Here is a 55,885-nt window from a genome sequence, read left to right on the forward strand (position 1 = left end):
GCTGCGGGCGCAGCTCGCCCTCCTCGGGGTTCATCGTCCCGACCAGCACGAAGCGGGCCGCGTGCGAGACCGACACCCCGTCCCGCTCGACGGTCGCGCGGCCCATCGCCGCCGCGTCGAGGAGCAGGTCGACGAGGTGGTCGTGCAGCAGGTTGACCTCGTCGACGTAGAGGATGCCGCGGTGCGCACGGGCCAGCAGGCCGGGCTCGTACTCCGCCGTGCCCTGGCTCAGCGCCCGCTCCAGGTGCAGCGAGCCGAGCACCCGGTCCTCGGTCGCACCGACGGGCAGCTCGACGAGGCGTACGGGCCGGCTCTCCACCGCCGCGTCGGAGGCGAACGGGCCGTCCGGCGACGCGGTCTCCCGGCCGCGGTCGGCGGGGTCGGAGGAGAACCGGTCCCCGGCCACGACCTCGACCGGCGGCAGCACCGCGGCGAGGGCGCGCACGATCGTCGACTTCGCGGTGCCCTTCTCGCCGCGGACCAGCACGCCGCCGATGGCGGGGCTGATCGTGGTCAGCACCAGGGCGAGCGCCATCGGGTCCAGGTCGCCCGGCCGGGCGCCGGTCTCGCCGGTGCCGCTGTCGCCGCTGGTGTCGCCGCTGATGTCGCCGAGGTCGCCCGCGGGCACGACGGCAGAGAAGGGGTAGTGCGCTGGCATGGGAGGCTCCCGCTCGTCCGCCATCGGATGGGCGCCTCGAGGCCGGTCTTCGGACTTCCTCGAGCACGCCGGATCGCGCGTCCAGGTCACCGCAGCGGGCCTGTGCCGGACTCTCACCGGCTTCCCAGATTCTCCCCTCGGCGTCCGGTCGTGACCGGGGCGTCGGGGCACCTCGTGGCTGAGCCGCCACGCTAGCGCAGTCCGGCCCTCCGGAGGCACGCCCTAGGGTCGGCGCCCATGAGGGCGAGGATCACGGTCGTGGGGATCGGCGCCGACGGGTGGCCGGGCGTCCCGGCGCGCCTGCGGTCGCTCGTCGACGACGCGGAGGTGGTGCTGGGCGGGGCCCGCCACCTGGCGCTGCTGGAACCGCGGCCCGGTCAGCACCGCGTGCCGTGGCCGGTGCCGCTGCGCGCGGGCCTGCCGTCCCTGCTGGCCGAGCACGCCGGGCGACGGGTGGTCGCCCTGGCCACCGGCGACCCGCTGCTGTCCGGCGTCGGCACCACGCTGGTCGACCTGCTCGGCGCCGACGCCGTGGAGGTCCACCCCGGCCTGTCGTCGGTCGCGCTGGCCCGGGGACGGCTCGGCTGGTCGGCCGAGAGCGCCGCGGTGGTCAGCCTGGTGGGCCGCGACCCCGCGCTCGTCCTGCGCGAGCTCGCCCCGGGCCGCCGCGTGGTCGCGCTGTCCTCGGACGCGACCACGCCGGGCGCGCTGGCCCGGCTCCTCGTCCGGCAGGGGTACGGCGCCTCGCTGCTGGCGGTGCTCGGCGACCTCGGCGCGCCGACCGAGTCGCGCCTCGACGCCGCCGCCGCGGCCTGGGACGCGGCCGCCGACGCCCGCGTCCCCCCGCTCAACGTGGTGGCGGTCGACCTGCGCGGGCCCGTGGTCGGGTCGTGGACCGCCGGGCTGCCGGACGAGGCGTACGAGCACGACGGCCAGCTCACGAAGCGCGACCTGCGCGCCTCCGCCCTGGCCCGGCTCGCCCCCCAGCCCGGGCAGCTGCTGTGGGACCTCGGCGCGGGCGCCGGCTCGGTCGGCGTCGAGTGGATGCGTGCGCACCCGACGTGCCGGGCCGTCGCGGTCGAGATCGACCCCGCGCGGGCCGCCCGGATCGCGCGCAACGCCGCGGGCCTCGGGGTGCCCGCGCTCGACGTCCGCACCGGCCGCGCCCAGGAGGTCGTCGCGACCCTGCCGGTCGCGCTGGCCCACCCGGACGCGGTGTTCGTCGGCGGCGGCGCCACGGCGCCCGGCCTGCTCGACCTGTGCCGCCAGGCGCTGGCCGACCGCGGCCCCGGCAGCCGGCTGGTCGTGCACGGGGTCACCCTGGAGACCGAGTCCCTGCTGGCCCGGATGCACGCCGACCACGGCGGCGAGCTGACCCGCACCTCGGTCGAGCACGCTGCCCCGATCGGCTCCTTCCGCGGCTGGACGCCCGCCCGGGCCGTCACCCAGTGGAGCTGGACCGTCCCCACCACCACCAGCACCAGCACCAGCACCGTGGAGGAGCAGCCATGACCGTCCGCTTCGTGGGCGCCGGCCCGGGCGCCGCCGACCTGCTCACCCTGCGCGCCGCGGCCCTGCTGGGGCAGGCCGACGTGGTGCTCTACCCGGGCACGTACCTCGACGAGGCGGTGCTGTCCCACTGCCGCCACGACGCCCGTCTGGTCGACACCCAGGGCCTCGACCTCGACGTGATCGTCGGCCACCTCGTGGCGGCCGACGCGGCGGGCGAGGACGTCGTCCGGCTCGTCTCCGGCGACCCGTCGCTCTACTCCGCGGTCGCCGAGCAGGGCCGACGGCTCGACGAGGCCGGCGTCGGCTGGGAGGTGGTGCCGGGCGTGCCGTCGTACGCCGCGGCCGCCGCCCTGGTGGGGCGCGAGCTGACCGTCCCGCTGGTGGCCCAGTCGGTGGTGCTGACCCGCGCCCAGGCGCGGTCCACGGCGATGCCGGAGCGGGAGTCGCTGGCCCGGTTCGCCGCGACCGGCGCCACGCTCGTGCTGCACCTGGCCGTCACCCGCACCCGCGAGGTGATGGCCACGATCGAGCCCGAGCACGGCGCCGACTGCCCGGTCGTGGTCGTCTTCCGGGCCAGCCAGCCCGGGGAGCTCGTGCTGCGGGGCACCGTCGCCGACATCGCCGACGCCGTCGAGGAGGCCGGCCTGCGCCAGGCTGCGGTCATCCTCGTCGGGCGCGCCCTCGACCCCCGGGCGGGCGGCCCGGAGGGGATGGGGGAGTCGTGGCTCTACTCAGCGGACCGGGACCGCGCGTGAGGTCCACACCGCCCCGCGCGCGCTGACCCGGGTGCCGCGGGCGCCGACGAGCAGCAGGCACTTCATGTCGATCGTGCCGGGGTCGAGGTCGCCGAGCGTGGTCACGGTCAGCGACTCCTCGGCACGCCCGACGTCGCGACCGACCACCACCACCGTCCCGGCCGGCAGCTCCTCGAGCAGGACCTCCCGGGCGCGGGCGACCTGCCAGGTCCGCGACCGCGACGCCGGGTTGTAGACCGCGCACACCAGGTCGGCCCGCGCCACCAGCCGCAGCCGCTCCTCGACGACCTCCCACGGCTTGAGCCGGTCCGACAGGCTCAGCACGGCGAAGTCCCCACCGACGGGTGCGCCCGCGCGGGCGGCCACGGCCTGCACCGCACTCACCCCCGGCAGCACCCGTACCTCCACGTCGTCCCACCGGCCCTCCCCGGCCGGGTCGTCCAGCGCCTCGTAGACCGCGGCGGCCATCCCGAAGACGCCCGCGTCGCCACCGGAGACCACGGCCACCCGCTCGCCGCCGCGGGCCAGGTCGAGGGCCAGGCGGGCCCGGTCGACCTCCACGGTGTTGCCGCTGGCGTGACGGGTGAGGCCCGCACGGGCCGGGACCCTCGCGACGTACGGGCCGTACCCGACGACGTGGTCGACCTCGGCCAGCGCCTCGGCGACCTCGGCGGTCAGCCAGCGGTCCGGCCCAGGCCCGAGGCCGACGACGAGGACCTCCCCGGGCGCGGTCGTCACCGGGTCCGGCGCCGGTGCGTCGCGCCGGCCGCGGCCGTGGCGGGAGTCGCCGGGCACGACGACCAGGGAGAAGTACGGGACCGTCCCCGGGTCGACCTCGGCCACCGGCAGCCGGCGCTCCCCGGGCATCGAGGCCCGTTCGACGTAGACCGCGTCGTCGAGGCGGCCCGCGGCGGCCAGCGCCCGGCGCACGGCCGGGAAGGTGCGGCCCAGCTTCATCACCACCGCGCCGTCGCTGTCGGCCAGGCGGCGGGCCAGCTCGGGCTCGGGCAGGGTCCCGGGCAGCACCGTGAGCACGTCGGTCTGGCGCACCAGCGGGGTCGCGGCGGCCGCCGCGGCGGCGGCGAAGGCTGGCACCCCCGGCACGATCTGGGTCTCGAAGCGGTGCGCGAGCCGGTCGTGCATGTGCATGAAGGAGCCGTAGAAGAGCGGGTCGCCCTCGGCGAGCAGGACCACGTCCCGCCCGGCGGCGAGGTGGGCGGCCAGCCGCTCGGCGGCCTCGGCGTAGAAGTCGGCCATCGCGCCGGCGTAGCCGCCCGGGTGGTCGGTGCCGCCGGTGGTGACGGGGTAGCGGAGCTCCTCCTCGAGCGCCCCGGCCGGGATGAGGTCGGCCGCGGTGCGCCGCGCGTTCGACTCCTTGCCGACGCCGGCGTGGTAGGCCACCACGTCGGCCGCGGCGATCAGCCGGGCCGCCTTGAGGGTCACCAGCTCGGGGTCGCCGGGGCCGAGGCCGACCCCGGCGAACCTTCCCGGCGCGGTCACTCCTCCTCCTGGGCCAGCGCGTTGAGGGCCGAGGCCGTCATCGCGGACCCGCCGCGCCGCCCGCGGACGGTCACGAACGGCACGTCGATGCCGTGGTCGGCGGCGAACGAGGCCAGGGCGTCCTTGGACTCCGCGGCCCCGATGAAGCCGACCGGGCAGCCGATCACGGCGGCCGGGCGCGGGGCGCCGTCGAGCAGCATCTCGAGCAGGTGGAACAGCGCGGTCGGGGCGTTGCCGATCGCGACGACCGCGCCGTCGAGGTGGTCGGCCCACAGGGAGACGGCCGCGGCCGAGCGGGTGGTGCCCCAGGCCGCGGCCAGGCCCGGGACGCGGCGGTCGGGCAGGTAGCAGTGGACGTCGTTGCCCGCCGGCAGGCGCGAGGCGGTGATGCCGGTGGCCACCATCCGGGCGTCGCAGAGGATCGGCGCGCCGGCGGCCAGCGCGGTGCGCGCCGCCGGGACCAGGCGCGGGTGGACCACGAGGTCGTCGACCAGGTCGACCTGGCCGGTGCCGTGGATCATCCGCACCGCGAGCCGCTCGGCGTCGCCCGGCACCCGGGACAGGTCGCTCTCGCGGCGGATGGTCGCGAAGGAGTCGACGTAGATCTCCGGGCCGTGGTCGACGTAGGCGTACCGCTGCGGCGGCCGGGACAGCGGGGTCATCGCGCACCTCCCCCCTCGTGCGGGGCCGGGTCCGGCACCAGCACCCCGCGCCACGGCGTCACGACCAGCGTGCCGTCGGGGTCCCGGGCGACGAGGTCGTCGACCAGGTCGGGGCCGAGCACGCCGTCGGGGGCCGCGACGTGCTCACCGCCGACCAGCGGGCCGTACGCCGGTCGCGCGGTCGGGGCCGGGACGCAGTCGTCGGGCTCCCGGGCGGGCGCCAGGGGACCGTCGAGCTCGGCGACGTGCCAGGCGGCGGCCGGGTCGGGGCGGGCGTCCAGGAAGCGACGGACCAGGGCGAGCAGGGCGTCGGGCACGTCGGGGAGCGCCACCACGTCGCCCCAGGCCGTCCCGACGCGCAGCTGGGCGGTCCCGTCGTCGAGGGCCACCACCCCCAGGTCGCACGGGCGGTCGACCAGGTCGCCGCGGCCGTCGTCGAGCACGAGCAGGAACCGTCCGGAGAGGTCGGCGGCGGCGGGCTCGGCCAGCAGCGCCGCGTCGAGGGCGTCCACGACCGGGCGCAGGTCGGCGCGGCCGCCGCCCGGTCGGCCGGTGTCCAGCCCGGTCTGCGGCGAGGCCATCAGGTTGCGGACCAGCTCGTGGCTGGGCGACGGCAGCAGGCCGGTGCCGGCGAGGGCCGCGGCGACGTCGGGCCGTACGGCGCCCGTCGTGGCCGGGTCGGCCGGCAGGGCACGCAGCTGGAGGTTGGCGCGACCGGTCAGGTGGAGGTCGCCGTCGCCGTGGGTACGGGCGACCCCGGAGAGCGAGGCCAGGGCCCGGGCGGCGACCCGGCCGCCGGGGAGCCGGAGCCGGACCAGCAGGCCGTCCTCGGCGGGCCAGGGCCGGGCGACACCGGGACAGCGGTCCGCGGCGGCGTCCCGGCCGTCGGGACCGGGCCGCGAGCGGACGAGGGGTGGGTGGGGCACGGTCACCTCGGTGGTCGGAGGCTCGTGCGCGGAGCCTGCGTGGACCGGACGACGGGCGTCGCCGGGGCCAGCAGGTCTTCGGACTCGGGATCGCCCGGCGCGGAGCACCTTCCCGGACCGATGCCGCTGGTCCAGTGGCCTGCCTCTCGACAGGAGCCCCGTCCGTCACCCATACCGCTGCGCGTCAGTCCCGGCCTCGCACCGGGTTCCCTGGCCTCCCGGCGGACCGGGGGGCGTGACTGGCGCGGCCAACCTAGCAAGCGTCGTCCACTGGTCTGGTCACACGCGCGCGGGTGGGTCGTCCTCACCAGGCGCCCCCCACACTGGCCCCATGTGCGACGACTACGTCGGGCAGCGGACGGGCCGGCGGACGGGGCCGCGGCCCCTGACCGCCCCCCGACCGGCCGCCGAGCGCCGTCCGGGCTGCCTGGAGTGCACCGCCGCCGGCCGGCAGGAGGCCTTCGAGGACCTGTACGACGCCACCGTCGACCAGGTCTGGCGCCTCGCGCGGCTCAAGGGCCGCGGCGACGAGGCGTGGGCGCACCAGGTCGTGCGCGAGACCTACGCCGAGGTCTGGCGCAGCGCGTCGACCTACCGCCCCACGGAGCACCGCCCCCTGACCTGGGTGCTGGCCGTGACCTCCGCGGTGGCCCGCACCGGACCCCGCCGCGACCCCGGTCCCTGGGACGGGCAGGCCGCGTGAGCGAGAACGACACCGACGTCGTGGTGGTCGGCGCGGGCCTCGCGGGCCTGCGCTGCGCCCGGGCCCTGGTCGACCGGGGCCACGACGTCGTGGTCCTCGAGCGCGACGACGCCGTCGGCGGTCGGATCCGCACCGACCACGTCGACGGGTTCGCCCTCGACCGCGGCTTCCAACTGCTCAACCCGGCGTACCGCGCGGTGCGCCGCTGGGTCGACGTGGACGCCCTCGGCCTGCAGCCGTTCGCCGCCGGCGTGGCCGCCCGGAACGACGACGGGCTGGTCCGCCTCGGCAACCCGCTGGCCGCGCCCGCGCTGCTGCTGCCCTCGGTGCGGGCGGTCCTCCCGCGCCCGCGCGAGGTGCTCGCGGCCGCCCGCTGGGCCGCCCCGCTGCTGCGCGCCCGGCCCGGCCGCCGCCTGGCCACGAGCCTGACCACGGCCTCGCCGCGGCGCGACGTGAGCCGCCGCGAGGCGCTCGACCGCGCCGGGGTCGACGGGCTGCTGCGCGCCACGCTCGACTCGTTCTTCGCCGGGGTGGTGCTGGAGGACGACGGCTCGACCTCGCAGGCCTACGCCCTGCTGCTCACCGCCACCTTCCTGGCCGGCACCCCCGCCCTGCCCGAGCACGGGATGCAGGCGTTGCCCGCGCAGCTGGCCGGGAGGCTCGGCGACCGGGTGAGGCTCGGCACCGCCGTGGACTCCGTCGAGACCGTCGCCGGGGGCGCGGTCGTGCACGCCGGCGGCACGACGCTGCGCGCCCGCCAGGTGGTGGTGGCCGTCGCCGGCCAGGACGCCGGTGCGCTGACCGGCCCCGACGCGGAGCCGACGCCGCGTACCAAGGGCGTCGTGACCTCGTGGTTCGCCGCCGACGAGGCCCCGACGGACTCCCACCTGCTGTTCGTCGACGGACGCTCCCGCCCGTCCGGTCCGCTGGTCAACACCGCGGTGGTCAGCAACCCGGCGCCGTCGTACGCCCCGGCGGGGCAGCACCTGGTCCAGGCCTCGGCCCTGCTCGGGCCGGACCGGCCGGTGCCGACCGAGGACGACGTCCGCCGGCACGCCGGCGAGCTGCTCGGCGCCGACCCTCGCGGCTGGCGGCTGCTGCACCGCCACGAGGTGCCGCACGCGCTCCCGGCCCAGCCGGCGCCGCTGGCGCTGCGTCGTCCCGTCCGCCTCCGCGACCACCTGGTCGTCTGCGGCGACCACCGCGACACCGCCTCGATCCAGGGCGCGCTGGTCAGCGGCCAGCGGGCCGCGCTCGACGTCGCCGCCGCGCTCGCCCGCTAGCCCCGCCGCCCCGCCGCCCCGAGCCGCCGCCCCGCCGCACCGAGCCGCCGCTGTAACGCTGTGTTACTTCGTCTGGTGCGGCGTCACGACGCTGGACCAGACGAAGTAACACAGCGTTACAGCTGGCTGGCACCCGCACCCGCACCCGCGGCCGCACCCGCGGCCCGGCAGCCCGGGGTCAGCCGAGCCGCGCCGCCAGCGCCCGGCCGAGGTCGCGCCCGGAGGTCCAGGCGGTCTCGACCTTCGGCGGGCCGCCCCAGCCGTCGCCACAGACGCCGAGGCCCGACTCCGTCAGCAGGTACGGGTCGTCGCGCTCGCCGGTCGGGCGGGCCACGGACCAGCGCTGCACGTAGGTGCCGGCGGGGTCGTCCTCGATGCGCAGCAGCCGCTGCAGCGCGGCGAGCATGGCCGGCCCCGCGGCCTGCGGGTCCTCCAGGTTCGCCGCGGCCAGGGCCGGGGTGGAGTGCGCGACGAGGACGGGGGCGTCGTCGCCGCGGCGGCGGCCGTCGTCGGCGATCCAGGAGAGGTGGTCGTCGCCGTTGACGAACGCGCCGTGGAAGGGCCCCGGGGCCACCACGCCGTCCCAGGTGCGTGCGCCCCACCAGGCCGCCAGCGCCAGGATCGGCTCGGAGGGCCGGGTGAGCTGCTCACGGTGCCGCACCAGCCCCTCGCCGAGCAGCCGGGCCGCCTGCTCGTCCGGCATCGCCAGCACGACGGCCGGCGCGGTGGCTCCGTCGACGTCGAGACCGTCGGCCGTCGCCGTCACCGAGGACACCGCGCCCTCCTCGACCGTCACGCCCGCGGTCCCGGCGAGGGCCTCGACCAGCGACCGCAGGCCGCCGGTGGCGCCCCACCGCACGGGCCCGGTCTTCACCTCGGCCGACGGCCTCCCGTCGGCGCCCCCGGCGGAGGCGTCGAGCGCCACGAACGTGTCGGTCCACGGGAACGCCAGCCCCCGCGTACGCCATCGGTCGACGACCTTGGCGAAGTCGCCGTCCTGCGTGGCGGTCAGGTAGGAGGCGCCGAGGTCGACCGGTCGGTCGTCCAGGCGGCGGCTCGCCAGGCGCCCGCCCATCCGGCGGCCGCGGTCCACGACCCGGACCGGCACCTGGGCCCGGACCAGCTCGGCTGCGCACGCGACCCCGGCGATGCCGGCTCCCACCACCACGACCGGTTCCATGTCGCGAGCCTTGCACGCACCCATCCACCAGCCGGGTGGCCTCCTGCGCGGCGCCCGCGGGCGCTAGGTTCGTCCCCTCACTCCCGGGAGGTGCAGCGTGGCGGACGAAGCGGACGCGGTCGTGCCGGTGTTCTTCCTCTCCGACAGCACGGGGATCAGCGCCGAGACCATGGGCAACGCCCTGCTGCTGCAGTTCCCCGACGTGCCGTTCGAGCGGACCACCATCCCGTTCATCTCCACCGTCGAGGACGCCGCCCGCGTGGTGGCGATGATCGACGAGGTCGCGGCCGGGCCGACGACGCCGCTGGTGTTCACCACCGCGGCCGAGGACGCCGTACGCCTGGAGCTGCGCAAGACGACCGCGCCGATCATCGACTTCTTCGACCTGCACATGGGTCGCGTGGAGGCGATCCTGGACCGCCGGGGCAAGCGCGAGGCGATGAAGCTGCACGGCGTCGGTGACGTCAAGCGCTACAACGCCCGGATGTCGGCGGTGGAGTTCACCATCGAGCACGACGACGGGCAGAGCCTGCGCGCGATGGAGAAGGCCGACGTGATCCTGCTGGCGCCCTCGCGCTGCGGCAAGACGCCGACCAGCATGTACCTCGCGCTCCAGCACGGGCTGTTCGTGGCCAACTACCCGTTGGTCGACGAGGACCTGGAGGCCTCCGGCCTGCCGCGACCGGTCGAGCCGTTCCGGGACCGCTGCTTCGGGCTGATCACCAACGCCGACCGGCTCAGCCGGGTCCGCAACGAGCGTCGCCCGAACTCGACCTACGCCTCGCCGGAGCAGTGCCGGTGGGAGCTGCGCCGCGCCACCGAGCTCTACCGCGCCCACCGGGTGCCCTCGATCGACACCTCGGCGAAGTCGGTCGAGGAGATCTCGGCGCTGATCATCCAGACCCTCTCCCGCCGCGCCGGCGGCAGCACCACCCAGCCCAGCAGCACCCGGAACCGTGGAGGACGAGCATGAGCGACACCCAGGCCGACCAGCAGGCAGCGAAGCCCGACGCCAGCCACGTGCGGTGGTTCTCCGAGATCGGGATGGGCGACCTGGAGGAGGTCGGCGGCAAGAACGCCTCCCTCGGCGAGATGGTCAGCAACCTCGCCGACCTCGGGGTCGCGGTGCCGGACGGGTTCGCGACCACCGCGCAGGCCTACCACCACTTCATCGGCGACACCGGTCTCGCCGAGAGGATCTCCGCGCTGGTCGACGACCTGGACACCGACGACACCCGCCGCCTGGCCGAGGTCGGCAAGGAGATCCGCGCCGCCGTGGTGGAGCAGGAGTTCCCCGAGGACCTCGAGCGCGACATCCGCACCGCCTACGACCAGCTGGTCGAGAGCTCGCGGGGCGAGGACGGCGAGGAGCCGTCGTTCGCGGTCCGCTCCTCGGCCACCGCCGAGGACCTCCCCGACGCCTCCTTCGCCGGCCAGCAGGAGACCTTCCTCAACGTCCGCGGCATCGACGCGGTGCTGCTGTCGGTGCGCGAGGTGTACGCCTCGCTCTACAACGACCGCGCGATCGCCTACCGCGTCCACCACGGCTTCGCCCACGGCGACGTCGGGCTCTCGGCCGGCGTGCAGCGGATGGTCCGCTCCGACATCGGCTCGTCCGGCGTCATGTTCACCATGGACACCGAGTCGGGCTTCACCGACGCCGTGTTCGTCACCTCGGCCTTCGGGCTCGGCGAGGGCGTCGTCCAGGGCGCCGTCAACCCCGACGAGTTCTACGTCTACAAGCCCGCGCTCAAGCTCGGGAAGCCGGCCGTGCTCAAGCGCGGGATCGGTGCCAAGGCCACCAAGATGGTCTACACCGAGGACACCGAGGTGGGCCGTACCACCGAGTTCGTCGACGTGGAGCCGGCCGAGTCGCGCCGCTTCAGCCTCACCGACGCCGAGGTCGAGGAGCTGGCCCGGCACGCGGTCACCATCGAGCAGCACTACGGGCGCCCGATGGACATCGAGTGGGGCAAGGACGGCCTCGACGGCAGGCTGTACGTGCTCCAGGCGCGCCCCGAGACGGTGCAGTCCCGGCGTACGGGTGCCACCGAGCGGTTCAGCATCGACTCCTCGGTGACCAAGGGCGCCGACGTCGTCGTCGAGGGCCGCGCGATCGGCCAGAAGATCGGCGCCGGCGCCGTACGCGTGCTGAGGTCGGTCGACCAGATGCACGAGTTCCAGGCCGGCGAGGTGCTCGTGGCCGACATGACCGACCCCGACTGGGAGCCGATCATGAAGCGCGCGTCGGCGATCGTGACCAACCGCGGCGGGCGCACCTGCCACGCCGCGATCATCGCCCGCGAGCTCGGCATCCCCGCCGTGGTCGGCACCACCAGCGGCACCACGGACCTGGCCGACGGCCGCGAGGTCACCGTGTCCTGCGCCGAGGGCGACACCGGCCTGGTCTACGAGGGCCTCCTCGACTTCGACGTCGAGACCACCGAGCTCAGCGAGATGCCGGAGATCCCGGTCAAGATCATGATGAACGTCGGCACGCCCGAGCAGGCGTTCGCCTTCTCCAGGCTGCCGCACCGCGGCGTGGGCCTGGCCCGGCTGGAGTTCATCATCAACCGCCAGATCGGCGTGCACCCCAAGGCGCTGCTCGACCTGGAGGCCGACCCGGACTCGCTCGACCCCGCCCTGCGCGAGGAGGTCGAGGAGATCATCGCGGCCTACGACTCGCCGCGCGAGTTCTTCGTCAAGCGCGTGGCCGAGGGCGTCTCGATGATCGCGGCGGCGTTCGCGCCGGAGCCGGTGATCGTGCGGATGAGCGACTTCAAGTCCAACGAGTACGCCAACCTCGTCGGCGGCGAGACCTACGAGCCGCACGAGGAGAACCCGATGATCGGGTACCGCGGCGCGTCGCGCTACCTCTCGGAGGACTTCGCGGAGTGCTTCGCGATGGAGGCCGAAGCGCTGAAGTACGTCCGCGAGGAGATGGGTCTGACCAACGTCAAGATCATGATCCCCTTCGTGCGGACCGTCGCCGAGGCCAAGGGCGTCATCGACCTGCTCGGCAAGCACGGGCTGGTCCGCGGCGAGAACGAGCTCCAGGTCGTGATGATGTGCGAGGTCCCCTCGAACGCGGTCATCGCCGAGCAGTTCCTCGAGCACTTCGACGGCTTCTCGATCGGCTCCAACGACATGACCCAGCTGACGCTCGGCCTGGACCGCGACTCGAGCCTGGTGGCGGCCTCCTTCGACGAGCGCGACCCGGCCGTGCAGCACATGCTGTCGCTGGCGATCGCTGCCTGCCTCAAGCAGGGCAAGTACGTCGGGATCTGCGGCCAGGGCCCCTCGGACCATCCCGACATGGCCGAGTGGCTGGTCGCGCAGGGCATCGAGACGATGTCGCTGAACCCCGACACCGTCGTCGACACCTGGCTGCGGCTCGGTGGGGTGGAGGCCGGCGCCAGCTAGCCGAGGTGACGCTTGCGGCGCGCCGAGGTGACGCTCGCGGACAGGGCGTCCGTGGTCGGGTCGCGAATCGGTGCCACCAGGTGGCAGTGATCCACGACCCGGGGGCGTCGGCCAGGATGGACGCATGAGAGCGGTCCTGGTCGAGGCGTTCGGTGAGCCCCCGCGGGTGGCGGACGTCGAGGAGCCGGCCTGCCCGGACGACGGGGTCGTCGTGGCGGTCGAGGCCACCGGGCTGTGCCGCAGCGACTGGCACGCCTGGCAGGGCCACGACGACGGCGTACGCCTGCCGCACGTGCTCGGCCACGAGCTGGCCGGCACGGTGGTGGAGGTCGGGCCGGACGCGGCCGGCTTCGTCGAGGGCGACCGGGTGACCACGCCGTTCGTGCTGGCCTGCGGCGTCTGCCCGGCCTGCGCCCGCGGGGACCAGCAGGTCTGCGCCCGCCAGCTCCAGCCGGGTTTCACGCAGTGGGGCTCGTGGGCCGAGCGGGTCGCGCTGCCGCGCGCCGAGGTGAACCTGGTCCCGCTCCCGACGGGCGTCGAGGCCGCGGTCGCCTGCGGCCTCGGGTGCCGCTTCGCCACGGCGTACCGCGCGGTGCTCGAGGTGGGACGCGTCCGCGCGGGGGAGACGGTCGTCGTGCACGGCTGCGGCGGCGTCGGCCTGGCGGCCGTGATGGTCGCGGTCGCGGAGGGCGCGCAGGTGGTCGCGGTCGACCCCGCCGCGGCCTCCCGGGCCCTCGCCGTCGACCTCGGCGCGACCGCCGTCACCCCGGAGGACGCCGCCGCCACGGTCTCGGCCCTCACCGCCGACGGCGCGGACCTGTCCCTGGACTGCCGCGGTTCCCGTGACGTCGTCGCCGCCTCCCTGGCCTGCCTGCGCCCGCGCGGCCGGCACGTCCAGGTGGGGCTGCTCGGCGGCGCCGACGCGACGCCGCCGGTCGACCTCGGGCTGGTCGTCGCCCGCGAGCTGCAGGTGCTCGGCAGCCACGGCCTGTCCGCGACGTCCTACCCGGCCCTGCTCGCGCGGGTGGCGGACGGGACGTACGCCCCGCAGCGGCTCCTGCGCGACGAGGTCGGGCTGGAGGAGGCCGTACGCCGTCTGGTCGCCCTGGACACCCCGGGCGCGGGCGCCGGCGGGGTCACGGTGATCCGGCCCGCACTCTGAGGGTGCGCCCGCGGGGCCCGGGCGCTACATCTTCTCGCGCAGGAACGCGATCGTGTCGTCCATCGCGGGGAAGAACGCGGGGCCGAAGGCGTGGCCGTCTTCGTAGAGCTCGAGGGTGGAGTCCACCCCGGCGTCGCGCAGGGCGCCCTGGGAGTCCCGCGCCCACTGCAGGGGACAGGTGTCGTCGTTGGTGCCGTGCACCAGCAGGACCGGCTCGGTGACCCGGTCGAAGGACGGTCGGGCGCTGACCGCGGGCCAGAACTCGCGGCCCCGGGGCGAGCCCGGCAGGCCGTACTCCCGCTCCACGTACGAGGCGACCTCGTCGCGGTCGGGGGCGGTGAACTGGTTGAAGTTGTCGTCCTCGCGCGAGCTCACCGAGGCCCACCCGACGCCCGCGTCGTAGGCGCCCGGGGCGGCGGCGAGCGCCCGGAGCATGACCCCGCCGCCCATCGAGCGGCCGAACAGCGCGACCCGGTCGTCGTCCACGGGCACGTCCTGGCTGCGGCGCAGGGCCGCGGCGGCGTTGACGACGTCGGCGACGTAGCCGAGCCGGACGTCGCGCTCGGCCTGCTCCTCGGTGCCGTCGGACTCCGCGTGCGCGCGGTAGTCGACGTGGAGCGCCACGAAGCCCCGCGAGGCCAGCACCCCGCGCTCCCGGGTCATGCCCTGGCCGCGCACGTAGACGTCGGGGTCGATGTAGCCGTGCGCCAAGACGACCGCGGGGAACGGGCCCGGCCCGGTGGGCACGTTCAGCACGCCGGAGATCGTCAGGTCGCCGCTGCGGTAGGTCGCGTCGTACGAGGTGTAGGCGTCGGTCTGCTCGCGCACCGCGCCCAGCCGCAGACCACCGCCGTCGTAGTCGCGGTTCTCGGCGTAGTACGCCGCCAGCGAGACGGGGTCGGGCTCCTCGCGCTGGACGGGCTCGCGGGACGGCGCCGTCGTCGGCTCGTCCGACGCCTCGTCCGACGGCTCGTCCGACGCCTCGTCCGACGGCGCGGAGGACGGCGGTCCCGACGGTGACACCGCGCTGCTCGGAGCGGCGTCCGGCTCCGCGTCGCCTCCGGAGCACGCGGAGGCGACCAGCGCGAGGCCGAGGAGCGGGGCGAGGACGGTCAGGCGGCGCGGACCCATGACGTGATCGTGCCAGGGGCCCCTAACCTTGCCGCATGCCGAGGACGCCGACCCCGACGCCGACCCTGACGACGACACCGACGCCGCTGGACCTGCTCGGCCGGTGGAGCCTCGAGCGGGACGTCGAGGACCGGTACGCCTCCGCACGCCTGAGCGTCACCGGCACGGCCCTGCTCGAGCAGGTCGGCGACGGCCGGGTCCGCTGGCACGAGGAGGGCGTGCTCACCAGGCCGGGGAGCGCCCCGGCCGCGGTGCACCGCACGCTGCTCGTCGTCCCCGACGCGGACGGGTCCTGGCAGGTCACCTTCGACGACGGCCGCCCCTTCCACCCGTGGTCGCCGGGGGTCCGGGTCGACCACCCGTGCGCGGACGACCTCTACCGCGGGCTCGTCGACGTGCCCGACCAGGTGCGCTGGACGGTGACCTGGCAGGTGCGGGGCCCGGCCAAGGACCACACGATCACCACCGCCTACACCCGCCCGGCCGGATGAGCCGGCACCGTCGCGCCGAGGAGACGCACGGGCACGGCCACGGGCAGGACGGGGCCGCCGACGACGCGGTCGAGGTGGGCACGCTCGCCCGTACCGCCGTGCTGGTCTCCCTGGCCGCGTTCGTGGTGGCCGCGGTCGTCGGCGCTGTCTGGCTGTGGCCCGACCGCGAGCCCGACTTCGGCGAGGGCGGGCCGCCGGCCTTCGCCACCGAGGACACCGAGTTCGTGACGGCCGACGTCACCGAGGTGGCCGAGCCCTGCGCCGACGGGGAACGGGCCGCGGTCGAGGACGGTGCCGTGCGCGGCGGGGCGGGTGGCCGTACGGGTGCCGCGCTCACCTGCGGGCAGGTCGCCGCCACCGTCACCGAGGGCGCGGGGGAGGGCGACCGGGCGGTGTTCCCGGTCGCGCCGGAGGTGTCCCGCTCGGGACTGACCGAGGGCGACTCCGTGCTGGTCGTGCGGGTGCCGGCCGAGGGGGCCGCGTCGTACCAGTTCTCGCAGGTCCAGCGGGGCGGCGCCCTGGCCTGGCTGCTCGGGATCTTCGTGGTCGCGGTGGTCGTCGTCGCCCGGCTGCGGGGGTTGATGGGGCTGGTCGGCCTGGGGCTCGGCGCGGTCGTGGTCTGGCAGTTCACCCTGCCCGCGCTGCTGGTCGGCGAGAACGGGCTGGCGGTGGCGATGACCAGCGCCACCGCGATCATGGTGGTGGTCCTCTACACCACCCACGGGTTCTCGATGCGCAGCAGCGTCGCGCTGCTCGGCACGCTGGTGGGGGTGGCGCTGACCGGGGTGCTCGGCCTGCTCGCGATGGGCGGCACCCGCCTGTCGGGCATCTCGGACGAGACCGGCGGACTGCTGGCCGGCCAGGTCTCCGGGCTCGACTTCCGGGGCCTGCTGATCTGCGGGATCGTGCTGACCGGGCTCGGCGTGCTCAACGACGTGACCATCACCCAGGCCTCCGTGGTCTGGGAGCTGCGGGCCGCCCAGCCCGGGATGCCGCGGCGCCAGGTCTTCGCCAGCGCGATGCGGATCGGACGCGACCACATCGCCTCCAGCATCTACACCCTGCTCTTCGCCTACACCGGAGCGGCCCTGATCGTGCTGATGCTGGTCTCGCTGCTCGACCGGCCGTTCCTGGAGCTGATCTCGTCGGGCGTGCTGACCGAGGAGATCGTGCGCACCCTGACCAGCGCGATCGGCCTGGTGCTGGCGGTCCCGCTGACGACCGGGCTCGCGGCGCTGCTGGCCGCCCCGGCCCCGGCCGCCGCGCGACGGACCGCCCGGCTGTAACGCTGTGTTACTCCCTCTCGTGCAGCGTCAGGACGCCGCGCCAGACGAAGTAACGCAGCGTTACAGCCGGGCGGCGGGGCGGGGCTCGCCGAGCGGGCGCGCGGTGACCACGACGTTGCTGCGGTAGACCGCGCCGTCCCACTCGGTGCAGGAGACCAGCACCAGCCGACCGTCCCCGCGGTCCTGGCCGAAGAGCTCCTCGGTGCGCGCCGCGACCTCGTCGCGGCCGAGCGTCTCGACGTCGGTCACCCGGTAGCGCATCAGGCCCTCGTCGGTCCGCAGGTCGACGCGGGCGCCGGGGCGTACGGCCGGGAGCCGGTCGAGCACGCCGCCGCCGGTGTGCACGGCGTGGCCGGTGAGCACCGTCTGCCCGGCGTCCGCGCCCGGCTCGGCGCTGGCGTCCCACCAGCCGACCCGGTCGACGTCCTCGGGAGGGTCGAGGACCCGGTCGGCCGAGACCGCGACCGGGTCGATCCCGGCCTCGACGCCCAGCGAGGGCACGACGACCTGCACCGGCACGCTCGGCGGCAGCGAGCGGAAGGCGCTCGGCTCGCCGCCGTCGTCGTTCAGGACCAGCAGGACCACGGCCACGACCGCCGCGGCCGCCAGCAGCAGGCGGGTGAGCCCGCCCAGGGCCGCGGCCACGCTCAGCCGTCCCGCCCGGGGCGACGCCCCACGCCGGCGGCCAGGGCGAGCGCGACCAGACCGGCCAGGGCGGCGACGCCGGTGCCGGACAGGCCCGTGTCGGGAGCGGTGGCCACACCGGCGGGCACCACGGTGGGGGTGCGCGGGGCGGGCTCGGGTCGCGGCTGCGGGTCGGGGGCCGGGTCCGGCGTGGGCGTGGGCTGCGCCGTGGTGACCTGGCCGCTCGGGCCGCAGGCCGACTCGCCGATCTGCAGCGAGACCGCGGAGGCGCCGAGCTGCTCGGCGGCGACCGGGAGCACCTGCGCGTCGAGCGCCGTGACCGTGATCTGGTCGGCGCCCTGGCGGACCTGCTTGTTCAGCGTGACGTCGAGCAGGTTCTGCTCCAGGGGCGCGAGCTGCTCGCTGATCTGGGCCAGGGCCGCGTCGATCGCCGCGTTCTTTGCCGCCTCGGCCAGGGGAGCCAGTCCTCCGTCGAGGCCGGACGTGAACTGCGCGATCAGCGCGCCGCGCACCTTCTCCGAGACCGCGCCCAGGTCGGTGACGACCTTGGTGTTCGGCGCGGGGTTCACGGGCAGCCGGACGAGCTCGACCGGCTCGCCCTGGAACTGGGCGTAGGCGCGGGCCCCGACGATGCTCGCGCTGCCCTGGGCCGTGCCGGGCCCGGAGGTGCACCGGCTCTGGACCGCCCCGAGGTCGACGAAGAGGCCGGGGTTCCCGAGCTGGGTCGAGACCTGGTCGACCGCGTCGTTGAAGGCGTCGGTCAGCACCTCTAGCTGGCCGGGGTCGAGCGGCACCGGGAGGTCGTCCGGGCCGACCGGCAGGCCCCCGTCCGGCGCGCCGAGCCCGTCGAGCAGCGCCGCGAGGTCCAGCGTGCCGGCCGACAGCTGCAGCGTCTGCCCGCCCTGCAGGCAGCTGCCCTCGCCCACGCCGACCACGGTGGCGCCGTCGCCGGCGAGCCCGGCGCAGGCCTCGGAGTAGCCGCGGCCGTCCTGGACCCGGGTCCGCGCGTCCTGGGCCAGGGTGCCCGCGGAGGCGACGCCGAGGCCGGGAAGTGCGACGGCCGGGCTGTTCGAGCCGGAGGTCTGCTCGGTGTCGCCGTCGTGGGTGGAGCGGAAGCTGCCGGAGTCCGCCGGGTTGCCTGCCACGCTGACCCGGACGGCCGTACCGGACGCCTGGGCGACCGTCGCCGCGGCCGCGGGGGCGCCGCTGAGGCCGACCAGGGCGGCGGCGCCGGCGAGGGCCACGACGCCGCGCGCGGTGCGCACCCGTCGTGCTGCGGGGCGGGCGGTCTGCGTCATGCGTCCTCCTGGTCTCCGGGCCCGGACGGCGTCGGTGACGCGGGCCTCGTACGGGTGAACGACCGTGCACCGTCCGGGTTACGAGACCGCGCGGCCTCGCCCGTCTCGCCGGGGGGACGTGACCTCCGCCGGGAAGCCTCGTTGGGGACCGCATGGAGCGAACAGTGCGCACCCTGATGACCACCGGGACCGCCGTCCTGGCCCTCGCCGCCGGCGCTGCCGGGGTGACGGCCCCCGGCGCCTCGGCCTCGTCGGCAGCCCCGTCGGCAGCCCCGTCGGCAGCCCCGTCCGCTGCCCCGGCGGCCGCGGGAGACGGCCTCGCGCCGGTCTCCGACTACCTCGGGCGGACCCTCGGCGGCCTGACCGGGTCCACGACCGTGCTGGTCCACGGCTCGTCGCTGCAGGCCGCGCGGGACGCGATCGGCGCGACCGGGATGACCCCACGACACGCCTTCGAGGCGATCGACGTGGTCGCGGCCCAGGGCACGAAGGCGCAGGTCCAGGCCGTGCGTGCCGAGCCCGGCGTGACCTACGTCGAGGGCAACGCACCCATCGACCTCACCCAGGAGACCTCGAACCAGGCCACCCGCGGGGCCGAGGCCGCCGCCACCCTGACCGGCGCCGACGGCTCCGCGCTGACCGGCGAGGGCGTCTCGGTCGCCGTCATCGACTCCGGCGTCGACCCGAACCACCCGTACTTCCGCGAGGCCGACGGCTCCTCGGCCGTGGTGGCCAGCCTGAAGACGCTGTGCGACCCGACCGAGACGCTGTGCGAGGTCGTCGAGACCGGTCCGCTCGTGGACACCGACACGCTCTCCGGCGGCGGGCACGGCACCCACGTCAGCGGCATCGTCGCCGGCCGCCCGACCACGCTCAGCGACGGCGGGACGCTCCAGGGCGCCGCCCCGGGCGCGAACGTGGTGTCGCTGTCGACCGGCGCCGTGCTGTTCATCGTCGGCGCCGACATGGCCCTGGAGTGGGTCCTGGAGAACCACGCCGCGCCGTGCGGCGAGGGCGTGCCGGCGAGCACCTGCCCGCCGATCAAGGTCACCAACAACTCCTACGGGCCCACCGGCGGCGGTGAGTTCGACCCGCAGAGCGCCACGGCCAAGCTGCAGCGCGCGCTGGTCGACGAGGGCGTGGTGACCGTGTGGGCCAACGGCAACGACGGGGGCGACGGCACGGCGAACCTGTCCAACCCGCCCGGCCAGGACCCCACCGGCGGCATCCTGTCGGTGGCCTCCTACTTCGACCAGGACACCGGCACCCGCGACGGGGTCGTCTCCGACTACTCCTCGCGCGGCCTCGCCGGCGACCAGGCGACCTACCCCGACGTGAGCGCCCCGGGGGAGGCCATCACCTCGTCGTGCCGGCCCTACCTGCCGATCTGCTCGACCGGGCTGGACTTCCGCAACGGCCCCGGCCCGCTGGACGTGGGCACCTTCAACACCATCAGCGGCACCTCGATGGCGGCGCCGCACGTCGCCGGCATCGTGGCCCAGCTGTTCCAGGCCGACCCGACCGCGACGCCGGCCGAGGTGGAGGCGGCGCTGAAGACGAGCGCCCACCAGTACACCGACGGCGCCGCCTACGAGCCCGGCGCCCTGGGCACGACCTCGTTCGACAAGGGCTACGGACTCGTCGACGTGGTCGCGGCCGTCGAGGCGCTGCGCTGAGGCGCTGACCCGGCGGCGGGCCCGCGCCCGCCGCCCCCCGATCGAGGGGCTCTTCCGGACATGGGGCCGGAGGGGCCCCTCCTGGGCGTCCGGCTACGGTCGCCGCATGAGCCCCGCCGCGCTGCTGGTCGAGATCTTCGGCCGTGTCCAGGAGAACGCCCTCGCCGCCGTCGACGGGCTGACGCCCGAGCAGCTGGCGCAGCGGCCCGTGTCCGCCCGCGACGACGCGAACCCGGTCGGCTGGCTGGTCTGGCACCTCGCCCGGGTGCAGGACGACCACGTCGCCGACGTCGCCGGCCACGAGCAGGTGTGGACCGCCGACGGGTGGGCGCGCCGCTTCGACCTGCCCCTCGACGACGCCGACATCGGCTACGGCCACACCACCGAGGAGGTCGGGCTCGTCCGGGCGGACGCCGACCTGCTGGCCGGCTACCTGCGCGCGGTGCACGCGCGCTCGGCGGCGTACCTCTCCGGCCTCGCGCCCGCCGACCTCGACCGCGTCGTCGACGAGCGCTGGGACCCCCCGGTGACCCTCGGCGTACGCCTGGTCAGCGTGGGCGACGACGGCACGCAGCACGCCGGGCAGGCGGCGTACGCCCGGGGCCTGCTCGGTCTGTAGACTCCTCCACGAGGGGAGTACCTCACCCAAGCCCGACCCGGTCAGTACGACGATCCCCAGCGGTCGTCCCGGGCGGCGCCGGACCCGCCTGCAGCTCCTGCGCGTGGATCCCCGGTCGAGGGAGACCTCAGGTCTGCAGTCACGCCTGAGGAGAACCCCGTCTTGGACACCATCGGCACGCCCACGCTCTGGACGGTGACCCTGGTCGCCGTCGTCGCGCTGCTCGCACTCGACTTCGCCCTCACCCGCAAGCCGCACGAGGTCTCGATGAAGGAGGCCGTCGGCTGGTCGGCGTTCTACGTCGCGCTGCCGCTGGCCTTCGGCGTGTGGGTCTGGTCGGTGCACGGCGGCCAGACCGGGCTGGAGTACTACACCGGCTACCTCGTCGAGAAGTCGCTCAGCGTCGACAACCTCTTCGTCTTCATGCTCCTGCTCGGCGCCTTCGCCGTCCCCCGCGCGCTGCAGCAGCGGGTCCTGCTCTTCGGGATCATCGGGGCGCTGGTGCTGCGCGGCATCTTCATCGCCGTCGGTGCCGCCGCCCTCGACGCGTTCGACTGGGTCTTCCTGGTCTTCGGCCTGATCCTGCTGGCCACCGGCGTCAAGCTGCTCCGCGACGCGGTCAAGGGCCACGAGCAGTCGGTCGACATCTCCGAGATGCGGGTCGTGCGGCTGCTCAACCGCTTCTTCCCCGTCACCGACGACTACGAGGGCACCAAGTTCAGCGTGGTGCGCGACGGCAAGCGGTTCGTCACCCCGCTGCTGGTCGTCGTGGTCGCCGTCTTCGCCACCGACGTCGTCTTCGCGGTCGACTCCGTGCCGGCCGTCTTCGGGATCACCGGAGACCCGTACCTGGTCTTCGCCACGAACGCCTTCGCCCTGCTCGGGCTGCGGGCGCTCTACTTCGTGCTCGAGGGCGCGCTGTCCAAGCTGGTGCACCTGTCCTACGGCCTGGCCGCGATCCTGCTCTTCATCGGCGTCAAGCTGGTCCTGCACTGGGGCCACATCGTGAACCCGAGCGTCCCGGAGATCCCGACCCTGGCCTCGCTGGGCGTGATCGTCGGCATCCTGGTGCTGGTCACCACGACCAGCCTGCTGGCCGACAAGCGCAAGCAGCGCGCGCTCGCCGGTCGCGACGACGACCGCGACCAGCGGGACCAGGAGTCCGTCGGGTCCTGACCTACCGGGTCGCCCCCTCGAGCTCGGCCACGTCGTCGGCGGACAGCACGACGTCGCGGACGGCGAAGTTCTGCTCGAGGTGGGCGCGCCGGGAGGTGCCGGGGATCAGCGCGACGTGGTCGGCGTGCGCCAGCAGCCAGGCCAGGCCGACCTGGGCCGGGGTGGCGCCGAGGCGCTCGGCGACGGTCAGCACGGTCGGGTCCTCGGTCACCTTCGGCAGCCCCGGGAAGGCCGAGCCGAGCGGGAAGTACGGCACGTACGCCACCCCGGCCCGCCCGCACAGCTCCAGGACGTCCTCGTCGGAGCGGTCCAGCAGGCTGTAGGCGTTCTGCACGCAGACCACGTCGGCCTCGGCGATCGCCTGCTCGACCTGGGCCAGGCTGGCGGTCGAGATGCCGACGCCGGCGATCTTGCCCTCCTCGCGCAGCGCCACCATCTCGCCGAGCTGCTCGGCGAGCGGGACCTGCTGGTCGGGGGGCAGCGGGTGGGCCGCGTCCGGCAGTCGCAGGTTGACCGCCCCGAGCCGCTCCGCGCCGAGCGTGCGCAGGTTGTCCTCGACCGCGGCGCGCAGCTGCTCGGGCCGCTGGGCGGGCGGCCAGCCGCCGTCCTCGTCGCGCGTCGCCCCGACCTTGGAGACCAGGACGAGCTCCTCGGCGTACGGGTGCAGCGCCTCGCGGATCAGCTCGTTGGCGACCGCCGGCCCGTAGAACTGCGCGGTGTCGACGTGGTCGACCCCCAGCTCGACCGCGCGGCGCAGGACGGCCAGCGCCTCCTCCCGGTCCCGGGGCGGGCCCATCACCCCCGGCCCGGGCAGCTGCATGGCGCCGAAGCCGACGCGGTGCACGGTCAGGGGTCCGAGGTCCACGGTGTCGCTCACCCGCGCGACGCTACGGAGGCCGCCGCGCCTGGCGCTCACCCCCGGGTACGGCGATAGCGTCCTCGGATGAGTGATGACACCGACCGCACGGCCCTGCACCAGGACGGGTTCTGCGACGTCGTCGTGGAGATCCCCCGGGGGAGCCGCAACAAGTACGAGGCCACCGACGACGGCGTGATCTGGTTCGACCGGCGCCTGGGCGGGCCGGCCGGCTTCCCGGGCGACTACGGCTACGTCATCGGCGCGGAGGGCGAGGACGGCGACGCGCTCGACGCGCTGGTGCTGCTCGAGGAGGCGACCTTCCCCGGGGTGCACATGCGCTGCCGGGTGATCGGGGCGTACCTGCTCGAGGTCGGCGGGGAGGCCGAGACCAAGCTGATCGTCGTGCCGGACAAGGACCACCACGCCGACCACCTGCGCGACCTCGGTGACCTGTCGACGGCCTTCCTCGACGAGCTGGACGCGTTCTTCGCCGCCTACCGGATGCTCGAGTCCAAGGGCGTCGAGGTGCGCGAGCGCCAGGGACGCGACGCCGCGGTGGCGATGCTCACCGGTCCGTGACCGACGGGCTCCGCCACCGCGGTGGTGGGGCGGGGCGTTGCGGTGCTCAGACGACGGGCACGGCGGGCACCTCGACGCCCTGGCGCTCGAGGGCCCGGGTGCGCTGCTCCTGCTTGACCGCCCAGGTGATGCCGGAGATCCACAGGACGAAGAGGAACGCGGCGGCGACCCCGACGGTGGCGCCGGTGGCGCCGAGGGACTCCAGGATGGTCTTGGAGTTCGTCAGGATGATCAGGCCGCCGGCGGCCACGCCGAGGACGCGCGCCGGCAGGATCTTCACCAGGTAGGCCGCGATCGGCGCGGCGACCACGCCACCGATCAGCAGCGCGAGGGCGTAGCCCCAGAGGATGCCCTGCGAGCCGAGGCCGATCAGGAACCCGAGCGAGCCGCCGACGGCGACCACGAACTCCGAGGTGTCGATCGAGCCGACCACCTTGCGGGGCTCCAGGCGGCCCGAGGAGAGCAGCGTCGTGGTGCCCACCGGGCCCCAGCCGCCGCCACCGATGGAGTCCATGGCGCCGCCGAAGAGGCCCATCGGCATCAGCATCCGCGCCGAGGGGCGCGCCTTGAAGGTCGGACGGCGACCGCCCAGCACCAGGAACCGGTAGATCACGTAGACGCCGAGGGCCAGCAGGATGCCGGCGACCCACGGCTTCGCGGTGTCGCCGTCGAGGCTCGAGAGGAACGTCGCGCCGGCGAAGGCGCCGACGAAGCCGGGCCCGGCCAGGATCAGCACGGTGCGCCAGTCGACGTTGCCGAGCTTGTGGTGGGAGAACCCGGAGACCAGCGAGGTGCCGATCTCGGAGAAGTGGACGGCGGCCGAGGCGGCGGCCGGGGCGACCCCGACGGCCAGCAGCATGGTCGACGACGTGACGCCGTAGGCCATGCCGAGGGAGCCGTCGATGAGCTGGGCGAGGAAGCCCACGAAGCCGAGGACGATGAGCTTGCGCATGAGGAAGACCTTCTGGGACGAGCGACAGGAGTGACTCGACCCAAAAGGCTAAGTCGGTTGAAATAGTAGACATAGACGACATCAGTCGTCCACTGCCGCTGGACCGCGGCGTGTCGGGCCGTCGCCTCAGCGGGTGCGGTCGTGCAGCGTCACGCCGTCCGCGAGCCGGTACGGCCGGGTGGCGACGAGGGCGCCCACCGCGCGGCGCAGGCGGGAGACCTCGGCGCGCACCGCGACCTCGTGGTCGGCGTCGCCGTGCAGCGCCACGCTCAGCTCCCGCGCGCCCAGGCCGGCGGGCCCGGCGGCGTCGAGCAGGCGCAGGAGCTCGGCGTGGCGCGGGGTCAGGGGGCGGGTCCAGCTCTCCGCGGGGCCGCTGCCGGCGCCGGTCCGCACCCGCAGGCCCGGCTGCCTCCCGCCGTCGAGGTGCACCAGCTCGGCCTCCAGCCGGGTCGCGGCGCCCTGCGGTCGGACCAGCCACCCGCCGGGCAGCCGCACCGGGAGGCAGAGGCCGAGCCCCGGCACGGCCAGCGGCTGGTGCTCGCGGGGGGCGGCGATCCGGTCCCGGCCGGCATCGACGCCGGCGCGGTGCGCCACCCACCCGTGGTCGTCGACGACCAGCAGCGGCCCACCGCGACCCAGCGAGCCCTCGACCGAGGACCGCAGCCGGTGCAGGTCGTCCTGGTGCCGGCGCCAGAGCTGGTGCTCGGCCACCCGCACGGCGCTGGCCACCAGCGCGGCGAGCGCCGGGTGCAGGGTCAGCGCGGGTCCGCTGACGTCCACGACGCCGAGCAGCTCCCCGGTGCGGGGGTCGTGCAGCGGCGCGGCCGTGCAGTACCAGGGGTGCTGCTGGTGCTCGAAGTGCTCGGCGGAGAAGAGCTGGACCGCGGTGGCCTCGGCCAGCGCCGTGCCGATCGCGTTGGTGCCGACCGCGCCCTCGGTCCAGGTGGCGCCCTCGGCGAACCCCAGGCGGTCGGCCTGGCGCAGGACCCGGGCCGACCCCTCCCGCCACAGCAGCACCCCGTCGGCGTCGCAGACGACCATCACGAACTGGGAGGCGTCGGCGGTCGAGGTGAGCACCGCGCGCAGGTCGTCCACCACCAGGCGCAACGGACTGACGGACCGTCGGCGGGCGAGCTCGGCGGCGTCCCGCGGGTCCCGCACGTGGCTGCGGTCGGGGTCCAGCCCGAGCGCCAGGACCCGCTCCCAGGAGCGGGCGACCACGGCCCGCGGCGCCCGGTCCGGGCGACCGCCCGCCAGCACCACGTCGTGCGTGCGGGCCAGCTCGTGGGCCTGTCGGCCCAGGTCGACCCCGCTCATGGCCCGAGGATAGGTCGCGACTGTGAGCCGCACCACACGGTCCGCCGCACGGACCGGTCGCCGCAACATGCTGCAACCCTGGCGCCGCGACCGGCGGCGCGGTGTGCTGTCGGTCACACGCACGCCCACCGGAGGGATGAGATGACCGAGACCCTGGAACGCCCCGACACACCGACCGCCCCGCAGGACCGGGCCACGGCCTGGTTCGCCTCCTTCGAGCAGGCCCTCGCCGACGGCGACGTCGACCGCGCGGCCGGCATGTTCGCCGCCACCAGCTTCTGGCGCGACCTGGTGGCCTTCTCCTGGAACATCACCACCGTCGAGGACCCGTCCGGCGTGGCGGAGCTGCTCCACGCGACGCTGTCGCACACCGCGCCGAGCGGGTTCGCGCTGGAGGAGCCGGCCGAGGAGGCGGACGGGGTGACCACCGCCTGGTTCACCTTCGAGACCGCCACCGGCCGCGGCCGCGGCGTCGCCCGGTTCACCGAGGAGGGCGGCGAGCTCAAGGCCTGGACCTTCCTCACCACGCTCTACGAGCTGAAGGGCCACGAGGAGCCGCGCGGCACCCACCGCCCGATGGGCGCGCAGCACGGCGCCACCAAGGACCGCACGACCTGGCTCGAGCAGCAGCAGCAGGAGGCCGAGGAGCTCGGCTCGACCACCCAGCCGTACGTCCTGGTGGTCGGCGGCGGGCAGGGCGGCATCGCCCTCGGGGCGCGGCTGCGCCAGCTCGGCGTGCCGTCGCTGGTGATCGACAAGCACGCCCGCCCCGGCGACCAGTGGCGCAGCCGCTACAAGTCGCTGTGCCTGCACGACCCCGTCTGGTACGACCACCTGCCGTACCTGAAGTTCCCCGACACCTGGCCGGTCTTCGCCCCCAAGGACAAGATCGGGGACTGGCTGGAGTCGTACACCACGGTGATGGAGGTGCCGTACTGGTCGAGCACCACCGCGACCAGCGCGACCTTCTCCGAGGCGACCGGGAAGTGGACCGTCGAGATGGAGCGCGAGGGCAAGCCGGTCACGCTGCGCCCCACGCACCTGGTGATGGCCACGGGGATGTCCGGCAAGCCGAACGTGCCCGAGCTGCCCGGCCAGGACGTGTTCCGCGGGGACCAGCACCACTCCTCGCGCCACCCCGGCCCGGACGCGTACCGCGGGAAGAAGGTCGTGGTGGTCGGCTCGAACAACTCCGCCTTCGACATCTGTGGGGCGCTGTGGGAGAACGACGCCGACGTCACCATGGTCCAGCGCTCCTCGACCCACATCGTCAAGAGTCACTCGCTGATGGAGCACGGCCTTGGCGACCTCTACTCCGAGCGGGCGCTCGAGGCCGGGGTGACCACCGAGAAGGCCGACCTGATCTTCGCCTCCCTGCCCTACCGGATCATGCACGAGTTCCAGATCCCGGCCTACGAGAAGATGGCCGAGCAGGACGCCGACTTCTACGAGCGCCTCGAGCGGGCCGGCTTCCGCCACGACTGGGGTGACGACGGGTCGGGGCTGTTCATGAAGTACCTGCGCCGCGGCTCGGGCTACTACATCGACGTCGGCTCGGCCGACCTCGTCGCGAACGGCGAGGTGAAGCTGGCCCACGGCCAGGTCGACCACCTCACCGAGGACGCGGTCGTGCTGGAGGACGGCACGGAGCTGCCGGCCGACCTCGTCGTCTACGCCACCGGCTACGGCTCGATGAACGGCTGGGTGGCCGACCTGGTCGACCAGGACACCGCGGACCGGCTCGGCAAGGTGTGGGGCCTGGGGTCCGACACCACCAAGGACCCCGGGCCGTGGGAGGGCGAGCAGCGGAACATGTGGAAGCCGACCCAGGTCGAGAACCTGTGGATGCACGGCGGCAACCTGCACCAGTCGCGGCACTACTCGCTCTACCTGGCGCTGCAGCTCACGGCCCGGCACGCCGGGCTCCCGACCCCGGTCTTCGGGCTGCAGGAGGTCCACCACACCGGCTGAGCGGCCGGAGCGGCCGGTGGGCCGGCCGCGCGCGGGAGGGCCCGGGAGGGGTCGGGGTGAGAACCCCCGCGCGCGGCTTGGGCGGATCTGGGATGATCCGAGGCATGAACGTCCCCGGTGGTGGCACCGTCAAACGCGTGGTGCTGGAGACCGTCGGCTGGCTCCTCGTCCTGATCGGCGTCGCCGCCCTGATCCTGCCCGGGCCGGGCCTGCTGTGCATCATGGCCGGTCTGATCGTGCTGTCCCAGCAGTACGAGTGGGCCGAGCGCCGCCTCGACCCGGTCAAGCGGCGCGCCCTGCGCGAGGCCGCCCGCAGCGTCTCGGGCCCGCTGCAGATGTCGGTCACCCTGGTCGGCGTGGTGGTCCTCGTCGCCTGCGGCGTGCTCTGGACGATCGACCCGCCGGCCCCGCAGTGGTGGAGCCTGCCGGACTCGTGGTGGCTGCCCGGCGGCATCTGGACCGCCGTCACCCAGTTCGGCTCCGCAGCGATCGCGCTGGGCCTGATGATCTACAGCTACCGCCGGTTCCACGGCAAGCCGGACGCCCTGGCGGAGCTCGACGAGCAGGACCGCGTCTCCGCCCAGCGTGCCGAGCAGCGCGCCGGGCGCCGGGCCGCGTCGCGCTGACGCCGCCCGGTCCGACCAGGCCCCCGGGGGGTTGTCACTTTCGGTGAACGAGTGTTGACTGACGCAGGTCCGCCGCCGAAAGGGTGTCCTGCGTGTCCGTCAAAGATCGTCTGTCCTGGGACGGTGTCCGCCGCGCGGGCGCCCAGCTGACCACCCCGCTGCTCCCCGACGACTACCTGGCCCTGGTCAACCCGCTCTGGACCACCCGCGAGCTGCGCGGGGTGATCGAGAAGGTCGTGCCGGAGACCGAGGACACCGCCACCGTGGTCATCCGTCCCGGCTGGGGCTGGCGCTACACCCACCAGCCCGGCCAGTACATCGGGATCGGGCTGCAGGTCGGGGGCCGGTTCCACTGGCGCTCGTACTCCGTCTCGACCCCGCCGAGGCGGCGGGGACGCACCCTGGCCATCACGGTCCGGGCGATGCCCGAGGGCTTCCTCTCCCAGCACCTGGTCAACGGCGTGGAGCCGGGCACCGTCATCCGGCTGGCCCTGCCGTCGGGCGACTTCGTGCTCCCCAACCCGCCCCCGGCCAGGATCCTGTTCCTGGTCGGCGGCAGCGGCGTGACGCCGGTGATGTCCATGCTGCGCACCCTGGACCGTCGCGGCACGATGCCGGACGTGGTGATGAGCTACTCCTCCACCACGCAGGACCGGATGATCTTCCGTGACGAGCTCGCCGAGCTCGCCGGGCGCCACGACTCGCTGACGGTGCACGAGCGCTACACCGACGACGACGGCATGCTGGTGCTCGAGGACCACCTCGACGAGCTGTGCCCCGACTGGCGGGAGCGCCAGGTCTGGGCCTGCGGGCCCGGGCCGATGCTGGACGCCGCCAGCGAGTTCTGGGACGAGGCCGGCCTCGAGGACCGGCTCCACCTGGAGCGGTTCTCGGTGAACTTCACCGGCGAGGGCGGCGAGGGGGGCACCCTGACCTTCCGCAGCTCGGGCAAGAGCGTCGAGATCGACGGCGCCACCACGGTCCTCGAGGGTGGCGAGCAGGCCGGCGTCGGGATGCCGTACGGCTGCCGCGCCGGCATCTGCCACACCTGCAGCGTGACCATGGTCGAGGGCAAGGTCCGCGACCTGCGCAACGGCGAGGAGTTCGCCGAGCCCAACGGCAGCGTGCAGACCTGCGTGACCGCCCCCGTGGGCGACTGCACCTTCGACATCTGAGCACCACCAGACCGCGACACACGACGACCCGAAGGGACGACGCGATGGCCATCGCCGACGTCAAGGAGTACACCCACCTCACCGCCGAGGAGGTCGAGCAGCTCGGCGCCGAGCTCGACGCCCTGCGCGCCGAGATCGAGGAGAGCCGGAACAGCAAGGACGCGGACTACATCTACAAGATGATCCGTCTGCAGCGCGGTCTCGCGACCGCGGCGCGGATCACGCTGGGCGTCTCGGCGTACCACCGCAGGACGCGGGTGCCCGGCGCCGTCGTCGGCGGCGCGATGCTCGGCGTGGCCAAGATCCTCGAGAACATGGAGATCGGCCACAACGTCATGCACGGCCAGTGGGACTGGATGAACGACCCCGAGGTGCACTCCTCGAACTGGGAGTGGGACACCGCCCAGCCGGCCGAGCAGTGGAAGCACTCGCACAACTACGTGCACCACCAGTTCACCAACGTGCTCGGCTACGACAACGACATCGGGTACGGCATCCTGCGGATGGCGCGGGAGCAGAAGTGGCACCCGGTCAACCTGGGGCAGCCGCTCTACAACGCCGCCCTGGCCACGCTGTTCCAGTGGGGCGTCGCGCTGCACGACCTCGACCTGGAGGCGATCCGCAAGGGCGAGAAGGACCCCAAGGTCATGAAGAAGCAGCTCAAGCAGATCTGGCAGAAGGGGCGCCGCCAGGCCGTCAAGGACTACGTCGTCTACCCGGCGCTGTCGGGGCCGCACTTCATGACCACGGTCTACGCCAACGCCGCGGCCAACGTGACCCGCAACCTGTGGTCCTACGTGATCATCTTCTGCGGGCACTTCCCCGACGGGGCGATGCACTTCACCGAGGAGCAGATCGAGGACGAGACCCGTCCCGAGTGGTACCTGCGCCAGATGCTCGGCTCCGCCAACTTCGAGGGCAGCGAGATGCTGCACGTCCTGTCGGGCAACCTCGGCTACCAGGTCGAGCACCACCTGTTCCCCGACCTGCCCAGCAACCGCTACGGCGAGATCTCGGTGCGCGTGCGCCAGCTGTGCGAGAAGTACAAGCTGCCGTACACCACCGGCCCGCTGCACCGGCAGTACGGCCAGGCGCTCCGCACGATCATCAAGCTCTCGCTGCCCAACCGCTTCACCTCCGGCGACCGCGAGGACGTCATGGAGGGGCAGATGGAGGTCGCGCGGGGTCGCAAGAGCGCCGAGCAGCTGGGCTCGCGCCGCCCGGAGACCGGCAAGTACGCCGCGGCCGCGTCCTGATGATCGGCACCACCGGCCTGGACGAGCGGCCCCGGGACCCCGAGCTGGGGGGACCGGTGCCGTACGTCTGCGAGGACGACGACGGGCGCGGCTCCCTGCGGGTGCTCAACAAGAAGCGCGTCATCCAGTGCGCCCTGTCGCGGATCTGCGCGGTGTGCGGCGAGACCCTGGACCACCCGCTGGTGCTGCTGGGCACGCGCGCGGAGCTGGACCGGATGGAGTTCCACGTGCCGCCGGTCCACGAGGCCTGCGGCGACGCCGTGGCCGCCGCGGTCGTCGGGGCGGCCTTCGGGGTGCTCGGCCAGGACGGCCCGGTCGAGCGGTGGGTGCTGGTGAGCACCGGCGGGTTCGAGCACGAGCGCCCGCAGCGCTTCGACCCCGACCTGCGTCCCCGCTTCCGCCCGAACCGGCTGCTGTCCACCCGCGAGGTCTGACCGCCGGGATGACGCGCGCGGCCAGCCGAGATGACGCTCGCGGACAGCCGAGGTGACGGTTCCGGCGCGTCGAGGTGACGGTTGCGGCGGCAGCCGGGGACGACCTCCGGGCGTCGTCGGCGGTCTCGTCTAGCCTCGGGCGGACCATGGCCCTCCACCTCCACCGCGCCGCGCGCACCGACGCCCTGGCCGCCGCGCTCGGCGACCTGCTCGCGGTCGCGCCGGCCGACCCGTTCGCGCGGGACCTGGTGCTCGTCCCGGCCAAGGGCACCGAGCGGTGGCTCAGCCAGCGGCTCTCGCACCGGCTCGGGTCCGGGCCGGGCAGCGCGACCGGCGACGGCGTGTGCGCCGCGGTCGACTTCCGCTCGCCCCGCTCGCTGGTGGCCGAGCTGACCGACACCGTCGACGACGACCCGTGGGCGCCCGGCGTGCTGGCCTGGCCGCTGCTCGAGGTCCTCGACGCGAGCACCGACGAGCCGTGGGCCCGGCCGCTCGCCGTGCACCTCGGCCGTGACCTCGACGGCGAGGAGGCCGAGCTGCGGCGCAGCCGCCGGTACGCCGTGGCCCGCCGGCTCGCGGGCCTGCTCGCCTCGTACGCCGCGCAGCGCCCCGACCTGCTCGCCGCCTGGTCGCGCGGCGACGACGTCGACGGGGTCGACCGCGACGGGGAGCCCGAGCGCGCCCTGCCCGGGGACCTCGCCTGGCAGCCGCCGCTGTGGCGGGCGCTGACCGCGCGGGTGCACGAGCCGACCCCGGCGGAGCGGCACGCCGCGACGCTGACCCGGCTGCGGTCGGGGCCGGTGGCCCACCTGCCCGCGCGGGTGAGCCTGCTCGGCCACACCCGGATGCCGCGCGCCGAGCTCGAGCTGCTCGTCGCGCTCGCCGACCACCACGACCTCCACCTCTTCTGGCCGCACCCCAGCGACGAGCTGTGGCGCCGGCTCGACGCCCGCCTGGGCGCCGGCCAGGTGCCACGCGGGCCCGTGCCGCGCCGCGACGACCCCGCGCACAACGACGCCGAGCACCCGCTGCTGGCCACGCTAGGCCGCGACGTCCGCGAGCTGCAGCGCAGCCTGCGAAGCTGCGCGCCGACGGACCTGGTGGAGCACGTGCACGAGCCGCTCGACGGGGCGCCGGAGGGGTCGAGGGACGGGTCGCCGGACGGGTCGCCGGACGGGTCGCCGGGGTCCGGGGGCCTGTTGCTGTCGTGGCTGCAGTCCGACCTGCGCGCCAACGAGGTCCGCCCGGCCGGTCGCCACCACGACCCCGCCGACCGCAGCATGCAGGTGCACGCCTGCCACGGTCCCGCCCGGCAGGTCGAGGTGCTGCGCGAGGTCCTGCTCGGCCTGCTGGCCGACGACCCCACGCTGGAGCCCCGCGACATCCTCGTGATGTGCCCGGACATCGAGACCTACGCCCCGCTGGTGACGGCGGCGTTCGGGCTGGGCGTGGACGCCGACCAGGCCCCGCCCGAGCCCGTGGGCGAGACCGAGGGCTCGGCTCCCGGACGGCACCCGGGGCACCGGCTGCGGGTCCGGCTGGCCGACCGCGCGCTGGTGCGGACCAACCCGTTGCTGGCGGTGGCGGCCTCCCTGCTCGACCTCGCCGGCGGCCGGGTCACGGCCAGCCTGGTGCTCGACCTGCTCCAGCAGCCCCCGGTACGCCGACGGTTCTCCCTCGACGACGACGACCTCGAGGCCGTGACCGACTGGGTGCGCGAGTCCGGCGTGCGCTGGGGCCTGGACTCCGAGCAGCGGGCGCCGTACGGCCTGGCCGGGTTCGTGCAGAACACCTGGCGCTTCGGCCTCGACCGGGTGCTGGCCGGGGTGGCGCTCTCCGACGACTCCCGCGCCTGGGTCGGCACCACGTTGCCGCTCGACGACGTGGGCAGCAACCGGATCGACCTGGCCGGACGCCTGGCCGAGTACGTCGACCGGCTCGCCGTCGCGCTGGAGGAGCTCACCGGCCCGCAGTCGCTCGCCACCTGGCTGGACGCGCTGGGGCGGGCGGTGGCCTCCCTGACCCGGCCCGAGCGAGGGGAGACCTGGCAGACCGGGCAGGTGCACCGCGAGCTCGCGGCGGTGCTGGCCGACGCCGGCGAGCGGGCCGGCGTGGAGCTGCGGCTGCGCGACGTCCGCGCGCTGCTGGCGGACCACCTGGCCGGCCGGCCGACCCGGGCCAACTTCCGCAGCGGCAGCCTGACCGTGGCCACCATGGTGCCGATGCGGTCGGTGCCGCACCGGGTCGTGTGCCTGGTCGGCCTGGACGACGGCGTTTTCCCGCGGCAGGGCGCGGTCGACGGCGACGACGTCCTGGCCCGCACCCCGCTGACGGGCGAGCGCGACGCCCGCTCCGAGGACCGGCAGCTGCTCCTGGACGCGATCGGGGCGACCACGGGCACGCTCGTGGTCACCTTCACCGGCGCCGACGAGCACACCGGCCGGCGCCGCCCGCCCGCGGTCCCGCTGGGCGAGCTCCTCGACGCCCTCGACCGCACAACGGTGGCGCCCGTGCGCGAGCAGGTCCTGGTCGAGCACCCCCTCCAGCCGTTCGACCCCCGCGCGGCCGCCGACGGCCGGCTCGGCACGCCGGGCCCGTTCACCTTCGACCCGGCCGTGCTCGCGGCCGCGCGGGTGATGAGCCGACCGCGCCCCGAGGCGCCGCCGTTCCTGGACGGACCGCTGGCCTCGCCGGCCGGCTCCGGCGGACCCGACGTGGTCGACGACGTGCCGCTCGCCGCGCTGGTCTCCTTCCTGCGCGACCCCGTGCGGGGCTTCTTCCGTGCCCTCGACGTCAGCCTTCCCTGGGAGGCCGACGGCGTCAGCGACGCGATGCCGGTGGAGATCGGCGGCCTCGAGACCTGGGGCGTGGGCAACCGGATGCTCGAGGACATGCTGCGCGGCACCCGCCCCGAGGCCGCCCTGGCCGCCGAGTGGCGCCGCGGCCAGCTGCCGCCGGGCCGGCTGGGCTGGCGCAAGGCCAAGGACGCCGCGGCCCAGGCCGAGGTGATCGCCCGCGCCGTCCACGTCCACCGCCGCGGGGAGGCCCGCGCCCACGACGTGGACGTGACGCTGCGCAGCGGGCGCCGGGTCACCGGCACCGTCGCCCCGGTGCACGAGGGCAGGCTGGTGGCGCGGACCTACTCCAAGCTGTCCGGCAAGCACCTCGTCGAGGCCTGGGTACGCATGCTCGCGCTGGCCAGCCACGACCCCGACAAGCACTGGACCTCGGTGGTCGTCGGCCGCGCCGGCGGTCGGGGGACCGGCGTCCGCGAGGTCCTGCTCGGCCCGCCCGACGAGGAGCCCCAGTCGGTCCTCGAGGACCTCGTCCGGCTCTACGACGCCGGCCGGCGCGAGCCGCTGCCGCTGCCGGTGAAGACGTCGTACGCGTGGGCCACCGCGCGGCACAGCCACGACGACCCGGTGCACGCCGCGGGCCGCGAGTGGACCAGCGGCCGCTATCCCGCGGAGGACGCCGAGCCGGCCCACGTGCGCGTGTGGGGTCCCCGAGCGCCCCTGTCGGTCCTGCTCGGCGAGCCCCGCGCCGACGAGCAGGTCGAGGGCGAGAGCACCCGGCTCGGCGCCCTGGCGGCCCGGCTGTGGCTGCCCCTGCTGCGGGCGGAGGTGCGGCTGTGACCTCCTCCGCGACCGGCGCGGCCGCCCCCGACGACCTGGTGCCCTTCGACCTGCTCGGGGCCCTGCCCGAGGGACCCACCACGACCGTGCTCGAGGCCAGCGCCGGCACCGGCAAGACCTACACCCTGGCCGGCCTGGTCGCCCGCTACGTCGCCGAGGGCCGCGCCCGGCTCGAGGAGATGCTGCTGATCACCTTCGGCCGCGCGGCCAGCCAGGAGCTGCGCGAGCGCGTCCGGGACCAGCTCGACGAGGCGCACGACGCGCTGCGCGGCGCCCGGGCGGCTCGGGAGGGCGACCCGGTGGGGTCGGGCGGGGCGGCGTACGACGGCGTCACGACGCCGCTGCTGGACCACCTGCTCGACGCCGACCCCGACGAGCTGGGGGACCGCGAGCGACGCCTGCGCGACGCGCTGGCGGACTTCGACGCGGCCACGATCGCCACCACGCACCAGTTCTGCCAGCTCGTGCTCCGCTCGCTGGGCGTGGCCGGTGACAGCGACTCGGGCGTGACGCTGGTCGAGGACCTCTCGGACCTCGTGGGGGAGATCGTCGACGACCTCTACCTCGCGCGCTTCGGCCAGGCCGTCGAGGACCCGGAGCTGACCCGGGCCGCCGCGTTCGCGCTGGCCACCACGGCCGTGGCCAACCCGGGCGCCGTCCTGACGCCGCGCGACCCCGAGCCCGGCACCACGGCCGCGGTGCGGGTGGGGTTCGCGCGCGACGTGCTCGCCGAGCTCGAGCGGCGCAAGCGGCGGATGGGCGTGCTGGGCTACGACGACCTCCTGGGCCGGCTCGCCGACGCGCTGGCCGACCCCGACGCCCCGGCGCGGCAGCGGATGCGGACGCGCTGGCGGGTGGTGATGGTCGACGAGTTCCAGGACACCGACCCGGTCCAGTGGCAGGTGGTCGAGCGGGCCTTCGCCGGCCACGCGACCGTCGTGCTGATCGGGGACCCCAAGCAGGCCATCTACGGCTTCCGTGGCGGCGACGTGGTGACCTACCTGCAGGCGGCGCGCAGCGCCGAGCAGCGCTGCACCCTGGCCACCAACTACCGCAGCGACGGCCCGCTGGTCGACAGCCTGCTGGCGGTCCTGCGCGGCGCCGCCCTGGGCCATCCCGACATCGTGGTGCGCGACGTCGGCGCCCACCAGGCGACCGGACGCCTGCGCGGCGCCCCGTGCAACGACCCGTTCCGGCTGCGCGTGGTGACCCGCGAGAAGTTCGACATCCGCACGACCCGGACCGTGCCCATGGACCGCGTCCGCGCGCACGTCGCCGCCGACCTGGCCGCCGACGTCGCCGGCCTGCTGGCCTCCGGCGCGACCTGGGACGGTCGCCCGGTGGAGGCCCGCGACGTCGCCGTGATCGTCGAGCGCCACGGGGACGCCCGGACCTGCCGGGACGCGCTGGCCGCCGCCGGGGTGCCCGCGGTCTACACCGGCGACAGCGACGTCCTCGGCTCGGCCGCGGCCGAGCACTGGCTGGCCCTGCTGGAGGCCTTCGAGCAGCCGTACCGCGCCGGCCTGGTCCGCGCGGCCGCGGTCACCCCGTTCCTCGGCCGCACCCCCGCCGAGCTGGGGCGGCGCGGGGACGACCTGACCGACGAGGTGGCCGAGACGCTGCGCCGGTGGGCCGACCACGCCCGCCGTCGCGGGGTCGCGGCCGTGCTCGAGGCGGCCGTCGCCGACGGGATGGCTGCACGGGTGCTGGCCCACCGCGGCGGCGAGCGCGACCTCACCGACCTCACCCACGTCGGACAGGTGCTGCACGAGACGGCCCACCGCGACCGCCTCGGCCTGCCCGCCCTGCTCGAGTGGCTGCGCGCGCAGCGGCGCGACGAGGGCGGCGACGCCGTGCGCAACCGGCGGCTCGACAGCGACGCGGCCGCGGTGCAGGTGATGACCGTCTGGGTGGCCAAGGGCCTGCAGTTCCCGGTCGTCTACCTGCCCTTCGCCTTCAACCGCAACGTCCAGCAGCGCGAGAGCGTGCTGCACCACGAGGGCGACCAGCGCTGCCTCGACGTCGGCGGGTCGCGGCCCGGCTCACGCGAGGTCGAGGCCCGCGGCCGCTCCGAGGAGGCCGGCGACGCCACCCGGCTGACCTACGTCGCGCTGACCCGCGCCCAGTCGCAGGTCGTGGCCTGGTGGGCGCCGTCGTACGACGAGCCCAACGGCGGGCTGTCCCGCCTGCTGCGCGACCGCCGGCCCGGTCAGGCCGAGGTCCCCGAGCGGTTGTCGGAGAAGCCGGCCGACACCGACGTGCTGGCCCAGCTCCGGGCGTGGCAGTCCGTCGGGGGGCCGCGCGTCGAGCAGTCCCTGGTCGCCGCGCCGCCGGCCGTGCCGCTGCCCACCGACGTGGGCCGGCTCGGGGTCCGGCGCTTCACCCGCCCGATCGACGCCGGGTGGCGGCGCACGTCGTACTCCGGGCTCGTCCGCGCGGCCGAGGAGGCCCGCGGCGCGACCAGCGAGCCCGAGGTCGGTGCGCTCGACGACGAGGCCGACGACCTGCTGGCCACCGGTGACGAGCCACGGTCCGACGGGCCCGCCGGCACGCACGACGTCGCCTCCCCGATGGCGGACCTGCCGTCGGGGGCCGCGTTCGGCTCCCTGGTCCACGCGGTGCTGGAGGACGCCGACCCCGACGCGCCCGACCTCGCCGAGGAGCTCGAGGCGCGGGTGCGCGAGCACGCCGCGTTCTGGCCGGTCGAGGTCGCGCCGGCCGCGCTGGCCGCGGCGCTCGTCCCCCTGCACGACACCCCGCTCGGGCCGCTCGCCCCCGGGCGGACGCTGCGCTCGGTCGCGCTGGCCGACCGGCTCTGCGAGCTGGACTTCGAGCTGCCGCTGGGCGGCGGCGACCTGGTGGCGGCCGGCGGTGCGGCGGCGGAGGCCGTGCTGGCCGACGTCGGCCGGCTCCTGCGCACCCACCTCGCCCCCGACGACCCGGTCGCGCCGTACGCCGACCGGTTGCTCGCCCCCGGGCTCGGCGACCAGCCCCTGCGGGGCTACCTGTCGGGCTCGATCGACGTCGTCCTGCGCCTGCGTGAGACCGCGGGGGCCGACCCGCGCTACGTCGTCGTCGACTACAAGACCAACCGCCTCGGCGACCCCGAGCAGTCGCTGACCACCGCCGACTACGCCCCGGACCGGGTGACCGCGGCGATGCTGCACTCCGACTACCCGCTCCAGGCCCTGCTCTACACCGCGGTGCTGCACCGCTTCCTGCGCTGGCGCCAGCCCGGGTACGACCCCGACCGCCACCTCGGCGGCCTGCTCTACCTCTACCTGCGCGGGATGGCCGGGGTGGACACCCCGGTGACCGACGGCCACCCCGCGGGGGTCTTCTCCTGGCGACCGCCGACCGCCCTGGTCCTGGCGCTCTCCGACCTGCTCGACGGACGGGGACCGACGTGACCACCGCACCCGCCACCGGCGCCGACGTCACCTCCGAGGACGCCTGGGACCACCGGCGTGCGCGCGGCGCGACCGGGCTGCTGCGCACCTTCAACGACGCCGGGGTGCTCGAGGCGGTCGACGTGCACGTCGCCCAGCGGCTGTGCGCCTCGCTCGGCGAGCGCGACGAGCAGGTCGCGCTGGCCCTCGCGCTGGCCGTCCGCGCCGTCCGCGGGGGCTCGGTCTGCGTCGACCTGCACACCGTCGCCGAGGAGGTGGTGCTGTGGACCGAGGTGCCCGACGACCCGGCGGCCGCGGCCGCGGGCTCGGAACCGGACGCGGAGCCCGAGGCGGGGGAGGACCCGGCGGCCGTGCTGCCCTGGCCCGAGCCCGGTGCCTGGTACGCCGCCGTACGGGCCAGCGCGCTGACCCGGCCGTCCGAGGGTGGCGCCACGGTGCTGCGGCTGCTGGAGGACCGGCTGCTCTACCTCGACCGCTACTGGCGCGAGGAGCAGCAGGTCTGCGACGACCTCCTGGCCCGGCCCCCGCTGGACGCGCCGACCGACGTGGAGAGCACCGCGCTGGAGACCGGGCTCGACCGGGTCTTCCCCCTGCCCGGTTACGACGAGCAGCGCGCCGCCGCACGCACGGCCCTGACCCAGCGGACCACCGTGCTCACCGGGGGACCTGGCACCGGCAAGACCACGACCGTCGCGGCCCTGCTGGCGCTGCTGGCCGAGCAGGCCGAGGTCGCCGGCCGGCCCCGCCCGCGGGTCGCCCTGGCCGCCCCGACCGGCAAGGCCGCGGCACGCCTGCAGCAGGCGGTGGAGGAGGAGCTGGCTGGGCTGCCCGCGGTGGACCAGGAGCGGGTGGGCCGCCCGCAGGCGGTGACCCTGCACCGGCTGCTGGGCAGCAACCCGCGCAGCTCGACCCGGTTCCGCCACCACCGCGGCGACCGCCTGCCGCACGACGTGGTGGTGGTCGACGAGACCTCGATGGTGTCGCTGACCCTCACCGCCCGGCTGCTCGAGGCCGTGCGCCCCACGACCCGGCTGATCCTGGTCGGCGACCCCGACCAGCTGACGTCGGTCGAGGCCGGCGCGGTGCTGGCCGACCTGGTCGCCGGGCTGGCCGGCCACGAGCACCTCGCGGTCGCGGCCCTGCGTACCTCCCACCGCTACGGCGACGCCATCGGCGACCTGGCGACCGCGGTCCGCGACGGCGACGCCGACCGGGCGCTGGACCTCCTGCGGTCCGGCGACGAGCACCTCCGCCTGGTCGAGGACCCCGACCCGGTCCCGGCGGTGCGCGAGCTGGTGCTGCCCCGGGCGCTGGAGCTGGTCCGGGCCGCCGCGTCCGGCGAGGCGGAGGCCGCGCTGCGGCTGCTCGACCAGCAGCGGCTGCTCTGCGCGCACCGCGAGGGCTCCGCCGGGGTGCGCCACTGGAACCGCCTGGTCGAGCGGTGGGTGGCCGAGGAGACCGGGGAGCCGGTCTGGGCGACCTGGTACGCCGGGCGGCCCGTCCTGGTGACCGCCAACGACTACGGGCTCGGCGTCCACAACGGCGACGCCGGCGTCGTGGTCCGCGACCCCGTCCGCGGCCTGCGCGCCCGGGTCGCCGCGGTCCCGCAGGCCCTGGACCTCGCGCCCAGCCGGCTCGGCCAGGTCGAGACGATGCACGCCCTGACCATCCACAAGAGCCAGGGCAGCCAGGCCGACGAGGTGCTGGTCGTGCTGCCCCCGGCCCGCTCCCGCCTGCTGACCCGCGAGCTGTTCTACACCGCGGTCACCCGGGCCCGGGGGCGTGTCGTGGTGGTCGGCGCCGAGGCCGAGGTGCGCGCCGCGATCGGGCGGCGGGCCGTCCGGGCCACCGGGCTGCGGCAGCGGCTCGGCGGCGCGGGGCCCGACGTACCAGGGGAAGGCTGACCGTCCCCTGGTCACCGAAACGGGCGCGCAACGCGGGCCCGTTAGGGTGCCGCGCGTGCCCTATCTGATGCGTGTCGAGCTGCCCGACGTCCCGGGGTCGTTGGGACGACTGGCGACCGCGATCGGTGAGGCCGGCGGCGACATCGGCGCCATCGAGATCGTCGAGAAGCGTCACGACGGCCGCGCGGTCGACGACGTGCTGCTCGAGATGGCGCCCGGCTCGATGCCGGACTCGGTGGTCTCGGTCTGCAGCGACCTCGACGGCGTCGAGGTGATCTGGATCAGCCACTACGCCCCCGGCGGCAACCTCTTCCTCGACCTCGAGGCCGTCGAGCAGCTCAGCGACGACCCCCCGCGGGCCCGGGACGCGCTGATCGACGTCCTGCCCGGCACCTTCCGCGCCGACTGGGCGATGCGCCTGCACCGCTCCCGCGGGGCCCTGCACCGCACCGGCGCGGCCCCCGACCACTTCGCCTTCGTCGAGCTGGAGCGCTCCGGCCGCCTCGAGGTGCCCGGCGACGAGGACACCCTCTACGCCGCCGCCCGCCTGGACGGCAACGAGATCGTGGTGATCGCGCGCCGCGGCGGCCCGGAGTTCCTGGACTCCGAGCTCGCCCGCCTCGGCCACCTCGCCGGGCTCGCGGTGACGATCAGCACCGCCTGACCCGGCGGGACCGGAAGTCCCCGGCCGGCCGGGGACTTCCGAACATGTCGGCCTCTGCAAAGCCCGACACGTTCGAAACTCGCCCGTCGACCGGGGCTGCTGGGGCAGCAGGGGTGCGGGTCAGACGCGCTCGAGCACGAACACCGGGATCTCCCGGTCGGTCCTCTCCTGGTACTCCAGGTACGGCGGATAGACCGCCGCGGCGCGCTCCCACCAGGCCGCGCGCTCCTCGCCCTCCACGATCCGGGCGCGGTACGTGTGGGGCTCGGGGCCGTCCTGCAGGTCGACCTCCGGGTGGGCCACGAAGTTGTGGAACCACGTCGGGTGCTCCGGCGCGCCGCCCTTCGACGCGACGGCGGCGTACGCCCCCTCGTGCTCGACCCGCATCACCGGGTTCTTGCGCAGCCGACCCGACCTCGCCCCGCGCGAGGTGATCACCACGATCGGCCAGTCGGGGTGGTCGGGCAGCGTGTTCGCCTCCCGGCCACCGGTGGCCTCGTAGGTGGCGACCTGGTCACGCACCCACTTCTCCGGACTCGGCTCGTACTCGCCCTCGAGTGTCATGCCCCGTCCAACGTCCCGACCGGCCCCGGTGTTCCGTTCGTCACCGACTAGCGTGCCGCCCATGAGCGCGATCGAGGGAGTGTCCGGGATCTTCGACCCCGAGGCGTGGCAGGAGGTGCCGGGGTTCGAGGACCTCACCGACCTGACCTACCACCGGGCCCGCGCGCACGGCACCGTACGCATCGCCTTCGACCGTCCCGACATCCTCAACGCCTTCCGCCCGCACACCGTCGACGAGCTGCTGCGCGTGCTCGAGCACGCGCGCACGGCCAGCGACGTGGGGTGCGTGCTGCTGACCGGCAACGGGCCGAGCGAGAAGAACGGCAAGTGGTCGTTCTGCACCGGCGGCGACCAGCGGATCCGGGGCCGCGCCGGCTACCAGTACGCGGAGGGCGAGACCGCCGAGACCGTCGACAAGGCCCGCCTCGGGCGGCTGCACATCCTGGAGTGCCAGCGGCTGATCCGCTTCATGCCCAAGGTCGTCATCGCGGTCGTGCCCGGCTGGGCCGCCGGTGGCGGCCACAGCCTGCACGTCGTCTGCGACCTGACCCTGGCCAGCGCCGAGGAGGCGCGGTTCAAGCAGACCGACGCCGACGTCGGGTCCTTCGACGGCGGGTTCGGGTCGGCCTACCTCGCCCGCCAGGTCGGGCAGAAGCGGGCCCGGGAGATCTTCTTCCTCGGCCAGACCTACACCGCCGCCGAGGGCGTCGAGATGGGCACCGTCAACAAGGCCGTGCCGCACGCCGAGCTCGAGGCCACCGCCCTGGAGTGGGGCCGGCTGGTCAACGGCAAGTCGCCGACCGCCCAGCGGATGCTGAAGTACTCGTTCAACCTGATCGACGACGGCCTGGTCGGCCAGCAGCTGTTCGCCGGGGAGACCACGCGGCTGGCCTACATGACCGACGAGGCGCAGGAGGGGCGCGACCAGTTCCTCGAGAAGCGCGAGCCGGACTGGTCCGACTACCCCTGGTACTACTGAACCGGCTCCGACCGCTCAGCCGACACGCGCGAGCACCCCGGTCTGCGCGAGCAGCGCGAACCGGTCGGGCACCCCCCAGTGCTCGACGATCCGGCCGTCGACGACGCGCGCCTGGTCGAAGACGGTGATGTCGACCGGCTGACCCGAGGGCGGGCCGAAGAACGGCCCGGTGTTGGTCCCACGGCCTCGGACCCTCACCCACACCCGGTCACCGACGACGACGGAGTCCTCCACGGTGAAGCGCATGTCCGGGACGGCGCCGTGGACGTCGCGGATGGCTGCCTTGACGTGGGCGATCGCCTCCGCCCCGACGCCGGCGAGGCCGAACTGGTGCTCGACGAGGTCCGGCGAGCACAGCTCGTCGACGACGGCGTCGTCACCGGTGGCGAACCCCTCGTCGAACATGCGGTGCATGACCTCGAGCGGTGCCTGGGTGCCGGTCATGGCGAAGCTCCTGTCCCCGCGTGTCCGCGGCCTCATTGACTCTAGTGCTACTAGAATGAATATGTGCCGCCGAGTGCCGACGCGTCAAGAGGTCGACGTCCCTACAGCTCCGCCCTGCGTGAGGAGCGGGCTCGGGAGACGAGGCGTCGCCTGGTGCGTGCGGCGACCGGCCACTTCCTGGAGACCGGGTACGCGGGCACCTCGATGTCCGCGATCGCCGGCACGGCCGGAGTCTCGGCCGACACCGTCTACAAGACCTTCGGCTCCAAGATCCAGCTGCTGAAGGAGGTGCTCGACGTCGCGATCGGCGGGGACGACGCCCCGGTGGACCTCCTCGACCGGAGCGGGCCGCAGGCGCTCCGCGACAGCACCGACCAGCGGGTGCAGGTGAGGATGCTGGCGGCCGGGGTCACCGACCAGCTCGAGCGCATCCGGCCCCTCGACGACGTCCTGCGCGGCGCCGCCGCCGTCGACCGGGAGGCGGCTGCCCTGCGCGAGGACATCCAGGTGCGGCAGCGCCGCGCGGCGATGGGGACGGTCGTGGGCTGGATCGCCGCACGCGGTCCGTTGCGACCGGGGCTCTCCGCGCGCCGGGCGGCACAGGTGGTGTGGACGCTCACCTCGCCCGAGGTCCACCTCCTGATGCGCGACACCGGCGGCTGGTCCCGGGTGGCCTACCGCGCCTGGCTCGAGCAGACCATCGCCGACAGCATCCTCGGGGGACCGTGACGGCGGCTGACCCGCGACCGCCCGTCACGCCACCAGCCGCAGCGCCGTCTCCGCCCGCCCGACCCGGACCGTCTGTCCCCACCCCAGCGTCAGCGCGTCGCTCTCGATCCCGTCGCCGAAGGCGACCAGCCGGTCCGAGGTGACGGTGAGCGCCAGCTCCGTGCCGGCCAGCTCGCCCTCGGTCAGCGACGTCCCGGTCGCCGGGGACGGCCACGCCTCGCGGACGAACCACACCAGCCGGGGCTCGCCCGGGGCCGGCATCGGCAGCCGGCTGCCCCGCTCCCGCGCCACCGACGAGCACCACCCCGTCGCCCCGGTCCCCGTGGCCACGATGACCCCGGACGACGCCTGGGCCTCCCCGCCGGCGGCGGGCGGGCGCAGCTCGTACCGCGCGGTCTGGTGCGTGGGGTGGCCGACGAAGACCTCGTTGAGCGCGAGGAGGCGCTGCCCGTCGTCCAGCGAGGCCTGCACCATCGTGCGCTCGGTGACGTGACCGGTGCCGTGGAGCAGCTCGCCGAGGTCGCGCGCCGCGTGGGTGACCAGGACGCCGGCGTTGCGGCCCGGCTCGGGGTCGACCCCGATCACCGGCTGCCCGTCGAGGTACTTCGCGACGTTGGCGACCAGGCCGTCCTGCCCGACGACCACGACGACGTCCTCCGGGGCGAAGAGGAAGCGCGAGACGTCCTCCCGCTCGACGCTCCCACGTCGCCACTCCACCGGGACGGCGGCGACCGCGTCGGCGATCGCCGCCTGCGTCCGGTGGTGACGCTCCTCGAGCTCGGCGATGTCACGGCCGCGGGAGCGGAGGAAGAACGCGGCCTGGCCGCGGGTCCCGTGGGCCGCCACCAGCTCGTCGTACTCCGTGCGGCGGTGGACGACCACCACGCGGGGCTTGAGGCTCATGCCGTCGTCCTGCCCGCGCCCAGCTGGGCCAGCGCGGTGCTGACCAGGTCGGGGCTGAGGACCAGGGTCTCGATCCGGGGCAGGTTCGCCGCGAGCTCGCGGACGGCGAGGCTGAGCAGCACCGCGTCGCCGACCCCGTCGTACGCCGCGACCCGCGCGGCCTCCGCCTCGCCCTGGGCGGCGCCGGCGAGCCGGGTGCTCTCGGCGCCGGCCTCGGCTGAGAGGACGGTACGGCGGGCCGCGGCCTCGGCGGCGACCGAGCCGGCGGCTGCGGCCTCCTCGGCCTCGCGGCGCGCGTTGGCGCCACGCTGGGTCACCAGCTGCTCCTCGCGCCGGGCCAGCTCGATCTGCGTCTGCAGCTCGTTCTCCCCGATCGCCCGCTCCCGCTCGACCGCGACGGCCCGGCGCTCGAAGGTGGCCCGGTCGGCCTGCTGCTGGACCTGCTCGCGGGTGGGTGTCCGCAGCGCCTTCTCGACCTCCGGCTCGGGCCGGACCGCGACCACGCGGACGCCGACCACGCTGATCCCGGTCTGGGCCAGCCGCTCGTCGCCGGCCAGGCCCTCGGCGACCGCCGTGCGCAGCGGACCGACGCCCCAGGCCAGGGCGGTGGGGAGGTCCGCGGTGGCCAGCAGGTCGATCGCGTACTGCTGGGCCGACTCGGTCAGCATCCCGGCGACCTGGTCCAGCGGGGTGCTGCGCCACTGACCGGTGTCGGGCCCGATCGAGAAGTCGATGCGACCGGCGGCCGTGGTCGGGTCGGTGACCCGGTAGGTCACCGTCGCCTGGACGGTCACGTCCTGGAAGTCGCTGGTGCGGGCGTGGAAGAGCAGCGGCAGCTCCCGGTCGTCGACGGGGACCTCGTTGAGCACGGCGCCCAGCGGGCGGAACCAGAACGAGGCCCCGACGCCGGCGCGGACGGTCCGCCCGTGGCGGACCTGCTCGACGTGGCTGGTGCTGGAGCCCCTCAGGTGACGGACCAGCGGGTAGCGGGCGATGTCGGCCATCGGTCTTCCTCTCGATCGGTTGATGTCAATCTGACGATAAGGCGCCGGACCGGTAATCGTCAAGATGACATGAAGGGGGTAGGGTCGTCCCATGACCGACTACCCGGGCGTGGCCGTCACCGTCGACCTCGTCGTGCTGACCGTCCGCGAGGACCGGTTGCAGGCGCTGACGGTCCGCCGCGGCGAGGAGCCGTACGTGGGCCGGTGGGCGCTGCCCGGCGGGTTCCTGCGCCCCGAGGAGGACCTCCCCGCCGCGGCCGGCCGCGAGCTGGCGGAGGAGACCGGGGTGAGCGCCGGGCAGGTGCACCTCGAGCAGCTGGGCTCGTACGGCGCGCCGGACCGCGACCCGCGGATGCGCACCGTCACCGTCGCCTACATCGCCCTGGCCGCCGACCTGCCGGTCCCGGTGGCAGGCACGGACGCCGCCGACGCCCGGTGGCAGCCGGTCGCCGACCTCGTCGACCGGCCCGCGGAGGACCCCGGTTCGCTGGCCTTCGACCACGCCGCGATCCTGCGCGACGGCGTCGAGCGGGCCCGGGCCAAGCTCGAGTACACCCCGCTGGCCACCGCGTTCTGCGGGCGCGAGTTCACCGTCGGCGAGCTCCGCCACGTCTACGAGGTGGTCTGGGACCGGCCGCTGGACCCCCGCAACTTCCACCGCAAGGTGACCGGCACGACCGGGTTCCTGGAGGCCACCGGGGGGACGACCGCCCGCGACGGTGGGCGGCCGGCCAGGCTCTACCGGGCCGGCGCCGCGACCTCCCTGCACCCGCCGCTGTTGCGCGCACCGGTCTGACCCGGCACGCGCTCAGCGCGGGGTCGAGCCGCCCGCGGTCTCGTACGACCAGACCTCGCTGTGGGTCGAGACGGGCTTCGGGGCCTCGCCGCCCGCACGCTCGACGGCGGAGCGGTGGCCGTCGGCGAAGCTCTGCGAGCCCACCCAGGCGTCGAACGCCTCCTGGTCGCGCCAGCGGGTCAGCACGAGCCACTGGTCGCGGTCGTCGGTGGGCTTGAGCAGCTCGAAGCCCTCGAACCCGTCGGCGCCGTCGACGGCGCCCGCGCGGGCCGCGAAGCGGTGGGCGAGCTCGTCGCCGGAGCCGGCGGGCACGGTGATGGCGTTGATCTTGATGACGGACATGACCCCAGCCTGCCAGGGCCGCGGTCGGCGGTCCCCGGGCGTGCCGCGGTGCCCGCAGACGTCATCTCGGCGCGCCGCGAGCGTCAACTGGGCGCGCCGCGAGCGTCATCTCGGCGGTCGGGCGTGCGACTCTGCCTGGGTGACCTCGCCCCGCGCGCCCCGTCTGGCCGGCCTCGCCCTGCTGCTCCCGCTCGCCGCGTGCTCGGGCAGCGTCTCGGTCGGCTCGTCGGCGCCCGAGATCGACCAGGCCGCGCTGGAGGCGGACCTGCTGGGCAGCATCAGCGGCGAGGGTGCGGACCAGGTCGAGGTGACCTGTGAGGGTCCGCTGGTCGCCGAGGTCGGCGCGACCCAGGACTGCGCGGCCGTCTTCACCGGCGACGGCAGCCGTACCGGGATCCGCCCGACCGTCACCGCCGTCGAGGGAGAGGACGTCGACTACGACTCGGTGGTCTTCATCGACGGGCCGTCGGTCGCCGACACGATCGGCCGGCAGCTGCGCGCCCAGGCGATCCCGTTCGGGTCCGTCGAGTGCGGCGAGCTGCCGGGCGAGCCGGACGCCACCGGCGAGTGCACCCTGGTCGCGCGCGACGGCACGGAGACCCCGCTGAGGATCACGGTCACCGACGTCAACGGGCTGCGGGTCGGGTTCGAGTACGCCGAGGCCTGAGCTCCCGGGGCGCACGGCCTAGGATCGCGACCGTGAAGGTCGTCGTGCTGACCGGTGCCGGCATCTCCGCCGAGAGCGGGGTGCCGACCTTCCGCGACGCCGACGGCCTGTGGGAGGGCCACCGCGTCGAGGACGTCGCCACCCCGGAGGCCTACGAGGCCGCGCCGTCGGTGGTCCAGGCGTTCTACGACGCCCGCCGCGCCGCGCTCAGCGCGGTCGACCCCAACCCGGCCCACGACGCCCTGGCCCGCCTCGGCGAGGTGCTCGGCGACGACCTGCTGCTGGTCACGCAGAACATCGACGACCTGCACGAGCGCGCCGGGTCGCCGTCGGTGCTCCACATGCACGGCGAGCTGCTGGCCGCGTGGTGCACCGCCTGCGGCCGGCGGGTCCGCTGGGCGGGTGCGCTCGGCGACCAGCCGCCCTGCCCGGGCTGCGCCGCCCCGGCGCTGCGCCCCGACGTGGTCTGGTTCGGCGAGGTGCCCTACGAGATGGACCGGATCGTCGACGCCCTGGTCGAGGCCGACCTGTTCGTCTCGGTGGGCACCTCCGGCGCGGTCTACCCGGCGGCCGGGTTCGTGCAGCAGGCCCGGGCGTACGGCGCGCGCACCCTCGAGCTCAACCTGCAGCCCAGCGAGGGCAGCCGGTGGTTCCACGAGTCCCGCCAGGGCCCGGCCGGCCTGCTCGTGCCGGAGTGGGTCGCCTCGCTGGTGGGCTGAGTCAGCCGGCCGGTGCGGGGGACGGCGTCCGCCGCTCCTCCTGCTCCTGGCGCCAGCCCAGGACGGGCTGCCAGCGGTCGTGGAGCATGCTCAGCAGGCTGACCATGACCAGGAAGAACAGCATCGAGGACCCGTCCACGCCGCCACCGTCGATGCGCAGCAGCCACTCGGCCACGACCACCAGCACGACGTTGGTCACCATCCGGGCCGCGAACTCCCAGCCCATCGAGGTGATCGTGCGCCGGGCGCGCGAGGAGGCCAGGGTGAGCGCGGTGTTGACCACCACGACGGCGCCGATGCCGAGGAAGACGTTCAGGCTGGAGGTGCTGACCCCGGGCAGCATCTGGCCGAAGATCACCGTCAGCAGGCCGATCATCACCACCTTCTCCACCGTCACCCAGCTGCGCAGCGCGCCCCTGCTGGCCCGCCAGGCCGCCTGCTCCTCGGGGTCGTCGATCGCCGTCGGCAGCGGCTCGGCACGCAACGCCCAGTCCGCCCGCGCCGGCGGTCCGAGCCGGGGCAGCAGGGCGTACCGGACGAGGCCGGCGACGGCGAGCAGGACGGCCAGCAGCAGCGGCGGTGCCCAGGCCTGCTCGGTGAGCAGGTCGGTCAGGTCGAGCTGCGCGACGTGGATCCAGTACTCCTGCGGCAGCTTGACCACGACCCAGATCGCGGCGGCGACGGCGATCCAGGTCGACAGCACGAAGGCCATCGGCGACCAGCGCGAGCGCAGCGCCTCGTAGGCGATGAAGAAGTACTCGAACGTGTTCGGGAAGAGCAGCAGCAGCGCCCGCGCACCGGTCAGCTCGAAGGCGACCACGCCGACCAGGCGGTAGAAGAACAGCGCCTGGCCGACCCGGAAGGCGCCGAGGTTCGACCAGTTCCGCATCATCGCCAGGTAGGCGATGGTGAGGTAGAAGACGTCCATCGCCTTGTCGTAGGACTGGTAACCGGGCGGGTCGTAGCCGAAGACCTGGAAGATCGTCTGGTCGACGCCGTCGAGGACCAGGCAGGCCACGATCGCCGGCAGCGGGTAGCGCGGGATCAGCAGCGGCAGGAAGAACCGCCCCGCCACGACCGCGCCGAAGACCAGCATCGTCGCCACGACAGACCCTCCGGCCCGTTCCCGCCCGGGTGCTACCCCAGGTCCACCAGTGCCCCCGCGTGCGGGGGCACCCGCAGCGTGGTCCCGGCCAGCTCGACACCGGCAGGGCCTTCGAAGAGTACGCCGCCGGCGCCGACCGCGCCCACCTCGACGAGCGCCTCGGCGTCGCCGGTGTTGACCACCAGCAGCGACCCGGCGGGGTTCCCGAGCGCCGCCCGGCCCCCGGTCGGGGTGCGGCGCAGCGTGAAGACGCCGGTGGCCTCGTCGGCGGACGCCGCGACGGAGGCGAAGGACGGGTCGGTCAGCTCGGGGCGCTCGCGGCGCAGCCGGGCCAGGGCGCGGTAGGCCTCGAGCACGACCGCGTGCCGTCCCGTGCCGAGCTCGTCCCAGTCCAGCTTCGAGCGCCGGAACGTCTCCGGGTCCTGGGGGTCCGGCACCAGGTCGGGGTCCCAGCCCATCTCGGCGAACTCCCGGGTGCGGCCCTCGGCCGTGGCCCGGCCGAGCGCGGGGTCGGTGTGGCTGGTGAAGAACTGGAACGGTGCGCTCGCCGCCCACTCCTCGCCCTGGAACAGCATCGGCGTGAACGGCCCGGCCAGGGTGAGCAGCGCCGCGCAGACCAGCTGGTCGTCGTCGAGCCGGTCGGAGAGCCGGTCGCCCGCGGCGCGGTTGCCGACCTGGTCGTGGTTGCTGTTGCACACCACGAGGCGCCAGGTCGGCATGTGGTCGGTGTCGACCGGCCGGCCGTGGTCGGCCTTGCGGAAGGAGGAGAAGGTGCCGTCGTGGAAGAAGCCCTTCTCGCAGACCTTGGCCAGGGCCGAGAGCGGGGCGAAGTCGGCGTAGTAGCCGCTGGTCTCGCCGGTCAGCGCGACGTGCACGGCGTGGTGGTAGTCGTCGCTCCACTGCGCGTCGAGGCCGTACCCGCCGCCCTCGCGGGGGGTGACCATCCGGGTGTCGTTGAGGTCGGACTCCGCGATCAACGTCAGCGGCCGCCCGAGATGGGCCGAGAGGGCCGCGACCTCGGTGGCCATCTCCTCCAACAGGTGCACCGCGGAGGAGTCCGCCAGGGCGTGCACGGCGTCGAGGCGCAGGGCGTCGACGTGGTGGTCGAGGAACCACATCCGCACGTTGTCCAGGACGTAGCGGCGCACCTCCTCGGAGCCGGCCCCGTCGAGGTTGACCGTGTCGCCCCAGGTGTTGGCGCCCGACCCGAGGTACGGACCGAACAGCGGCAGGTAGTTGCCGCCCGGCCCGAGGTGGTTGTAGACGACGTCCTGCACGACGCCGAGGCCGGCGGCGTGGCAGCCGTCGACGAAGCGCTGGTAGGCCTCCGGGCCGCCGTAGGTCTCGTCCACCGCGAACCAGTCGACGCCGTCGTAGCCCCAGTTGTGGGTGCCGTCGAAGGCGTTGACCGGGAGCAGCTCCACGAGGTCGACGCCGATGGAGCGGAGGTGGTCCAGGCGGCCCAGCGCCGCGTCGAGGGTCCCCTCGGGCGTGAAGGTGCCGACGTGCAGCTCGTAGACGACCGCACCGGCGAGCTGCCGACCGGTCCACGCCTGGTCGGTCCAGGGGAACGTCGACGGGTCGTAGGAGCGCGACAGCTCGTGCACGCCGCCGGGCTGGCGCCGCGAGCGCGGGTCGGGGCGGGGGTCGTCGGAGTCGTCGACGAGGTAGCCGTAGTCGACGTCGTCGTGGTCGGCCGCCGGGGGCAGCGGGCCCGCCGGGGTCCACCAGCCGCCCTCGGCCGGTCGCATCTCGACGACGCTGCCGCCGGCGTCGTCGCCGCACAGCAGCCGCATCCGGGTCGCGGCCGGAGCCCAGACGTCGTACGGGCCGTGCGCGGGGGTGGTGCTCGTCATCAGCCCTCCCGGACCAGCAGGGCGACCGGGTAGGTCGCGAGGATCCCGGCGAGGTCGTCGCCGACCTCGCGGTCGGTCAGCACGTCGCGCCAGCGGGCGCCGTCACCGGCGGAGGGCAGGTCGAGCCGGGTGTCGCCCCACCCGCCGCGGGCGGCCAGGCCGACCGGGAGCCGGGTGGCCACGGCGACCACGCCACCGCGGTCCAGGGCCACGACGTGGTCGGTCGCCGGCCCGGAGGCGGTGACCGGGGCGTAGCCGGTGAACAGCTCGGGGCGGTCGCGGCGCAGGCGCAGCGTCGCGGCGACCAGGCGCAGCTTGGCCATCCCGTCGTCGTCGGGCGACCCGACGAGGGCCGAGTCGTCGGGCAGCGCGGCCAGGGCCCGGGTGCGCATCGCGAAGTCGACCGGGCGCCGGTTGTCGGGGTCGACCAGGCTCTGCTCCCACAGCTCGCTGCCCTGGTAGACGTCGGGGACGCCGGGCACCGTGAGGCTGAGCAGCTTGGCCGACAAGGCGTTGCTCCAGCCCGGGCCGGCCAGGCGCTCCACGAGGTCGGTGATCAACTCGCGCACCTCGGGCCGGTCGATCGCGGCGTCCACGGCGGCGTGCACCGCGTCCTCGTACGCGGGGTCCTGCGCGGTCCACGTGGTGCGGTCGCCGGCCTCGCGCATCGCCTTCTCGGCGTAGCCGTGCAGCCGGGAGCGCAGGTCGTCGGGCAGGGACCGGTCGGGGGCGGTGGCCGGCCAGGCGCCGACGACGGCCTGCCAGAGCAGGTTGCCGAAGCCGGGGTCGGGCAGGGGGGCTAGGTCGAGCAGGCGGGCCAGGGCGGCCTCCCACGCGTCGGGCACCTCGGCCAGGACGGAGATCCGGGCCCGGACGTCCTCGCCGCGCTTGGTGTCGTGGGTCGAGCCGGCGGTCATCGCGTGGGGCCGCTCGGCCTGGCGGCGCGCCATCTCCTCGTGGAAACCCGTGACGCCGAGGGAGAAGACGCTGGGGTCGCCGCCGACCTCGGTCAGCGAGGTCAGCGGGGACCAGCGGTAGAAGGCGCAGTCCTCGACGCCCTTGGCCATCACCATGCCGCTGGTCTGCTGCAGGCGTCGGGTGGCGTCGAGGGCGGGGTCGCCGAGCGGGCCGGCGAGGGCGTCGAGCGTGGCCGCCAGGTCGGGGCGGTGACCCCGGGCGTCGGCCAGGGCCGCGTCGAGGTGCTCGCGACCGGCGTCGGGGTCCTCGGGGCTCAGGTAGGAGCGGTAGACGCCGAAGCAGGCCAGCACCTCGGACACGGCGTCGACGGCGGCGTCGTCGCCGAGCGCGTCGACCACGTCGGGCCGCTCGCGGCGCAGGTCGCGCACGATCCGGCGGACCTCGCTGTGCAGGATCGTGTCGGCCACGGTGCGCTTGGTGCCGTGCACCAGGGAGTGCCAGGTGGCCGCGCCGTCGTCGCCGGCGGACTCCCGGCCGCGGAGCCGGGCGTCGAGCGCGCTCAGCGGGACCTCGCCGGCCGGGTCGACCAGGACGCGGTCGACGTGGGCCATCGCGTCGTACCCCGTGGTGCCGGCGGTGGCCCAGTCGGTGGGCAGCTCCTCGCCGGGCTCGAGGATCTTCTCGACCAGCACGTAGGCGCCGCCGGTGATCCCGGCCAGGTCGTCGAGGTAGCCGCGCGGGTCGCGCAGGCCGTCGGGGTGGTCCACGCGCAGACCGTCGACGAGGCCCTCGTCGAACCAGCGGCGGATCTCCTGGTGGCTCTCGTCGCGCACCGCCGGCAGCTCGACGCGGATGCCGGCGAGCGTGTTCACGGCGAAGAAGCGGCGGTAGTTCAGGCCGGCGTCGGCCACCCGCCAGTTGACCAGCTGGTACGCCTGCCGGGCGTGCACCTCGTCGGCGTCGTCGCCGGGCTGGGCCGTGCCGGGCGCGACCGGCAGGACGTGGTCGTGGTAGCGCAGCGTCAGCTGTCCGAGGTCGCCGGCGACCAGGGCGAGGTGGCCCACCCGGGCCTCGGGCGTGCCGGGAGCGGGCGCGTCGGCGGGGTGGGCGGCGTCGAAGGCCTGGTCGTCGTCGCCGACGACCGGGATCCGGACGCGCCCGTCGCCGGCGTCCCAGTCGACGTCGAACGCGGCGGCGTACGCCGACTCGCGCCCGTGCGTGAGGAGGTCCCACCACCACCCGTTCTGCACCGGCGTGGCCACGCCGACGTGGTTGGGCACCACGTCGACCAGCACGCCCATCCCCAGCTCGCGGGCCCGCTCCGAGACCGCGGCGAGCCCGGCCGTGCCGCCCCGTGCGGGGTCGACGTGGTCGTGGTCGACGACGTCGTAGCCGTGGTCGCTGCCGGGCTCGGCGGTCAGCAGCGGCGACAGGTAAACCCAGTCCGCGCCGAGGTCGTGCAGGTAGTCGAGCAGGCCGGCGACCTCGAGCAGGTCCTGCTCGGCGCTGACCTGGACGCGGTAGGTCGAGGCGGGCACGCGGGCGGTCATGTCAGGAGTCCTCTCCCTGCTGGTGGTCCTGGTCGGGCCCGGACTGGTCCTGGGCGGCCTCCGGCGCCTGCGTCGAGGCGTACGCCGCGATCGAGGCGTCCACGGTGTCGTCGGGGGCGGCCTCGGGCTGCTCCCACTCCTGCAGCACCAGCACGCTGCGCGAGCAGACGGTCACGGTGTCGCCGGCGGTGAGGGTGTCGCGCTCGGCGGCGGTGCCGTTGGTGTCGATCACGGCGTGCCAACGGCCGGCGTACTCGTCGGGCGGGAGCGTGAGCTCGACGTCCTCGTGGTGGGCGTTGAAGTAGAGCAGGAAGTGGTCGTCCTCGATGACCTGGCCGCGGGCGTCGCGGCCGCGGATGCCGTGGCCGTTGAGGTACATGCCGAGCGTGCGGCCGTCGCCGTCCCAGGCGTCGTCGGGCATCGGCTCGCCGTCGGGGCCGAGCCAGACGATGTCGTTGAGGCGCTCGCCGGTGGGGTCGTCGGGGTCGGTGCGCACGGTGGTGCCGGTGAAGAAGCGCTTGCGGCGGAAGGTCGGGTGCTCGGCGCGCAGCCGCGCGACGGCCGCGGTGAACTCGACCAGGGGCTTGTCGAGACGGTCCCAGTGCATCCAGGCGATCTCGGAGTCCTGGGCGTAAGTGTTGTTGTTGCCGCCCTGGCTGCGCCCGGCCTCGTCGCCGTGCAGCAGCATGGGCACGCCCTGGCTGAGCATCAGGGTGGTGATGAAGTTGCGCTGGGCGCGGGCGCGCAGGCGCAGCACGTCCTCGTCGTCGGTGGGGCCCTCGACCCCGTGGTTCCAGGAGCGGTTGTGGCTCTCCCCGTCGTTGTTGTCCTCGCCGTTGGCCTCGTTGTGCTTCTCGTTGTAGGACACGAGGTCGCGCAGGGTGAAGCCGTCGTGGGCGGTGACGAAGTTGATCGAGGCGAACGGGCGGCGTCCCGACTGCTCGTAGAGGTCGGAGGAGCCGGCGAGCCGGCTGGCGAACTCGCCCAGGCTGGGCTCGCCGCGCCAGAAGTCGCGCACGGTGTCGCGGTACGCGCCGTTCCACTCCGACCACTGCGGGGGGAACCCGCCGACCTGGTAGCCGCCGGGGCCGACGTCCCAGGGCTCGGCGATCAGCTTGACCTGGCTGACCACCGGGTCCTGCTGGACGAGCTCGAAGAAGGTGGCGAGGCGGTCGACCTCGTAGAACTCGCGGGCCAGGGTGGAGGCGAGGTCGAAGCGGAAGCCGTCGACGTGCATCTCGGTGACCCAGTAGCGCAGCGAGTCCATCAGCAGCTGCAGGGAGTGCGGGTGGCGCACGTTGAGGCTGTTGCCGGTCCCGGTGTAGTCCATGTAGAACTTCTCGTCGTCCTCGACGAGGCGGTAGTAGGCCTGGTTGTCGATCCCGCGGAAGCTCAGCGTCGGGCCCATGTGGTTGCCCTCGGCGGTGTGGTTGTAGACCACGTCGAGGATGACCTCGATGCCGGCGGTGTGCATGGCCTTGACCATGGCCTTGAACTCCTGGACCTGCTGGCCGCGGCCGAGCTCGTCGCGCGCCGAGGAGGAGTAGTCGGCGTGCGGGGCCAGGAAGGCGAGGGTGTTGTAGCCCCAGTAGTTGCGCAGCCCCTGGTCGAGCAGGGTGCTGTCCTGGACGAACTGGTGCACCGGCATCAGCTCGAGGGCGGTGATGCCGAGCTTGGTGAGGTGCTCGGTGACGGCGGGGTGCGCGAGCCCGGCGTAGGTCCCGCGGAGCTCCTCGGGGACGTCCGGGTGCAGCTGGGTCAGGCCCTTGACGTGGCCCTCGTAGACGACGGTGTCGTTGTAGGCGATGCCCGGTGCGCGGTCGCCCTCCCAGTCGAAGAACGGGTTGATCACGACGCCGAGGGTCATGTGGGCCGCGGAGTCCTCGTCGTTGCGGGAGTCCTCGTCGCCGAAGGTGTAGGAGAACAGGCTCTGGTCCCAGTCGATCTCGCCGTGGGTGGCCTTGGCGTACGGGTCGAGCAGGAGCTTGTTCGGGTTGCAGCGCAGCCCCTGCGCGGGGTCCCACGGGCCGTGGACGCGGTAGCCGTAGCGCTGGCCGGGCTGGATCGTGGGCAGGTAGGCGTGCCACACGTGGGCGTCGACCTCGGTCAGCTCGACCCGGGTCTCGACGAGGGCGCCGTCACCGTCCGCGCCGCCGTCCGGGTCGGTGAACAGGCAGAGCTCGACCCGGTCCGCGACCTCGCTGAAGAGCGCGAAGGTGGTGCCGCTCCCGTCGAAGGTGGCCCCGAGGGGGTAGGCGTTTCCGGGCCAGGTCTCCATGTGACGTCCTTCAGCTCTGCGACCCGCGAGGACCCGCGGTTGGATCGATCAAACCACAGTGCGGGGAGGCCCACTCCCACCCCTGGGTGCCTTCCTGGGCGCGCGCGCCCGGTCCTGCGGGGCCGGGTCACCGGCCGGGTCACTAGCCTCGGCCCATGGCCTC

48 protein-coding genes and 2 riboswitches (2 of these 50 running past the window's edge) are annotated in these 55,885 nt (G+C 74.8%); of the genes, 28 read left to right on the forward strand and 20 right to left on the reverse strand.

Annotated features, from left to right (window positions below; genetic code table 11):
* On the reverse strand, window positions 1-535 hold the beginning of the coding sequence (locus ENKNEFLB_RS01390) for a VWA domain-containing protein (protein ID WP_214059262.1). Its footprint begins 1,511 nt before the window's first position; the window shows 535 of its 2,046 coding nt (coding positions 1-535); it begins with the start codon at window positions 533-535; its stop codon lies off the left edge, out of view.
* Between the two features lie 146 nt (window positions 536-681).
* Window positions 682-848: riboswitch (cobalamin riboswitch) on the reverse strand.
* A gap of 47 nt (window positions 849-895) precedes the next feature.
* On the opposite strand from ENKNEFLB_RS01390, the gene cbiE reads away from it, so the two are divergent.
* On the forward strand, window positions 896-2,170 hold the full coding sequence (gene cbiE, locus ENKNEFLB_RS01395) for a precorrin-6y C5,15-methyltransferase (decarboxylating) subunit CbiE (RefSeq protein ID WP_214057566.1): 1,275 nt from the start codon (window positions 896-898) through the stop codon (window positions 2,168-2,170).
* Entirely contained in the window at window positions 2,167-2,925 is a 759-nt protein-coding gene (locus ENKNEFLB_RS01400; protein ID WP_214057567.1) for a cobalt-precorrin-4/precorrin-4 C(11)-methyltransferase, read from the forward strand. The genes cbiE and ENKNEFLB_RS01400 overlap by 4 nt, the downstream gene beginning before the upstream one ends.
* On the opposite strand, the gene ENKNEFLB_RS01405 is transcribed toward ENKNEFLB_RS01400, so the two are convergent.
* From ENKNEFLB_RS01405 to ENKNEFLB_RS01415, 3 genes are read right to left on the reverse strand one after another with little or no spacing between them, the layout of a single operon-like run.
* Entirely contained in the window at window positions 2,902-4,425 is a 1,524-nt protein-coding gene (locus ENKNEFLB_RS01405; protein ID WP_214057568.1) for a precorrin-2 C(20)-methyltransferase, read from the reverse strand. The genes ENKNEFLB_RS01400 and ENKNEFLB_RS01405 overlap by 24 nt on opposite strands.
* Window positions 4,422-5,087, reverse strand: a complete 666-nt coding sequence (locus ENKNEFLB_RS01410; RefSeq protein ID WP_214057569.1) for a precorrin-8X methylmutase — start codon at window positions 5,085-5,087, stop codon at window positions 4,422-4,424. The genes ENKNEFLB_RS01405 and ENKNEFLB_RS01410 overlap by 4 nt, the downstream gene beginning before the upstream one ends.
* Entirely contained in the window at window positions 5,084-6,013 is a 930-nt protein-coding gene (locus ENKNEFLB_RS01415) for a nitrite reductase (RefSeq protein ID WP_214057570.1), read from the reverse strand. Before ENKNEFLB_RS01415 ends, ENKNEFLB_RS01410 begins: the two co-directional genes overlap by 4 nt.
* 72 nt (window positions 6,014-6,085) lie before the next feature.
* A riboswitch (cobalamin riboswitch) is annotated at window positions 6,086-6,225 on the reverse strand.
* A 119-nt stretch (window positions 6,226-6,344) separates the two neighbouring features.
* Here ENKNEFLB_RS01415 and ENKNEFLB_RS01420 point away from each other — a divergent pair.
* Together ENKNEFLB_RS01420 and ENKNEFLB_RS01425 are read left to right on the forward strand one after the other, a co-directional pair.
* On the forward strand, window positions 6,345-6,716 hold the full coding sequence (locus ENKNEFLB_RS01420; RefSeq protein ID WP_214057571.1) for a sigma factor: 372 nt from the start codon (window positions 6,345-6,347) through the stop codon (window positions 6,714-6,716).
* Window positions 6,713-7,999, forward strand: coding sequence for a flavin monoamine oxidase family protein (locus tag ENKNEFLB_RS01425; protein ID WP_214057572.1), 1,287 nt, complete (start codon window positions 6,713-6,715; stop codon window positions 7,997-7,999). Before ENKNEFLB_RS01420 ends, ENKNEFLB_RS01425 begins: the two co-directional genes overlap by 4 nt.
* A gap of 178 nt (window positions 8,000-8,177) precedes the next feature.
* Here the strand turns inward: ENKNEFLB_RS01425 and ENKNEFLB_RS01430 are convergent, their stop codons facing one another.
* The gene (locus ENKNEFLB_RS01430) at window positions 8,178-9,179 is read right to left on the reverse strand and encodes an NAD(P)/FAD-dependent oxidoreductase (RefSeq protein ID WP_214057573.1); all 1,002 of its coding nucleotides are present in this window, start codon (window positions 9,177-9,179) and stop codon (window positions 8,178-8,180) included.
* A gap of 97 nt (window positions 9,180-9,276) precedes the next feature.
* On the opposite strand from ENKNEFLB_RS01430, the gene ENKNEFLB_RS01435 reads away from it, so the two are divergent.
* The 3 genes from ENKNEFLB_RS01435 to ENKNEFLB_RS01445 all read left to right on the forward strand — a co-directional run bounded on the left by ENKNEFLB_RS01435 (window position 9,277) and on the right by ENKNEFLB_RS01445 (window position 13,764).
* Complete coding sequence (locus tag ENKNEFLB_RS01435; protein WP_214057574.1) at window positions 9,277-10,152, forward strand: pyruvate, water dikinase regulatory protein; 876 nt, start codon at window positions 9,277-9,279, stop codon at window positions 10,150-10,152.
* The gene (gene ppsA, locus ENKNEFLB_RS01440) at window positions 10,149-12,602 is read left to right on the forward strand and encodes a phosphoenolpyruvate synthase (RefSeq protein ID WP_214057575.1); all 2,454 of its coding nucleotides are present in this window, start codon (window positions 10,149-10,151) and stop codon (window positions 12,600-12,602) included. The genes ENKNEFLB_RS01435 and ppsA overlap by 4 nt, the downstream gene beginning before the upstream one ends.
* A gap of 124 nt (window positions 12,603-12,726) precedes the next feature.
* The gene (locus tag ENKNEFLB_RS01445; RefSeq protein ID WP_214057576.1) at window positions 12,727-13,764 is read left to right on the forward strand and encodes an alcohol dehydrogenase catalytic domain-containing protein; all 1,038 of its coding nucleotides are present in this window, start codon (window positions 12,727-12,729) and stop codon (window positions 13,762-13,764) included.
* A 24-nt stretch (window positions 13,765-13,788) separates the two neighbouring features.
* On the opposite strand, the gene ENKNEFLB_RS01450 is transcribed toward ENKNEFLB_RS01445, so the two are convergent.
* Entirely contained in the window at window positions 13,789-14,895 is a 1,107-nt protein-coding gene (locus ENKNEFLB_RS01450) for an alpha/beta hydrolase family protein (protein WP_214057577.1), read from the reverse strand.
* Between the two features lie 35 nt (window positions 14,896-14,930).
* Between ENKNEFLB_RS01450 and ENKNEFLB_RS01455 the strand changes: the two genes are divergently transcribed.
* Together ENKNEFLB_RS01455 and ENKNEFLB_RS01460 are read left to right on the forward strand one after the other, a co-directional pair.
* Window positions 14,931-15,386: a DUF6314 family protein gene (locus tag ENKNEFLB_RS01455; RefSeq protein ID WP_214057578.1), complete on the forward strand. Its 456-nt coding sequence runs from the start codon at window positions 14,931-14,933 to the stop codon at window positions 15,384-15,386.
* The gene (locus ENKNEFLB_RS01460; RefSeq protein WP_246535779.1) at window positions 15,383-16,672 is read left to right on the forward strand and encodes a YibE/F family protein; all 1,290 of its coding nucleotides are present in this window, start codon (window positions 15,383-15,385) and stop codon (window positions 16,670-16,672) included. Before ENKNEFLB_RS01455 ends, ENKNEFLB_RS01460 begins: the two co-directional genes overlap by 4 nt.
* A gap of 60 nt (window positions 16,673-16,732) precedes the next feature.
* Here ENKNEFLB_RS01460 and ENKNEFLB_RS01465 read toward each other — a convergent pair whose 3' ends face one another.
* Window positions 16,733-17,317, reverse strand: a complete 585-nt coding sequence (locus tag ENKNEFLB_RS01465) for a class F sortase (protein WP_214057579.1) — start codon at window positions 17,315-17,317, stop codon at window positions 16,733-16,735.
* A 2-nt stretch (window positions 17,318-17,319) separates the two neighbouring features.
* Window positions 17,320-18,615: a hypothetical protein gene (locus ENKNEFLB_RS01470; RefSeq protein ID WP_214057580.1), complete on the reverse strand. Its 1,296-nt coding sequence runs from the start codon at window positions 18,613-18,615 to the stop codon at window positions 17,320-17,322.
* Between the two features lie 176 nt (window positions 18,616-18,791).
* Here ENKNEFLB_RS01470 and ENKNEFLB_RS01475 point away from each other — a divergent pair, with 176 nt between their 5' ends.
* From ENKNEFLB_RS01475 to ENKNEFLB_RS01485, 3 genes are all read left to right on the forward strand, one after another.
* Window positions 18,792-20,291, forward strand: coding sequence for a S8 family serine peptidase (locus ENKNEFLB_RS01475; protein WP_214057581.1), 1,500 nt, complete (start codon window positions 18,792-18,794; stop codon window positions 20,289-20,291).
* 106 nt (window positions 20,292-20,397) lie between these two features.
* Complete coding sequence (locus ENKNEFLB_RS01480) at window positions 20,398-20,910, forward strand: mycothiol transferase (RefSeq protein WP_214057582.1); 513 nt, start codon at window positions 20,398-20,400, stop codon at window positions 20,908-20,910.
* A gap of 162 nt (window positions 20,911-21,072) precedes the next feature.
* Window positions 21,073-22,086, forward strand: a complete 1,014-nt coding sequence (locus tag ENKNEFLB_RS01485) for a TerC/Alx family metal homeostasis membrane protein (RefSeq protein WP_214057583.1) — start codon at window positions 21,073-21,075, stop codon at window positions 22,084-22,086.
* A 1-nt stretch (window position 22,087) separates the two neighbouring features.
* On the opposite strand, the gene ENKNEFLB_RS01490 is transcribed toward ENKNEFLB_RS01485, so the two are convergent.
* On the reverse strand, window positions 22,088-22,963 hold the full coding sequence (locus ENKNEFLB_RS01490) for an oxidoreductase (RefSeq protein WP_214057584.1): 876 nt from the start codon (window positions 22,961-22,963) through the stop codon (window positions 22,088-22,090).
* Between the two features lie 66 nt (window positions 22,964-23,029).
* On the opposite strand from ENKNEFLB_RS01490, the gene ENKNEFLB_RS01495 reads away from it, so the two are divergent.
* Window positions 23,030-23,524: an inorganic diphosphatase gene (locus ENKNEFLB_RS01495; RefSeq protein ID WP_214057585.1), complete on the forward strand. Its 495-nt coding sequence runs from the start codon at window positions 23,030-23,032 to the stop codon at window positions 23,522-23,524.
* A gap of 46 nt (window positions 23,525-23,570) precedes the next feature.
* On the opposite strand, the gene ENKNEFLB_RS01500 is transcribed toward ENKNEFLB_RS01495, so the two are convergent.
* Window positions 23,571-24,476 carry a sulfite exporter TauE/SafE family protein gene (locus ENKNEFLB_RS01500; RefSeq protein ID WP_214057586.1) on the reverse strand — a complete coding sequence of 302 codons (906 nt, stop codon included), beginning with the start codon at window positions 24,474-24,476 and terminating at the stop codon, window positions 23,571-23,573.
* A gap of 126 nt (window positions 24,477-24,602) precedes the next feature.
* Window positions 24,603-25,793: a sigma-54-dependent transcriptional regulator family protein gene (locus tag ENKNEFLB_RS01505; RefSeq protein ID WP_214057587.1), complete on the reverse strand. Its 1,191-nt coding sequence runs from the start codon at window positions 25,791-25,793 to the stop codon at window positions 24,603-24,605.
* Window positions 25,794-25,934: 141 nt separating this feature from the next.
* On the opposite strand from ENKNEFLB_RS01505, the gene ENKNEFLB_RS01510 reads away from it, so the two are divergent.
* From ENKNEFLB_RS01510 to ENKNEFLB_RS01550, 9 genes are all read left to right on the forward strand, one after another.
* The gene (locus tag ENKNEFLB_RS01510) at window positions 25,935-27,764 is read left to right on the forward strand and encodes a flavin-containing monooxygenase (protein ID WP_214057588.1); all 1,830 of its coding nucleotides are present in this window, start codon (window positions 25,935-25,937) and stop codon (window positions 27,762-27,764) included.
* Window positions 27,765-27,868: 104 nt separating this feature from the next.
* A complete protein-coding gene (locus ENKNEFLB_RS01515) occupies window positions 27,869-28,390 on the forward strand; it encodes a PGPGW domain-containing protein (RefSeq protein ID WP_214057589.1) in 522 nt (173 codons plus the stop codon).
* A gap of 92 nt (window positions 28,391-28,482) precedes the next feature.
* Window positions 28,483-29,565, forward strand: a complete 1,083-nt coding sequence (locus ENKNEFLB_RS01520; protein ID WP_214057590.1) for a ferredoxin reductase — start codon at window positions 28,483-28,485, stop codon at window positions 29,563-29,565.
* 44 nt (window positions 29,566-29,609) lie between these two features.
* A complete protein-coding gene (locus ENKNEFLB_RS01525; RefSeq protein WP_214057591.1) occupies window positions 29,610-30,821 on the forward strand; it encodes a fatty acid desaturase family protein in 1,212 nt (403 codons plus the stop codon).
* Window positions 30,821-31,255, forward strand: a complete 435-nt coding sequence (locus ENKNEFLB_RS01530) for a hypothetical protein (protein WP_214057592.1) — start codon at window positions 30,821-30,823, stop codon at window positions 31,253-31,255. Before ENKNEFLB_RS01525 ends, ENKNEFLB_RS01530 begins: the two co-directional genes overlap by 1 nt.
* 146 nt (window positions 31,256-31,401) lie before the next feature.
* Window positions 31,402-34,890 (forward strand): exodeoxyribonuclease V subunit gamma, encoded by a 3,489-nt coding sequence (gene recC, locus ENKNEFLB_RS01535; RefSeq protein WP_214057593.1) that lies wholly within the window; start codon window positions 31,402-31,404, stop codon window positions 34,888-34,890.
* The gene (locus tag ENKNEFLB_RS01540) at window positions 34,887-38,300 is read left to right on the forward strand and encodes a UvrD-helicase domain-containing protein (protein WP_246535780.1); all 3,414 of its coding nucleotides are present in this window, start codon (window positions 34,887-34,889) and stop codon (window positions 38,298-38,300) included. The genes recC and ENKNEFLB_RS01540 overlap by 4 nt, the downstream gene beginning before the upstream one ends.
* Window positions 38,297-40,204: an exodeoxyribonuclease V subunit alpha gene (recD, locus tag ENKNEFLB_RS01545; protein WP_214057594.1), complete on the forward strand. Its 1,908-nt coding sequence runs from the start codon at window positions 38,297-38,299 to the stop codon at window positions 40,202-40,204. The genes ENKNEFLB_RS01540 and recD overlap by 4 nt, the downstream gene beginning before the upstream one ends.
* 55 nt (window positions 40,205-40,259) lie before the next feature.
* Complete coding sequence (locus ENKNEFLB_RS01550; RefSeq protein WP_214057595.1) at window positions 40,260-40,868, forward strand: ACT domain-containing protein; 609 nt, start codon at window positions 40,260-40,262, stop codon at window positions 40,866-40,868.
* 120 nt (window positions 40,869-40,988) lie between these two features.
* On the opposite strand, the gene ENKNEFLB_RS01555 is transcribed toward ENKNEFLB_RS01550, so the two are convergent.
* On the reverse strand, window positions 40,989-41,432 hold the full coding sequence (locus ENKNEFLB_RS01555; protein WP_214057596.1) for a nitroreductase family deazaflavin-dependent oxidoreductase: 444 nt from the start codon (window positions 41,430-41,432) through the stop codon (window positions 40,989-40,991).
* Window positions 41,433-41,493: 61 nt separating this feature from the next.
* On the opposite strand from ENKNEFLB_RS01555, the gene ENKNEFLB_RS01560 reads away from it, so the two are divergent.
* Window positions 41,494-42,411, forward strand: a complete 918-nt coding sequence (locus tag ENKNEFLB_RS01560; RefSeq protein WP_160010204.1) for a 1,4-dihydroxy-2-naphthoyl-CoA synthase — start codon at window positions 41,494-41,496, stop codon at window positions 42,409-42,411.
* Between the two features lie 15 nt (window positions 42,412-42,426).
* Here the strand turns inward: ENKNEFLB_RS01560 and ENKNEFLB_RS01565 are convergent, their stop codons facing one another.
* On the reverse strand, window positions 42,427-42,855 hold the full coding sequence (locus ENKNEFLB_RS01565) for an ester cyclase (RefSeq protein WP_214057597.1): 429 nt from the start codon (window positions 42,853-42,855) through the stop codon (window positions 42,427-42,429).
* A gap of 153 nt (window positions 42,856-43,008) precedes the next feature.
* On the opposite strand from ENKNEFLB_RS01565, the gene ENKNEFLB_RS01570 reads away from it, so the two are divergent.
* The gene (locus ENKNEFLB_RS01570; protein ID WP_214057598.1) at window positions 43,009-43,584 is read left to right on the forward strand and encodes a TetR/AcrR family transcriptional regulator; all 576 of its coding nucleotides are present in this window, start codon (window positions 43,009-43,011) and stop codon (window positions 43,582-43,584) included.
* 24 nt (window positions 43,585-43,608) lie between these two features.
* On the opposite strand, the gene ENKNEFLB_RS01575 is transcribed toward ENKNEFLB_RS01570, so the two are convergent.
* Both ENKNEFLB_RS01575 and ENKNEFLB_RS01580 read right to left on the reverse strand, forming a co-directional pair.
* Window positions 43,609-44,487, reverse strand: coding sequence for a diacylglycerol kinase catalytic domain-containing protein (locus tag ENKNEFLB_RS01575; protein ID WP_214057599.1), 879 nt, complete (start codon window positions 44,485-44,487; stop codon window positions 43,609-43,611).
* Complete coding sequence (locus tag ENKNEFLB_RS01580) at window positions 44,484-45,491, reverse strand: SPFH domain-containing protein (RefSeq protein WP_214057600.1); 1,008 nt, start codon at window positions 45,489-45,491, stop codon at window positions 44,484-44,486. The genes ENKNEFLB_RS01575 and ENKNEFLB_RS01580 overlap by 4 nt, the downstream gene beginning before the upstream one ends.
* Before the next feature lie 91 nt (window positions 45,492-45,582).
* Here ENKNEFLB_RS01580 and ENKNEFLB_RS01585 point away from each other — a divergent pair, with 91 nt between their 5' ends.
* Window positions 45,583-46,287: an NUDIX hydrolase gene (locus ENKNEFLB_RS01585; RefSeq protein ID WP_214057601.1), complete on the forward strand. Its 705-nt coding sequence runs from the start codon at window positions 45,583-45,585 to the stop codon at window positions 46,285-46,287.
* Window positions 46,288-46,299: 12 nt separating this feature from the next.
* Here ENKNEFLB_RS01585 and ENKNEFLB_RS01590 read toward each other — a convergent pair whose 3' ends face one another.
* Window positions 46,300-46,629 (reverse strand): antibiotic biosynthesis monooxygenase family protein, encoded by a 330-nt coding sequence (locus ENKNEFLB_RS01590; RefSeq protein ID WP_160010192.1) that lies wholly within the window; start codon window positions 46,627-46,629, stop codon window positions 46,300-46,302.
* Between the two features lie 139 nt (window positions 46,630-46,768).
* Here ENKNEFLB_RS01590 and ENKNEFLB_RS01595 point away from each other — a divergent pair, with 139 nt between their 5' ends.
* Window positions 46,769-47,296 carry a DUF4333 domain-containing protein gene (locus tag ENKNEFLB_RS01595; RefSeq protein WP_214057602.1) on the forward strand — a complete coding sequence of 176 codons (528 nt, stop codon included), beginning with the start codon at window positions 46,769-46,771 and terminating at the stop codon, window positions 47,294-47,296.
* Between the two features lie 32 nt (window positions 47,297-47,328).
* On the forward strand, window positions 47,329-48,015 hold the full coding sequence (locus ENKNEFLB_RS01600; RefSeq protein ID WP_214057603.1) for an NAD-dependent deacylase: 687 nt from the start codon (window positions 47,329-47,331) through the stop codon (window positions 48,013-48,015).
* 1 nt (window position 48,016) lies between these two features.
* On the opposite strand, the gene ENKNEFLB_RS01605 is transcribed toward ENKNEFLB_RS01600, so the two are convergent.
* The 4 genes from ENKNEFLB_RS01605 to glgX are packed head-to-tail and all read right to left on the reverse strand — an operon-like array spanning window position 48,017 to window position 55,722.
* Window positions 48,017-49,120 carry a hypothetical protein gene (locus tag ENKNEFLB_RS01605; RefSeq protein WP_214057604.1) on the reverse strand — a complete coding sequence of 368 codons (1,104 nt, stop codon included), beginning with the start codon at window positions 49,118-49,120 and terminating at the stop codon, window positions 48,017-48,019.
* A gap of 32 nt (window positions 49,121-49,152) precedes the next feature.
* Entirely contained in the window at window positions 49,153-50,976 is a 1,824-nt protein-coding gene (treZ, locus tag ENKNEFLB_RS01610; protein ID WP_214057605.1) for a malto-oligosyltrehalose trehalohydrolase, read from the reverse strand.
* A complete protein-coding gene (gene treY, locus ENKNEFLB_RS01615) occupies window positions 50,976-53,444 on the reverse strand; it encodes a malto-oligosyltrehalose synthase (protein WP_214057606.1) in 2,469 nt (822 codons plus the stop codon). The genes treZ and treY overlap by 1 nt, the downstream gene beginning before the upstream one ends.
* A gap of 1 nt (window position 53,445) precedes the next feature.
* The gene (glgX, locus tag ENKNEFLB_RS01620) at window positions 53,446-55,722 is read right to left on the reverse strand and encodes a glycogen debranching protein GlgX (protein ID WP_214057607.1); all 2,277 of its coding nucleotides are present in this window, start codon (window positions 55,720-55,722) and stop codon (window positions 53,446-53,448) included.
* A gap of 155 nt (window positions 55,723-55,877) precedes the next feature.
* Between glgX and ENKNEFLB_RS01625 the strand changes: the two genes are divergently transcribed.
* On the forward strand, window positions 55,878-55,885 hold the beginning of the coding sequence (locus tag ENKNEFLB_RS01625) for a VIT1/CCC1 transporter family protein (protein ID WP_214057608.1). Its footprint extends 712 nt past the window's final position; only the first 8 of its 720 coding nucleotides appear in the window; its start codon is at window positions 55,878-55,880; its stop codon lies off the right edge, out of view.

It is taken from the genome of Nocardioides aquaticus (assembly GCF_018459925.1).
GTDB classification, from domain to species: Bacteria; Actinomycetota; Actinomycetes; order Propionibacteriales; family Nocardioidaceae; genus Nocardioides; species Nocardioides aquaticus.

Bases quoted from the DNA above. Each gene is read 5' to 3' on its own strand.
- ENKNEFLB_RS01470 (WP_214057580.1), bottom strand. From the start codon at position 18,615: ATGACGCAGACCGCCCGCCCCGCAGCACGACGGGTGCGCACCGCGCGC.
- ENKNEFLB_RS01475 (WP_214057581.1), top strand. From the start codon at position 18,792: ATGACCACCGGGACCGCCGTCCTGGCCCTCGCCGCCGGCGCTGCCGGG.
- ENKNEFLB_RS01580 (WP_214057600.1), bottom strand. From the start codon at position 45,491: ATGGCCGACATCGCCCGCTACCCGCTGGTCCGTCACCTGAGGGGCTCC.
- ENKNEFLB_RS01420 (WP_214057571.1), top strand. From the start codon at position 6,345: ATGTGCGACGACTACGTCGGGCAGCGGACGGGCCGGCGGACGGGGCCG.
- ENKNEFLB_RS01510 (WP_214057588.1), top strand. From the start codon at position 25,935: ATGACCGAGACCCTGGAACGCCCCGACACACCGACCGCCCCGCAGGAC.
- ENKNEFLB_RS01445 (WP_214057576.1), top strand. From the start codon at position 12,727: ATGAGAGCGGTCCTGGTCGAGGCGTTCGGTGAGCCCCCGCGGGTGGCG.
- ENKNEFLB_RS01530 (WP_214057592.1), top strand. From the start codon at position 30,821: ATGATCGGCACCACCGGCCTGGACGAGCGGCCCCGGGACCCCGAGCTG.
- ENKNEFLB_RS01560 (WP_160010204.1), top strand. From the start codon at position 41,494: ATGAGCGCGATCGAGGGAGTGTCCGGGATCTTCGACCCCGAGGCGTGG.
- ENKNEFLB_RS01565 (WP_214057597.1), bottom strand. From the start codon at position 42,855: ATGACCGGCACCCAGGCACCGCTCGAGGTCATGCACCGCATGTTCGAC.
- ENKNEFLB_RS01430 (WP_214057573.1), bottom strand. From the start codon at position 9,179: ATGGAACCGGTCGTGGTGGTGGGAGCCGGCATCGCCGGGGTCGCGTGC.
- ENKNEFLB_RS01480 (WP_214057582.1), top strand. From the start codon at position 20,398: ATGAGCCCCGCCGCGCTGCTGGTCGAGATCTTCGGCCGTGTCCAGGAG.
- glgX (WP_214057607.1), bottom strand. From the start codon at position 55,722: ATGGAGACCTGGCCCGGAAACGCCTACCCCCTCGGGGCCACCTTCGAC.
- ENKNEFLB_RS01410 (WP_214057569.1), bottom strand. From the start codon at position 5,087: ATGACCCCGCTGTCCCGGCCGCCGCAGCGGTACGCCTACGTCGACCAC.
- ENKNEFLB_RS01590 (WP_160010192.1), bottom strand. From the start codon at position 46,629: ATGTCCGTCATCAAGATCAACGCCATCACCGTGCCCGCCGGCTCCGGC.
- treY (WP_214057606.1), bottom strand. From the start codon at position 53,444: ATGACCGCCCGCGTGCCCGCCTCGACCTACCGCGTCCAGGTCAGCGCC.
- ENKNEFLB_RS01525 (WP_214057591.1), top strand. From the start codon at position 29,610: ATGGCCATCGCCGACGTCAAGGAGTACACCCACCTCACCGCCGAGGAG.
- ENKNEFLB_RS01585 (WP_214057601.1), top strand. From the start codon at position 45,583: ATGACCGACTACCCGGGCGTGGCCGTCACCGTCGACCTCGTCGTGCTG.
- ENKNEFLB_RS01500 (WP_214057586.1), bottom strand. From the start codon at position 24,476: ATGCGCAAGCTCATCGTCCTCGGCTTCGTGGGCTTCCTCGCCCAGCTC.
- ENKNEFLB_RS01450 (WP_214057577.1), bottom strand. From the start codon at position 14,895: ATGGGTCCGCGCCGCCTGACCGTCCTCGCCCCGCTCCTCGGCCTCGCG.
- ENKNEFLB_RS01455 (WP_214057578.1), top strand. From the start codon at position 14,931: ATGCCGAGGACGCCGACCCCGACGCCGACCCTGACGACGACACCGACG.
- ENKNEFLB_RS01505 (WP_214057587.1), bottom strand. From the start codon at position 25,793: ATGAGCGGGGTCGACCTGGGCCGACAGGCCCACGAGCTGGCCCGCACG.
- ENKNEFLB_RS01460 (WP_246535779.1), top strand. From the start codon at position 15,383: ATGAGCCGGCACCGTCGCGCCGAGGAGACGCACGGGCACGGCCACGGG.
- ppsA (WP_214057575.1), top strand. From the start codon at position 10,149: ATGAGCGACACCCAGGCCGACCAGCAGGCAGCGAAGCCCGACGCCAGC.
- ENKNEFLB_RS01400 (WP_214057567.1), top strand. From the start codon at position 2,167: ATGACCGTCCGCTTCGTGGGCGCCGGCCCGGGCGCCGCCGACCTGCTC.
- cbiE (WP_214057566.1), top strand. From the start codon at position 896: ATGAGGGCGAGGATCACGGTCGTGGGGATCGGCGCCGACGGGTGGCCG.
- ENKNEFLB_RS01575 (WP_214057599.1), bottom strand. From the start codon at position 44,487: ATGAGCCTCAAGCCCCGCGTGGTGGTCGTCCACCGCCGCACGGAGTAC.
- ENKNEFLB_RS01555 (WP_214057596.1), bottom strand. From the start codon at position 41,432: ATGACACTCGAGGGCGAGTACGAGCCGAGTCCGGAGAAGTGGGTGCGT.
- ENKNEFLB_RS01495 (WP_214057585.1), top strand. From the start codon at position 23,030: ATGAGTGATGACACCGACCGCACGGCCCTGCACCAGGACGGGTTCTGC.
- ENKNEFLB_RS01515 (WP_214057589.1), top strand. From the start codon at position 27,869: ATGAACGTCCCCGGTGGTGGCACCGTCAAACGCGTGGTGCTGGAGACC.
- recC (WP_214057593.1), top strand. From the start codon at position 31,402: ATGGCCCTCCACCTCCACCGCGCCGCGCGCACCGACGCCCTGGCCGCC.
- treZ (WP_214057605.1), bottom strand. From the start codon at position 50,976: ATGACGAGCACCACCCCCGCGCACGGCCCGTACGACGTCTGGGCTCCG.